The sequence below is a fragment of the Nostoc sp. DedQUE08 genome (assembly GCF_034530895.1).
GTDB lineage: Bacteria > Cyanobacteriota > Cyanobacteriia > Cyanobacteriales > Nostocaceae > Nostoc.
In genome coordinates, this window is sequence record NZ_JAVRCD010000034.1 from 1 (window position 1) to 57,671 (window position 57,671).

The 57,671-nt window shown below is 41.7% G+C and carries 56 protein-coding genes and 2 tRNA genes (1 of these 58 running past the window's edge); 25 read left to right on the forward strand and 33 right to left on the reverse strand.

What is annotated here, in order from left to right; genetic code table 11:
• Positions 1-28: 28 nt before the first annotated feature.
• From RMY64_RS21560 to RMY64_RS21585, 6 genes are all read right to left on the reverse strand, one after another.
• Positions 29-193 (reverse strand): hypothetical protein, encoded by a 165-nt coding sequence (locus RMY64_RS21560; RefSeq protein ID WP_322701063.1) that lies wholly within the window; start codon positions 191-193, stop codon positions 29-31.
• Complete coding sequence (locus tag RMY64_RS21565; RefSeq protein WP_322701064.1) at positions 177-467, reverse strand: type II toxin-antitoxin system Phd/YefM family antitoxin; 291 nt, start codon at positions 465-467, stop codon at positions 177-179. The genes RMY64_RS21560 and RMY64_RS21565 overlap by 17 nt, the downstream gene beginning before the upstream one ends.
• A 131-nt stretch (positions 468-598) precedes the next feature.
• Positions 599-1,162, reverse strand: a complete 564-nt coding sequence (locus RMY64_RS21570; RefSeq protein WP_322670267.1) for a Uma2 family endonuclease — start codon at positions 1,160-1,162, stop codon at positions 599-601.
• A gap of 177 nt (positions 1,163-1,339) precedes the next feature.
• Positions 1,340-1,864, reverse strand: coding sequence for a L,D-transpeptidase (locus tag RMY64_RS21575; protein ID WP_322701065.1), 525 nt, complete (start codon positions 1,862-1,864; stop codon positions 1,340-1,342).
• 489 nt (positions 1,865-2,353) lie between these two features.
• Entirely contained in the window at positions 2,354-2,869 is a 516-nt protein-coding gene (locus tag RMY64_RS21580; protein ID WP_322701066.1) for a L,D-transpeptidase, read from the reverse strand.
• Positions 2,870-2,981: 112 nt separating this feature from the next.
• A complete protein-coding gene (locus RMY64_RS21585) occupies positions 2,982-3,614 on the reverse strand; it encodes a bifunctional 4-hydroxy-2-oxoglutarate aldolase/2-dehydro-3-deoxy-phosphogluconate aldolase (RefSeq protein WP_322701067.1) in 633 nt (210 codons plus the stop codon).
• Positions 3,615-3,882: 268 nt separating this feature from the next.
• Here RMY64_RS21585 and RMY64_RS21590 point away from each other — a divergent pair, with 268 nt between their 5' ends.
• Positions 3,883-4,152 carry a hypothetical protein gene (locus tag RMY64_RS21590; protein WP_322670263.1) on the forward strand — a complete coding sequence of 90 codons (270 nt, stop codon included), beginning with the start codon at positions 3,883-3,885 and terminating at the stop codon, positions 4,150-4,152.
• 480 nt (positions 4,153-4,632) lie between these two features.
• Positions 4,633-4,905, forward strand: coding sequence for a GlsB/YeaQ/YmgE family stress response membrane protein (locus tag RMY64_RS21595; protein ID WP_322670262.1), 273 nt, complete (start codon positions 4,633-4,635; stop codon positions 4,903-4,905).
• A 292-nt stretch (positions 4,906-5,197) separates the two neighbouring features.
• Here the strand turns inward: RMY64_RS21595 and RMY64_RS21600 are convergent, their stop codons facing one another.
• The gene (locus RMY64_RS21600; RefSeq protein ID WP_322670261.1) at positions 5,198-6,364 is read right to left on the reverse strand and encodes an AAA family ATPase; all 1,167 of its coding nucleotides are present in this window, start codon (positions 6,362-6,364) and stop codon (positions 5,198-5,200) included.
• 304 nt (positions 6,365-6,668) lie between these two features.
• Here RMY64_RS21600 and RMY64_RS21605 point away from each other — a divergent pair, with 304 nt between their 5' ends.
• Positions 6,669-7,496 carry a metallophosphoesterase gene (locus RMY64_RS21605; RefSeq protein ID WP_322670260.1) on the forward strand — a complete coding sequence of 276 codons (828 nt, stop codon included), beginning with the start codon at positions 6,669-6,671 and terminating at the stop codon, positions 7,494-7,496.
• 232 nt (positions 7,497-7,728) lie between these two features.
• On the forward strand, positions 7,729-8,562 hold the full coding sequence (locus RMY64_RS21610) for a metallophosphoesterase (protein WP_322670259.1): 834 nt from the start codon (positions 7,729-7,731) through the stop codon (positions 8,560-8,562).
• A 630-nt stretch (positions 8,563-9,192) separates the two neighbouring features.
• Here RMY64_RS21610 and RMY64_RS21615 read toward each other — a convergent pair.
• The 3 genes from RMY64_RS21615 to RMY64_RS21625 all read right to left on the reverse strand — a co-directional run bounded on the left by RMY64_RS21615 (position 9,193) and on the right by RMY64_RS21625 (position 11,029).
• Positions 9,193-9,951, reverse strand: a complete 759-nt coding sequence (locus tag RMY64_RS21615; RefSeq protein ID WP_322670258.1) for a hypothetical protein — start codon at positions 9,949-9,951, stop codon at positions 9,193-9,195.
• Between the two features lie 316 nt (positions 9,952-10,267).
• Entirely contained in the window at positions 10,268-10,378 is a 111-nt protein-coding gene (locus RMY64_RS21620; RefSeq protein ID WP_322670257.1) for a WD40 repeat domain-containing protein, read from the reverse strand.
• A 39-nt stretch (positions 10,379-10,417) separates the two neighbouring features.
• On the reverse strand, positions 10,418-11,029 hold the full coding sequence (locus RMY64_RS21625) for a DnaJ domain-containing protein (protein WP_322670256.1): 612 nt from the start codon (positions 11,027-11,029) through the stop codon (positions 10,418-10,420).
• Between the two features lie 29 nt (positions 11,030-11,058).
• Between RMY64_RS21625 and RMY64_RS21630 the strand changes: the two genes are divergently transcribed.
• The 5 genes from RMY64_RS21630 (at position 11,059) to trxA (ending at position 15,206) form a co-directional block, all read left to right on the forward strand.
• Positions 11,059-12,156, forward strand: a complete 1,098-nt coding sequence (locus RMY64_RS21630; protein ID WP_322670255.1) for a tocopherol cyclase family protein — start codon at positions 11,059-11,061, stop codon at positions 12,154-12,156.
• 43 nt (positions 12,157-12,199) lie between these two features.
• Positions 12,200-12,273: transfer RNA gene (locus tag RMY64_RS21635), tRNA-Arg, on the forward strand.
• A 411-nt stretch (positions 12,274-12,684) separates the two neighbouring features.
• Positions 12,685-13,215: a YdcF family protein gene (locus RMY64_RS21640; protein WP_322670254.1), complete on the forward strand. Its 531-nt coding sequence runs from the start codon at positions 12,685-12,687 to the stop codon at positions 13,213-13,215.
• Between the two features lie 148 nt (positions 13,216-13,363).
• On the forward strand, positions 13,364-14,527 hold the full coding sequence (locus RMY64_RS21645) for a GuaB3 family IMP dehydrogenase-related protein (RefSeq protein ID WP_322670253.1): 1,164 nt from the start codon (positions 13,364-13,366) through the stop codon (positions 14,525-14,527).
• Between the two features lie 355 nt (positions 14,528-14,882).
• Positions 14,883-15,206 (forward strand): thioredoxin, encoded by a 324-nt coding sequence (gene trxA / locus RMY64_RS21650; RefSeq protein WP_094348071.1) that lies wholly within the window; start codon positions 14,883-14,885, stop codon positions 15,204-15,206.
• Positions 15,207-15,501: 295 nt separating this feature from the next.
• On the opposite strand, the gene RMY64_RS21655 is transcribed toward trxA, so the two are convergent.
• Entirely contained in the window at positions 15,502-16,095 is a 594-nt protein-coding gene (locus RMY64_RS21655; RefSeq protein ID WP_322670252.1) for a MarC family protein, read from the reverse strand.
• Positions 16,096-16,305: 210 nt separating this feature from the next.
• Here RMY64_RS21655 and RMY64_RS21660 point away from each other — a divergent pair, with 210 nt between their 5' ends.
• On the forward strand, positions 16,306-17,118 hold the full coding sequence (locus RMY64_RS21660; RefSeq protein WP_322670251.1) for a carbon-nitrogen hydrolase family protein: 813 nt from the start codon (positions 16,306-16,308) through the stop codon (positions 17,116-17,118).
• Positions 17,119-17,300: 182 nt separating this feature from the next.
• On the opposite strand, the gene fba is transcribed toward RMY64_RS21660, so the two are convergent.
• The 4 genes from fba to pdhA all read right to left on the reverse strand — a co-directional run bounded on the left by fba (position 17,301) and on the right by pdhA (position 20,846).
• Positions 17,301-18,380 (reverse strand): class II fructose-bisphosphate aldolase, encoded by a 1,080-nt coding sequence (gene fba / locus RMY64_RS21665; protein WP_229485451.1) that lies wholly within the window; start codon positions 18,378-18,380, stop codon positions 17,301-17,303.
• A gap of 326 nt (positions 18,381-18,706) precedes the next feature.
• Positions 18,707-18,778 (reverse strand) — tRNA-Lys (locus RMY64_RS21670).
• 61 nt (positions 18,779-18,839) lie between these two features.
• Positions 18,840-19,709 (reverse strand): aldose epimerase, encoded by an 870-nt coding sequence (locus RMY64_RS21675; RefSeq protein WP_322670250.1) that lies wholly within the window; start codon positions 19,707-19,709, stop codon positions 18,840-18,842.
• 102 nt (positions 19,710-19,811) lie between these two features.
• The gene (gene pdhA, locus RMY64_RS21680) at positions 19,812-20,846 is read right to left on the reverse strand and encodes a pyruvate dehydrogenase (acetyl-transferring) E1 component subunit alpha (protein WP_322670249.1); all 1,035 of its coding nucleotides are present in this window, start codon (positions 20,844-20,846) and stop codon (positions 19,812-19,814) included.
• A gap of 764 nt (positions 20,847-21,610) precedes the next feature.
• Between pdhA and RMY64_RS21685 the strand changes: the two genes are divergently transcribed.
• Entirely contained in the window at positions 21,611-23,902 is a 2,292-nt protein-coding gene (locus RMY64_RS21685) for an IMS domain-containing protein (RefSeq protein WP_322701068.1), read from the forward strand.
• A 10-nt stretch (positions 23,903-23,912) separates the two neighbouring features.
• On the opposite strand, the gene dhaL is transcribed toward RMY64_RS21685, so the two are convergent.
• The 3 genes from dhaL to RMY64_RS21700 form a co-directional block, all read right to left on the reverse strand.
• Entirely contained in the window at positions 23,913-24,542 is a 630-nt protein-coding gene (gene dhaL / locus RMY64_RS21690) for a dihydroxyacetone kinase subunit DhaL (RefSeq protein ID WP_322688429.1), read from the reverse strand.
• A gap of 13 nt (positions 24,543-24,555) precedes the next feature.
• Positions 24,556-25,629 (reverse strand): dihydroxyacetone kinase subunit DhaK, encoded by a 1,074-nt coding sequence (gene dhaK, locus RMY64_RS21695; protein ID WP_322701069.1) that lies wholly within the window; start codon positions 25,627-25,629, stop codon positions 24,556-24,558.
• 193 nt (positions 25,630-25,822) lie between these two features.
• A complete protein-coding gene (locus tag RMY64_RS21700; protein ID WP_322670245.1) occupies positions 25,823-26,698 on the reverse strand; it encodes an MBL fold metallo-hydrolase in 876 nt (291 codons plus the stop codon).
• Positions 26,699-26,888: 190 nt separating this feature from the next.
• Between RMY64_RS21700 and RMY64_RS36870 the strand changes: the two genes are divergently transcribed.
• Both RMY64_RS36870 and RMY64_RS21705 read left to right on the forward strand, forming a co-directional pair.
• The gene (locus RMY64_RS36870) at positions 26,889-26,969 is read left to right on the forward strand and encodes a 4-Cys prefix domain-containing protein (RefSeq protein WP_416211789.1); all 81 of its coding nucleotides are present in this window, start codon (positions 26,889-26,891) and stop codon (positions 26,967-26,969) included.
• Positions 26,935-27,663 carry a GUN4 domain-containing protein gene (locus tag RMY64_RS21705; protein WP_322670244.1) on the forward strand — a complete coding sequence of 243 codons (729 nt, stop codon included), beginning with the start codon at positions 26,935-26,937 and terminating at the stop codon, positions 27,661-27,663. Before RMY64_RS36870 ends, RMY64_RS21705 begins: the two co-directional genes overlap by 35 nt.
• A gap of 13 nt (positions 27,664-27,676) precedes the next feature.
• Here RMY64_RS21705 and RMY64_RS21710 read toward each other — a convergent pair whose 3' ends face one another.
• The 4 genes from RMY64_RS21710 to RMY64_RS21725 form a co-directional block, all read right to left on the reverse strand.
• Positions 27,677-27,895 carry a type II toxin-antitoxin system HicA family toxin gene (locus RMY64_RS21710; RefSeq protein WP_322701070.1) on the reverse strand — a complete coding sequence of 73 codons (219 nt, stop codon included), beginning with the start codon at positions 27,893-27,895 and terminating at the stop codon, positions 27,677-27,679.
• On the reverse strand, positions 27,895-28,137 hold the full coding sequence (locus tag RMY64_RS21715) for a type II toxin-antitoxin system HicB family antitoxin (protein ID WP_322670242.1): 243 nt from the start codon (positions 28,135-28,137) through the stop codon (positions 27,895-27,897). The genes RMY64_RS21710 and RMY64_RS21715 overlap by 1 nt, the downstream gene beginning before the upstream one ends.
• Positions 28,138-28,281: 144 nt before the next feature.
• Positions 28,282-29,235, reverse strand: a complete 954-nt coding sequence (locus tag RMY64_RS21720) for a heme o synthase (RefSeq protein ID WP_322701071.1) — start codon at positions 29,233-29,235, stop codon at positions 28,282-28,284.
• A gap of 300 nt (positions 29,236-29,535) precedes the next feature.
• Positions 29,536-30,471 (reverse strand): heme A synthase, encoded by a 936-nt coding sequence (locus RMY64_RS21725; RefSeq protein WP_322686460.1) that lies wholly within the window; start codon positions 30,469-30,471, stop codon positions 29,536-29,538.
• Between the two features lie 404 nt (positions 30,472-30,875).
• Here RMY64_RS21725 and RMY64_RS21730 point away from each other — a divergent pair, with 404 nt between their 5' ends.
• The 5 genes from RMY64_RS21730 to RMY64_RS21750 all read left to right on the forward strand — a co-directional run bounded on the left by RMY64_RS21730 (position 30,876) and on the right by RMY64_RS21750 (position 38,431).
• The gene (locus RMY64_RS21730; protein WP_322670240.1) at positions 30,876-31,967 is read left to right on the forward strand and encodes a cytochrome c oxidase subunit II; all 1,092 of its coding nucleotides are present in this window, start codon (positions 30,876-30,878) and stop codon (positions 31,965-31,967) included.
• Between the two features lie 116 nt (positions 31,968-32,083).
• A complete protein-coding gene (ctaD, locus tag RMY64_RS21735) occupies positions 32,084-33,820 on the forward strand; it encodes a cytochrome c oxidase subunit I (RefSeq protein WP_322670239.1) in 1,737 nt (578 codons plus the stop codon).
• A gap of 164 nt (positions 33,821-33,984) precedes the next feature.
• Complete coding sequence (locus RMY64_RS21740) at positions 33,985-34,611, forward strand: cytochrome c oxidase subunit 3 (RefSeq protein ID WP_104909637.1); 627 nt, start codon at positions 33,985-33,987, stop codon at positions 34,609-34,611.
• 1,332 nt (positions 34,612-35,943) lie between these two features.
• Positions 35,944-37,101 carry a serine/threonine-protein kinase gene (locus tag RMY64_RS21745; RefSeq protein ID WP_322701072.1) on the forward strand — a complete coding sequence of 386 codons (1,158 nt, stop codon included), beginning with the start codon at positions 35,944-35,946 and terminating at the stop codon, positions 37,099-37,101.
• Positions 37,102-37,357: 256 nt separating this feature from the next.
• Entirely contained in the window at positions 37,358-38,431 is a 1,074-nt protein-coding gene (locus RMY64_RS21750) for a PstS family phosphate ABC transporter substrate-binding protein (RefSeq protein WP_322701073.1), read from the forward strand.
• Positions 38,432-38,524: 93 nt separating this feature from the next.
• Here the strand turns inward: RMY64_RS21750 and RMY64_RS21755 are convergent, their stop codons facing one another.
• The 4 genes from RMY64_RS21755 to RMY64_RS21770 form a co-directional block, all read right to left on the reverse strand.
• On the reverse strand, positions 38,525-39,145 hold the full coding sequence (locus RMY64_RS21755) for a Uma2 family endonuclease (RefSeq protein WP_322701074.1): 621 nt from the start codon (positions 39,143-39,145) through the stop codon (positions 38,525-38,527).
• Between the two features lie 67 nt (positions 39,146-39,212).
• A complete protein-coding gene (locus RMY64_RS21760; RefSeq protein ID WP_322701075.1) occupies positions 39,213-40,973 on the reverse strand; it encodes a tetratricopeptide repeat protein in 1,761 nt (586 codons plus the stop codon).
• Positions 40,963-42,255, reverse strand: coding sequence for an ATP-binding protein (locus tag RMY64_RS21765; protein WP_322670234.1), 1,293 nt, complete (start codon positions 42,253-42,255; stop codon positions 40,963-40,965). Before RMY64_RS21765 ends, RMY64_RS21760 begins: the two co-directional genes overlap by 11 nt.
• A 682-nt stretch (positions 42,256-42,937) precedes the next feature.
• Complete coding sequence (locus RMY64_RS21770) at positions 42,938-43,162, reverse strand: hypothetical protein (RefSeq protein ID WP_322670233.1); 225 nt, start codon at positions 43,160-43,162, stop codon at positions 42,938-42,940.
• 176 nt (positions 43,163-43,338) lie between these two features.
• Between RMY64_RS21770 and RMY64_RS21775 the strand changes: the two genes are divergently transcribed.
• From RMY64_RS21775 to RMY64_RS21780, 3 genes are all read left to right on the forward strand, one after another.
• Positions 43,339-43,707 (forward strand): hypothetical protein, encoded by a 369-nt coding sequence (locus RMY64_RS21775; protein WP_322701076.1) that lies wholly within the window; start codon positions 43,339-43,341, stop codon positions 43,705-43,707.
• Between the two features lie 270 nt (positions 43,708-43,977).
• Positions 43,978-44,139 (forward strand): DUF6888 family protein, encoded by a 162-nt coding sequence (locus RMY64_RS36875; protein WP_322670231.1) that lies wholly within the window; start codon positions 43,978-43,980, stop codon positions 44,137-44,139.
• A gap of 8 nt (positions 44,140-44,147) precedes the next feature.
• Positions 44,148-44,360, forward strand: a complete 213-nt coding sequence (locus RMY64_RS21780) for a DUF6887 family protein (protein ID WP_322670230.1) — start codon at positions 44,148-44,150, stop codon at positions 44,358-44,360.
• A 496-nt stretch (positions 44,361-44,856) separates the two neighbouring features.
• Here the strand turns inward: RMY64_RS21780 and RMY64_RS21785 are convergent, their stop codons facing one another.
• Together RMY64_RS21785 and RMY64_RS21790 are read right to left on the reverse strand one after the other, a co-directional pair.
• A complete protein-coding gene (locus RMY64_RS21785) occupies positions 44,857-46,860 on the reverse strand; it encodes an SUMF1/EgtB/PvdO family nonheme iron enzyme (RefSeq protein WP_322670229.1) in 2,004 nt (667 codons plus the stop codon).
• A 4-nt stretch (positions 46,861-46,864) separates the two neighbouring features.
• A complete protein-coding gene (locus tag RMY64_RS21790; protein ID WP_322670228.1) occupies positions 46,865-47,257 on the reverse strand; it encodes a hypothetical protein in 393 nt (130 codons plus the stop codon).
• A 273-nt stretch (positions 47,258-47,530) separates the two neighbouring features.
• Between RMY64_RS21790 and RMY64_RS36880 the strand changes: the two genes are divergently transcribed.
• Positions 47,531-47,632: a hypothetical protein gene (locus tag RMY64_RS36880; RefSeq protein WP_416211971.1), complete on the forward strand. Its 102-nt coding sequence runs from the start codon at positions 47,531-47,533 to the stop codon at positions 47,630-47,632.
• A 208-nt stretch (positions 47,633-47,840) separates the two neighbouring features.
• On the opposite strand, the gene RMY64_RS21795 is transcribed toward RMY64_RS36880, so the two are convergent.
• From RMY64_RS21795 to RMY64_RS21805, 3 genes are all read right to left on the reverse strand, one after another.
• Positions 47,841-48,104, reverse strand: a complete 264-nt coding sequence (locus tag RMY64_RS21795) for a type II toxin-antitoxin system RelE/ParE family toxin (protein ID WP_322701077.1) — start codon at positions 48,102-48,104, stop codon at positions 47,841-47,843.
• Positions 48,097-48,375 carry a hypothetical protein gene (locus tag RMY64_RS21800; RefSeq protein WP_322688448.1) on the reverse strand — a complete coding sequence of 93 codons (279 nt, stop codon included), beginning with the start codon at positions 48,373-48,375 and terminating at the stop codon, positions 48,097-48,099. The genes RMY64_RS21795 and RMY64_RS21800 overlap by 8 nt, the downstream gene beginning before the upstream one ends.
• A 134-nt stretch (positions 48,376-48,509) precedes the next feature.
• Entirely contained in the window at positions 48,510-50,024 is a 1,515-nt protein-coding gene (locus RMY64_RS21805; protein ID WP_322701078.1) for a phenylacetate--CoA ligase family protein, read from the reverse strand.
• A 169-nt stretch (positions 50,025-50,193) separates the two neighbouring features.
• Here RMY64_RS21805 and RMY64_RS21810 point away from each other — a divergent pair, with 169 nt between their 5' ends.
• The 3 genes from RMY64_RS21810 (at position 50,194) to RMY64_RS21820 (ending at position 55,953) form a co-directional block, all read left to right on the forward strand.
• Complete coding sequence (locus RMY64_RS21810; RefSeq protein WP_322701079.1) at positions 50,194-51,894, forward strand: serine/threonine-protein kinase; 1,701 nt, start codon at positions 50,194-50,196, stop codon at positions 51,892-51,894.
• An 85-nt stretch (positions 51,895-51,979) separates the two neighbouring features.
• Complete coding sequence (locus tag RMY64_RS21815; RefSeq protein ID WP_322701080.1) at positions 51,980-54,145, forward strand: serine/threonine-protein kinase; 2,166 nt, start codon at positions 51,980-51,982, stop codon at positions 54,143-54,145.
• A gap of 872 nt (positions 54,146-55,017) precedes the next feature.
• Positions 55,018-55,953 (forward strand): DVUA0089 family protein, encoded by a 936-nt coding sequence (locus RMY64_RS21820; protein WP_322701081.1) that lies wholly within the window; start codon positions 55,018-55,020, stop codon positions 55,951-55,953.
• A gap of 208 nt (positions 55,954-56,161) precedes the next feature.
• Here RMY64_RS21820 and RMY64_RS21825 read toward each other — a convergent pair whose 3' ends face one another.
• A complete protein-coding gene (locus RMY64_RS21825; RefSeq protein WP_322701082.1) occupies positions 56,162-56,779 on the reverse strand; it encodes an NUDIX hydrolase in 618 nt (205 codons plus the stop codon).
• Positions 56,780-56,958: 179 nt separating this feature from the next.
• Positions 56,959-57,671: the 3' portion of a phosphoglycerate kinase gene (locus RMY64_RS21830; RefSeq protein ID WP_322701083.1), read on the reverse strand. Its footprint extends 490 nt past the window's final position; 713 of the gene's 1,203 nt are visible here — the last part of the coding sequence; the start codon falls outside the window, past its right edge — the gene reads right to left on this strand; its stop codon occupies positions 56,959-56,961.

Here is a 57,671-nt window from a genome sequence, read left to right on the forward strand (position 1 = left end):
CTGGTGGCCAAAAACCAGATCGGCTTAATTATAAGTAATCATCCGAACTTGATATCAGTCCATAAAATATTTCTTCAACATTGATGGCACTCAGAACTATTGAGAAATCTCCTTCTGCCCATTTCACTACACCAGAGTTAGGTTTAAGTTTTACTAATTCGCTGATAATATTAGTGTCACAAAGAAAAGTCATCTATGGCATCAGCGAAAGAATTAAGACGGTCTTGGCGGGAGGGTATTTCGAGGATATAATCTTCCTTAGCAGCTATCTGACGTACTTCTTTGAAGGCATCAGCTAAAGAAAACTTTTCCCGTAGCTTGCGCCACGTCAAGAAATCCTCAAACATTTCAGCTTCAACAACAACAGCCACCAGTTCATTTCGGTTGTAGATGAGTTGCGGTTCTTTAGTTACAGAATGAATTAATTTGGAGAACCCCTGTTTCGCTTCTGCAATTCTCCAGTTCATTCTCCTACCTCTTTTATTCATAATCATGTCTATAATAGACATGATTTATATCTATATTTGCTATTCGCCAGAGAGCTATGTCTATGATGGGGTATTTGGCGCCGCACCTTATCATTCCAGGCGAGTTATTTCTAACCACCCATCTTTAACCATCCAAAAACTTGATTGACGGTTAGTGCAAGTTGAATTTCTGGTAATACAGGCAAAAAATCTTCTCCCTGGAGTAATACTGGTTGTTGGTCCGAACGGAAAACCAAAATTGAGCGATCTGTTGGATCAATCAACCATCCTAATCGGCAACCATGTTGTAAGCAGTAAAGGATGTTGCCAATTACTCGGTTTGAACTCTGTTCTGGAGAGAGGATTTCAATTGTCCAATCTGGCCACAACAAAAAATCGTTGGGAACTTCCCCATCAACATCAAATGGAATTCGTAACCAGTTAAAAACTGCTACATCAGGCACAATTGAGCGGATACCAAAGCTACAACGCAACTCTGGAAATGCATAAGCAATTTTTTGGCTTTCTGTTACTTCGTTAATAGTATTACAGAGTCTTAACTGCAATCGACTATGCTTCCCTTTCGGCATTGGCTTAGGAATAATCTCACCGTTAATATATTCATTTGCAGGCTTTGTTTCTGGGAGCTTCAGAAACTCATCCAAGGTAAGTAGTTGAGTCGTTGGGTAGCTCATAGCTCCTAAATCCCTCGAAGATGTGTTTTTAGTCTAGCAGTGATGTAGGGTGCGTTACATTCAGTAAACGCACCTGTCAAAGGCAGAATTGCAACTCTTAATTACGTTAGCGCAGCGTTAGCGAAACCTTGAGCGTCATTACGTAGCTTGCTTCTCGCCAGAGGCAAGTATTACGAATTATTTCCGCACCACTACTAAAGTTCCATTCTTAGCCCAGTTGTAAAGATTGCGAGCTTGTTTAACAGGTAAATTTACACAACCGTGGCTGACTGGAGTGCCAAAACGATTATGCCAGTAAGCGCCGTGGATGGCGTAGCCTCTGTAGAAATACATTGTGTAAGGAACGTCAGGAATATTGTAGCCTCTGCCTCGCATCCGATGAGTGCGATACTTAGAATTAATCCGAAATCTCCCTATGGGTGTAGGAGTCGATCGCTTACCTCCAGAAATGCGATATGAATAAACAAGTTTCTCACCTTCCCATGCACGTAAACGTTGCTCTGACAAATCAATTTCAATCCAGCGAGGTTGGCTAATATTATTAGTGCTGTTTTGATCGACTGAGGTGGCTGTTGCTGTAGTCGAGTTGGGTATACCTGTTAGCGGTGATGACCAAGAGAATAAAGTCACCACCATCAGCGCTACGCCTGTACAAAAAGTTCCTGAAGAACGAATGCTACCACTGCGAATCCAAGTTTGCATTATGCCTCACCTTTTAAACTACGCAAAAATTATGAAAAGAAGTAATTTTCTGGAAAACTACAAATTTCCAGAGTGACTACTTGTTTTCTGTGGAGGATTTACGCAATTCATCCGCTAAGGCTTCTCAAGACAAGTCCTAAGCTAATCCGCATTCAATTGGTATATTTGTCCTTAATTAAATGATGAGTTCTAACTAATGACCGATCGTTAATTACAAAGGACAACCTTTACAAAAAATCTGTCATTTAAATGCCTAAATACAAATTTTCCCCAAATTCATATTTGCATTTGTAATTTCACACAAAAATTGTCAGGATTTCCGCTTATTTTTTAGGCAAGTCTTTAATGCCCTTTTCTATATTTTATTCCAATTTCAGTAATTGCGACTCCGAAGATTCCCAGCATAAAATATTGCTGGGAATCACTTAATTGTCTTGATTTGTTGTTATTTATAATTTTACCAAAATTGCTTTTTGGCTGCTTAAACTATCATTTATGAATGACTATTGGTGTCCCTACCGATGCCCACTCGAATAGCCATTTAGCATGTTTAGGTGCAACATTCACACAGCCGTGGCTCACTGGAGTGCCAAATCTTTTATGCCAATAAGCTCCGTGAATAGCGTAATTACCTTGGTAAAACATCGCATAAGGAACGTTGGGAACGTTGTAGTTTTCTCCCTGCATCCGCGTAGTTTTAAACTTGGATTGAACCTTAAAAGTACCGACAAGAGTAGGAGTGGCTTTTTTCCCAGAGGAAATAGCACTTCCATAAACAACTTTGTCACCTTGCCAAGCTATTAATCTTTGCTTGGAAAGATCGATTTGAATCCAGCGCTGATTTGATTGTTGTAATGTCTGGATTCTTTGTGCAATCACTTGAGTTTTGGAATTCGCCCAAACTTCAGTGGTTCCAGTAGTAGTAAAAACACTTAGGGACAGTACTGTACCAGTGAGGATTATTTGTAAGCGACGCACCCAGTCAGGAGAAATTTGTCTTTTCATTTTAGATACACTCACACTCAAATCATAGGGTCTTGAGAAACTGATCGGGTTTCACCTTTATTTCCCTATCTATTACTTTAATAGACGCGAATTTTGATGATTTGATTCTAAGTTAACCTAACTGTTGCATTAGGTTTTTTGCCTGAGTTGCGATCGCTGACCAATTTCTCTCTATGACAAGCTTTTTAGGAAATAATTCCCCGCTCAAACCGACAGCGATCGCTCCAGCTTGCAAAAATTCTTTGGCATTTTCTAGAGTCACACCGCCAGTAGGAATTAAGGGAATCTCACCCAGCGGCCCTTGCAAACTTTTGATATAATCAGCCCCTCCCACTGCCTGCACGGGAAACACTTTTACACAACTAGCACCTTGACTCCAAGCGGTAACAATTTCTGTAGGAGTCAGCGCTCCTGGTATGATAGGGACATTTTTTTCTTGTGCTGCTTGAATCATTGCCGAATCAACGTGGGGTGTGAAGAGGAATTGCGCCCCAGATGCGATCGCATTTTGTAACTGCTGCACATTAAATAGCGTACCAGTGCCAATAATACAAGCTGGTAATTCCGAACGTAGTTGACTGATTAATTCCCCAGCGCGATCGCTATTCCAGGTAATCTCAATTAGCTGCACTCCCCCAGATGCTACAGCCATTGCCATTTGTTGTCCCAGTTCCATTTGAGGGGCGCGGATAACTGCGATCGCTCGGTGTTTTTCCAACTGTGATAACCAAATTTGATTAGGCATTTTGACTATAGATTGGGGACTGGGAGTAGGGATTGAGACTAAAGAATAGTTTTCAATCTAGTAAATACTAATTTTTAATACTAATGCCCAATACCCCTCAAGAGTGCTGAGTAATGTTAGCACAACTGTTTTGCCCTATTCCCAATGCCCTTAAAACTTGCTTATTGCATCAAGCTATGAGATATTAAATATAAATAACATAAAATCTATAGTATTACCGTAGTTTAAAATTAATACTTCAGCATTTGGGTTTAAAGGAGTAATTAAAATGACAATTGCACGACCAAACACAGTAGCATCCTTACCAATCACCATTCACGATTCTGAAAGTGCTGATATAGCAGCTAACTTATGGAAGGTTGTGCGACTAGGTGCGAATGGCTTTTGGTGGCGCACTAAGGCATATACAACGATTCTGGGCGTTATGCTGCTAATCTTAGTAAGTCTGATTTTTATAAGTATGCATTGGTCTTACCGCAGATTGTTGCCTTTTATCAACCATCAAGTCATTGGTAGCGATCGCGAGATAAGCAATTAAAAGTTAAAAACTAGACATGAACTTGCAAAGGGATAGGCGATCGTTTCAATTGCCTGATTTCGCTTGCTTTACATTACTTTAGAAGCAGTCTCTAAAAACTCAGCTTAATTCTTCTAGTAGAGGAGAGAGTTAATTAAAAATGCATATACTGCAATTACCAAGCAATAGTTTATATAAGCCCCTAGTTAAAGACCTACTAGGAGCTTTTTTTTAATTGACTATCTACCTCAAATGGGTTATTTAGCAGCGATCGGACAGCTTAGGACATTGGCAAATCCTAAGAGAACGGCTAGTCATACCTATCCATAGCCGACTTATCCTAAGTAGGATGGTAGCCGCAATACAATATATTAAAAAATCTAGTAGCAATTAAACTATTCCTAATGGATATTCATAATTAATTCTGATGGTAGATTAAGTTAAAAATGAAGATCGTTAATATGTACTTGTAAGTCAAAAACGTTTACCAATTTAACAACAATGAATATTCTTGCTTGGATTGTTTTAGGTCTAATTGCTGGTGCGATCGCAAAAGCTATCTACCCCGGTCATCAAGGTGGCGGAATTATAGGAACCATATTGTTAGGAATCATCGGTGCTTTTGTTGGCGGTAGTTTAGGTGTATTTTTCAGTACGGGAACTTTATCTTTAGCAGCTCCTAGTCTCAGCATTCCAGGTATTGCGGTAGCAGTTCTTGGTGCAATTGTCGCAGTTTTCCTGTGGAATCTATTAACCAACCGCAGTGCTGTATAAAAAATTGCGGTAAATCAATGACAAAGATTTAGCAAATTCATTTAACTATTTTTAACTGTGAATTAAATTAAAAAAATAGCGCCAGTCTGTAATAAGTCTGGCGCTGTTTTGTAATTATAAAGGTTATCAGTAGAGTCCAATACAGACTTAAACCCCAAGCAAGCCCCTTCAACCTCTCTATACCGTCAGATTAGAGAGGAATTTCTGTATTAGGCTCGATTTTGGGACAGATATTGGTAAAAATTTTATAGGAAGATTAGCGATCGCTAAGTGTAAAATTATCTTAACAGTCTTAACTAGCTCTAAAAATTCCTATACCAGCTTCTCTTTCAATGTAATCTGCTAAGTTGATAAAATCTTCACGCGGGTAGCATCTTCCGCCAACTAGATCAAAAGCTAATCTACTGGCAGGATTTTCTGGATTTTCGAGTATATGTATACCCCAGTAGTAAAGTAGGTCGCTAGTCCGAATGCAAACTTCTTCTGGATCTATACAATGAAATTTTTTATCTATTTTACTAATTTCTTTATAAGTATTAGAATAGACTTGTTTAAGAAGCCTTAAGCGTTTAATACCAGGATCTTTAAAGTTGTTAACTAATACAAACAAATGAGCTAAATTATTGATTTCGCGTATTTCTTTAACAGTATCTTGAATAACTTTACCGTGCTTACTTATTCCCAGTGGATTGAAGGTTGTTGGGATAATACAATAATCTAATCGCTTAACTAGCTCTGGGGGATTACGCTCTAATGCTGGTGAGCAATCGCAAATTACTATCTGACAGTCACGGGCAGCATCTTCATGCCAATCATTTCCATCAAAAACTTGAATAGTTGTACCTACCCCTTTAGGATTGGGAACAAAAACCCCATCACCTACTAATTTTTGCAGATTTTGTTCTGGGTCTAAATCCACAAGTGCTACATTAAATCCTTGCAGGGCTAATGCTCCTGCTAAATGACCTGCTACAGTTGTTTTTCCTACTCCGCCTTTACAAGTAAAAACTCCAAAATAAACTTTTTTTGACGTAGTTTCTTCGGAATTGTCAGGATTACCTCTGCCACCAATGACGTAATCACCATCAATTCCAACCAGCTTATTTTCATGGGCAATCCCACAGCGAATTTTAGTATCTTTACCCCAGGTTCTCATTAATGCCAATGCTGGGCCGCCAAATCCTTTTGTAGTTATAAACCAACCAAAATTAAATTTTTTGCCTTCGTCAGAATCTAAAAAGTCAGCAAACTTTAAAAGCTGTGGCGCTGTTACGTTACTTTTTAGCCATTTAACCTGAACAACACCAACTAGGTTTCCTTTTTTAACTACTAGATCGTAGCCAGGTTGATTGGTCTTTGCAGTTTCAACTGTCCAATCTGCTTTATGGATTAGTTTTGCTACGTGTTGCTCAAAGTGGGTAAAATCCTGGATGAATTGTGGCTCTAATGATGATGACATAAACAACTTTAGGTGTTTTGCTTCAAGGCAGTAGTACGTAACATAGTATACCCAAATAAATAAACTTTGTCCGTATAGTTGATTTATATACGTAACATGAATTACTATCCCCCTGATTTTCACAGAAATGCACTATACTCTGACATAAATTAACACCAAACTTATGTCTGATTTAAATAAGTATAAATAAGCTAAAATCCACAGGTTTCATAAAATTTTCAACAACTTGCACTGGTCGCTGTACACGAACTGACAATGTTTCGTTAAGCTGTAAGCGCTATGATTGAAGTTTATTAAACGTCTTATGCATTGGTTGTTATCTGGGCCGTTGAGTATAGAGAAATTGACGGTTAACATTGCAGGTTTGCCTGCATTGTTACAAGGTAAGAAGCTAGTGCAGTTGTCAGATTTTCACTACGATGGTTTGCGACTGTCGGAAGAGATGTTAGAAAAAGCGATCGCACTTACTAACGAAGCTGAACCAGATTTAATTTTATTAACTGGTGACTACGTAACTGACGAACCGACGCCAATTCATCAACTGGTACTTCGACTCAAAAATCTGCAAAGTTGCAGCGGTATCTATGCTATCCTTGGCAATCACGATATATATAAACACGCAAAAGCAGAAGTTACAGAAGCCCTTACTAGCATTGGAATTCACGTTCTTTGGAACGAAATTGCCTATCCATTAGGAAAAGAATTACCACTCGTTGGACTGGCTGATTATTGGTCGCGGGAATTCCACCCCGCACCAGTTATGAACCAGCTAAACCCCGACACACCCTGCATTGTTTTATCACACAACCCAGATACTGCGGAGATATTACAAACATGGCGAGTTGATTTACAATTATCTGGTCATACTCACGGTGGTCAAATCGTGATTCCCGGAATTGGCCCTGCGGCGTTGTTTTACGAAAAGCTTGTAGAAAAAATACCCAGAAAAGTGCGGCGTCGAGTCCCATTTTTGGAAGAAAATGTTTCTGTAGTCAGACATTGGGAATGGGCGCAGGGTTTGCATCGGCTAGGAAAAAATCAGCTATATGTCAATCGTGGTTTGGGAACTTACCTCCCAGGACGCTTATTTTGCCGCCCAGAAGTTACTATAATCACCCTACAAGGTGAGTAGGTAATTACCAAATTTAACAAAAAAGAACGCAATTTTAGCAGGTAGTCTGGCTAATGAGTGCCTGCAAACTCAGGCATAACCTGCTACTTTTATCGCCAAAATTTAAATCCAAAATTTAAATCAATGAATTAATTGTATCTGAAGTAGATGACATAAATTCTTGCATTTTATCAAGTTACATTCTTATTTTTGGTAAGCTGTAAGCGCTGGTATGAGGAGTATCGGTTAACTTATGCATTGGTTGTTTACAGGACATTTAAGAGTAGATAAAATAACGGTTAAGATTGCAGAACTTCCTGCATCTTTACAAGGTACAACATTAGTACAGTTGTCAGATTTTCATTACGATGGTTTGCGACTATCGGAAGAGATGTTAGAAAAAGCGATCGCACTTACTAACGAAGCTGAACCAGATTTAATTCTATTAACTGGTGACTACGTAACTGACGATCCCACACCAATCAATCAATTGGTGCTTCGACTCAAACATCTGCAAAGTCGCTGTGGTATCTACGCTGTACTTGGGAACCACGATATCTATTACAGCCACTCCAAAGCAGAAGTTACACAAGCGTTAACCAGCATTGGGGTGCATGTACTTTGGAATGAAATCGCCTATCCATTGGGAAAAGAATTACCATTGGTAGGACTAGCTGATTATTGGTCACAGGAATTTTACCCCGCACCAGTGATGAATCAACTAGACTTGCTTACACCGCGCATCGTTTTATCTCATAATCCAGATACAGCCAAGATATTGCAACAATGGCGCGTAGATTTGCAACTATCTGGTCATACCCACGGTGGTCACATCGTCATTCCGGGCATTGGCCCTCTAGTACTCTATTACAAAAAGCTACTTAAACAAATTCCCAAAAAATTGCGGCGTTGGGTAACATTTTTATTAGGAGACTGCTCGAAAGTAGTCCGATATTGGGAGTGGGCGCAAGGGTTTCACAAGGTGGAAGAAAATCAACTATATGTCAATCGTGGTTTAGGAACTTATAAACCAGGACGTTTATTTTGTCCGCCTGAAGTGACTGTAATTACTTTAATTGGTCATTAGTCATTGGTCATTGGTCATTAGTCATTGGTCATTGGTCATTGGTCACTTGTACTGAGCGTAGTCGAAGTATTGGTTATTAGTCTAAATAAATGACAAAGGACAAAGGACAAATGACAAAAATGCATAAAACTCAAAGCAGAAACCGCCTGAAGCTACGATGGATAAATCTCAATAGCTTGGGGCGGTTCCTTGAAGATTGGAGAATTCAGAAATGGCTAACTTAAAATAAGGTGGACAGTATTTGCGATCGCTTTACTCAGAATTGCACATCCTTAATATTCCAACTAGGCAGGCATTTTCTGGCTGTGCGTCTTAAAACCTCCAAAACGAACTCATTGAACTTAAGGCAAAAACACATTCAATGGATGTCACAACTTCAGAGCGATCGCAATAAGATTAGAGCAGGAGGCACAGGCTCTAACTTGAAAGTTTTTGTTTAACTTTTAACCTGTTTGTACCTTGGTCTTAATCTAGCATTGTGTTTGTTTAGCTACAAGACACCTTTACTAAACTTGAATCCCATTAATTTATCGCAACAATTCAGAAATATTGCTTAAAATTTGTCCCAGTTGGTAATATTGGCATTCACGCCAACATTACCAACTGGGCTGAAAGTTCAGTTAGAAAGCGTTATTGACCAGAACCGCCTGCGGTAGAAGAATCGCTATTAGATGTACTGTTTGACTGGTCTACTACTCCTTGAGGTGTAGTACTTTTAGAGGTGTCACTTTTTGTACCAGGAGCAACAGTATTAGTAGAACTATCGTTCTGCGAAGCCGGACTATTAGTAGTTGGACTCGTCACCGGACTTTGTGTCGCTTTAGGGGCCGGCTGAGTTACAGAAGGTGCTTTTTCTGCCGCAGGCTGCTGGGGTGGAATAGTAATGTTAATATCCGGTTGGCGAGGTGCAGACGGAGGTGTAACTTGCTGTTGGGGAACAGGAATAGGAACAGCAACAGGTACAGGGACTTCCTTAGTTGTTTCGATTATTTTCGTTTGTGGTTGAGGAGATGCACTGGGAGTTGGATTACTCTTACTCGGTACAGGAACCGCAACCGGCACAATATTGTTAACCGCTGCGTTATTCTGCTGGTTGAAGTACCAGACCCCACCTATAACCAAACCAAGCAGGGAAGTAATGATAATACCCAACAATAAACCACCACTAGCATTGTTTTCATCACGCTGGGCTAAATCTGCTTGCTGGTAGCTACGCTCAACATTTCGACCATGTACGTAACCGTTAGTGTAAGAGTTGGGATTAGTTGTATTGTTCTTAACTGTTTCAGTGGTTTGTGTGAAATGGGTCTGAGTATTGCCATTAATATCAGTGTAAGATTCTTGTCTAACTTCACTGTTTTTGCTTTCGCGTTCATTAGGAATAGACATAACCGTTGATTTAACTCCTCAGATACGATATTGACAAACTAAAGCTTTGTGAAAACAAGGGATTTTAATGAACTGAAAATATATGTTGCTGATAAAGATTGAGTCTTATTTGCTACTCAACTGTTGGTAATCTCAGAATAACCTCTGCGATTAAACAACTGGCTCTATCTCCAGGGAGTTAATACTTAATCTTTAGAGAGTTAATACTTAATCAAGAGAAAGAGTATCCCAAAGATAGATGTTATTAAACTGTCAGATGATGGTTTGATAAAAAATCTAGCAATTTACTAAAATCATCTAAATTTTTAATTTGTCGTTAAATATCGCAGCGCCAAAGCTTGGTTGTCATATCTCGACTACCACTAACTAAAGTTTTGCCATCAGGACTGAAAGCCACAGAGTTAACCCAATCTGAATGGTTATCCAAAGTGTAAAGATTTGGCTCTTCCGTATTTGTATTAGCTTTTTATCTCCAACGCCGATTTAGCCGCAGGAAACTTTTTATCCTCTGACAAAATCTTTCTACTAGAGGTCTAGGTTTTGATACATATCTAGGCGATCGCGATCTACGTGTACTTCCCGGATTTCTTAACTCTTCTTCTATTTGTGCAGCTTTATTTAAATCTGAAGCAGCTCTATATTCGTATCCCAATTGTGAGCAAACTAGCCCACGATATTTATACGCGTCAATATAGTGAGGATTGAGCCGAATTGCGTGGGTAAAATCTGCGATCGCATCTTCATATCTTCCTTGAGTAGCATTTTCTACTCCTAAAGTGTAGAAAGTTTCTGCATCCCAACGATTGACAGATATTTTTGGGGGATTTTTAGGCGAAGATGAAGATGGATTTTCAGCAATAGGAGGCTCAGATGGAATTTCGGATTTGAGCCTGTTGTAAGCTGCGTTGATTGATTTGATTTTTTCTTCAGCTTCCTGTTTTTGTCTTTGCTCGACAAAGCGATCGGGATGCCAAATTTTCACCAGTTTACGGTAAGTTCGCTTCACCTGTGCTTGAGATGCACCGGGTTTTAGCCCAAGAATTTCATAAGCATCATTGATATCAAAGCGATCGCGCATACTGAAAAAATCGGCAGTTAGATAAATCTATGTTAACTATTCCCAAAAATCCTCTCCAATCAACCCAAACGCCCCATTCTGGTTATCACTGGGATGGCAGTAGCCGTCGCTTCTTTGAAGGTTGGTATTACCGCGTCACGTTACCGGAAATTGGGCAAACATTCGCCTTTATGTACTCCATTGAAGATCCCATCGGCGGTAAACCTCACAGTGGCGGTGCAGCCCAAATCCTCGGCCCGGATGATGAGTATCTCTGCCGTACTTTTCCTGATGTCAACAAATTTTGGGGTAGTCGAGATGTTTTAGGTTTAGGTCATTGGGGTAAAAATAATTTGCAAGTTTCCCCCCTATACTTACTCCCAGCAGAGTTTGAGTATCACGTCCAAGAGGGATATCAAGCTACAGCTACCTTGAATCAGGGAATAATTCGCGATCGCGCCACCAATAATTATTGCCGTTGGCAGTATGAAATTCAACCAGTATACGGTTGGGGCAATCAAAATGGCATTCAGCAATCAACTGCTGGCTGGCTGTCATTCTTGCAGATTTTTGAACCTGGATGGCAAATTTTGATGGCTCACGGTTTAGCCAGTGGAAAGATTGACTGGAATGGCAAAATCTACGAATTCACTAACGCCCCAGCCTACGGCGAGAAAAATTGGGGTGGTGCTTTTCCTCAGAAATGGTTTTGGATAAACTGTAATTGCTTCGAGGGCGAACCCGACTTAGCATTAACTGCTGGTGGTGGACGGCGGGGTGTGCTGTGGTGGATGGAATCTGTAGCGATGATTGGACTGCACTATCAAGGCAAGTTTTATGAATTTGTTCCCTGGAATTCCCAAGTTGAGTGGGAAATTCAGCCTTGGGGTAGATGGCAAATGAAAGCTAGCAACACTAATTATGAAATTGAGTTAACAGGAACCACAGATTTATCTGGTACACCTCTACGTGCGCCGACAGCAGAAGGTTTAAGATACTGTTGCCGGGATACTATGCAAGGAAAACTAAACTTAGAGTTACGAGAACTAAATGGCAGAAAATCTAAAGTAATTTTAAAAGCAAAAAGTTTTCTTTGTGGTTTAGAAGTAGGCGGTGGCTCTTGGGATAATTTTTGGCAGTCTACCTAAAACTACTGCTATCTAATGCTATAATTATATATGCTTCGCAGTTGGGGTTGTAGCTCAGTTGGATAGAGCGGACGCCTCCTAAGCGTCAGGTCGTGCGTTCAAGTCGCACCAGTCCCGTTATCTTTAGACAATTCATATATACAGCAATTAATATGGTAAGAGCATTGCTGTACCCATAAAAGTAGTACGCCAGTTCTTACAAGTCGGGATATCCGCCCATGCTACTGGCTCCTGTATTCCGTGCAATTGAAAACTACTATATAAAGTGGTTAAAAACCCTTTGATGAATCGTCCGATATCGGTTAGGATAATCCATCAATTAGAGGAAAAACTCCAAGCACGCTTAATCGCGCTGTTACACAAAAACCAACCAAATTTATATTTGGGCAGAATTTGTGCAGATTCTTGGGAAGTTTGCTACTCTACTATCAATTGTTTTTTCTTATAGCCAGAGAAAATTGTGTACCAAGTAAATTAAGTTATTGAGCCTTGAATAAGCTACTCTTTACAAATAAATCTTTTCGTTTTATGGCTTTTGTCCTACCAATATTTATGTGGTGGGGATACAAAGAAGTACAAAACCAATTTGTGCAGCCGCAAGCAGTCGTAGTGTTAGGTGGTTCAACGAGACATTTAGAGCGAGAAAAATTTACAGCAAAATTCGTTAGCGAGCATCCAAATATACCGATTTGGATTACAGGCGGCAGTCCACGTACATTCACCCAAAGAGTGTTTACCAAAGCTGGTGTCGATCCTCAACGTTTACACTTGGATTATGAAGCAGTAGATACAGTTACTAATTTTACTACTTTGGTAGATGATTTGCAAGCTCGCGGCATTAAGAGCGTTTATTTGATTACTTCAGACTTTCACATGCGTCGGGCTTGTGTCATTGGCGAAATTATTTTGGGTAGTCGGGGTATTTATTTAAAACCAGTGCCAGTTCCTTCCGAAAAACCCCCTGAATCTATCGAAAAATCTGTTCGTGATGGAGCTAGAGCGATAATTTGGTTAGCAACTGGTTACACTGGTGTGGGTGCCGCTAAAAATAAACGGTAAATCAAACTGATTTTGGATTTTTAATCAGTCAAAATCCAAATGACTAATGACAACCGTCACTAGTCACTTATATGGTTAGGGAAAAAACGCCCCAAATTTCCCCACAATTTGATACCCTAGCTTAAACAGATTTGAGTAAAGTTAAAGCGTGGAAATTCAACTTGGGCGGGGAAAAACAGCTCGCAGAGCTTACGGAATAGATGAAATTGCTCTAGCCCCTGGTAATAGAACACTAGACCCCAGTTTGGCAGATACTAAGTGGCGTATTGGCAATATTGAGCGAGAAATCCCGATAATTGCTAGTGCTATGGATGGCGTAGTAGATGTTCGTATGGCTGTACGTTTGTCACAGTTAGGAGCATTAGGTGTCCTCAACTTAGAGGGTATTCAAACTCGCTATGCCGACCCAGAGCCAATATTAGATCGGATTACCTCTGTGGGGAAAGATGAATTTGTTGCCCTGATGCAAGAACTCTATGCCGAACCAATAAAACCGGAATTAATTGAACAACGTATTCAGGAAATTAAACAACAAGGTGGCATTGCGGCGGTGAGTGCGACTCCAGCCGGTGCAAGTAAATACGGTGAAGCAGTGGCCAAAGCTGGGGCAGATTTATTTTTTGTTCAAGCTACGGTAGTTTCTACTGCACATCTATCACCAGAGTCTTTAGTACCACTCGATTTAGCAGAATTTTGTCGTTCCATGCCCATCCCCGTGGTGTTGGGGAATTGCGTGACTTACGAAGTCACGTTGAATTTGTTGAAAGCTGGGGCGGCTGGGGTACTGGTGGGAATTGGGCCTGGTGCGGCTTGTACTTCTCGTGGGGTATTGGGTGTTGGTGTGCCACAGGCAACTGCGATCGCAGATTGTGCCGCAGCACGAGATGATTACTATAACGAAACTGGCAACTATATCCCCATTATTGCTGATGGCGGTTTAATCACCGGTGGCGACATTTGCAAATGTATCGCCTGTGGCGCTGATGGTGTGATGATTGGCTCCCCCTTTGCCAGAGCCGCAGAAGCCCCTGGAAGAGGTTATCATTGGGGTATGGCGACTCCTAGCCCAGTTTTGCCCCGTGGCACCCGCATTCGCGTTGCCACCACTGGTAGCCTAGAGCAAATACTCATTGGCCCAGCAGGGCTAGATGATGGCACTCACAATCTTTTAGGAGCCTTAAAAACCAGCATGGGAACTTTAGGAGCCAAAAATATTAAAGAAATGCAACAAGTGGAAGTTGTGATTGCACCTTCTTTATTAACCGAGGGTAAAGTTTACCAAAAAGCTCAACAATTAGGTATGGGGAAATAGAATTGGGGCATAGGCATAGGGCATAGGGCATGGGTTATTAATTCTTCTTCCCCTGCCTCCCCTGCCTCCCCTGCTCTCTACTCCCCACTCCCAAATTCTTCAATAATTTTTCCAGCCCCTAAACAATTGCTGGAAAAATCCGATATGTCGCTTACAATAGAGATAGCGGAGACGCATGTTTCCGTTCACTCCTCACACCACACTCCGCCCGGACTACTGTTCGGGCGGTTCCTTATGTTTGTAAATAAAATAAGAGAGCTTCTTTGCAAATGTACATCCTTGCACTCCCAAGCTGAGGTTTTTGCTATGGTAGAATTTTCACCAAGTTCAGATATTATTGGCGAAGGTTTTAGGCATGTCAACAGCCGCACAAGTTACCGATTCTAGTTTCAAGCAAGAAGTACTCGACAGCGATGTACCAGTTTTAGTTGACTTTTGGGCACCCTGGTGCGGACCATGCCGTATGGTAGCTCCTGTTGTCGATGAAATCTCCGAACAGTACAAAGGTCAAATAAAGGTCGTAAAAGTCAACACAGATGAAAATCCTCAAGTTGCTAGTCAATACGGCATCCGCAGTATTCCCACATTAATGATTTTTAAGGGTGGGCAAAAAGTGGATATGGTGGTCGGCGCTGTGCCTAAAACTACATTAGCTTCCACTCTCGAAAAGCATCTTTGAAACTCAATCGGTAATAAAATCCTCTTGAGTTATCCATTTTGTTCTAACTTTAAGTTAATTTTCATAAACAAGTTTGAGAGCCGCGAATTTCTCGTTTCTCAAACTTGTTTACATTTGTATACAGTTTCAGAATATTTTAACGCGAGTTCGACAAGCCCTTTTTTGACCTCTCCCCCAACCCTCTTGGACACGGAGAGGGAAGTTAAAACCCTAATTTCTCGTTGCTCCTCCCTTTCTCCGTAGAGGGAGGTTGTCCGGGAGAGGTTCATCGAACTCACGTTATTTTAGGAGTTTTCTACCTCAAAAACAACTCCCTAATTCCCGTACTACCAATTTCCACCGCTAACGCCGCTAATAGAAAACCTAAAAGCTGAGTCACAATCACTCCACCTTCTGCACCAATCCACTGGTCAATCAGATTTGCTAAACGCAAAATCAACCAAGTGCTAAACATTGCCCCTAAGATACCCACCGCCACAGCAATATGCGGACTCTGTGATTTCGACATCAGCAACATCACCGTTGTTAAAGTCCCCGGCCCCGCTAACAGTGGTAAAGCTAGTGGAGTAATTGCGACATCGCGTCCTTCTTCAATAATTGGACTATCTAATTCTCCCCGCAGCATTTGCAAAGCAATTAACAGCAATAATATTCCTCCTGCTATTCGCAAAGAGCCGATACTGATTTCCAAGTAATTTAAAATTATTTGCCCTGCAAAGGCAAATAGCAAAAGAACAGCGATCGCAATGATAATTGCTTTATCTATAACTTTGTTTCTTTGGTCTGGCATCATGCCTTTAGTCAAAACTAAAACAATCGGTATATTGCCCACAGCATCCGCCAAGACAAACACAGCGATAAATGTTTGAATGAGAATAGAAATATCCACAGTAGACAGTTTTTATCAAGGTTTGATCGCAATCTAATCTTTATCTTGCTCAGTTTGCTAGAACCCAGAGGAAGATTAAGATCGGCAATAAAACCAGTGTGTTAAAGAAAATCTTGGCTGACGCATTTCTAATTAAGTTCCACAAATCTTGAAGTAGCGATATATTTTGATAATCTCTTTTCCATAAATCAACTATTCGTTGTTGAATCTATGAAGTCTTATTTAGCCGCCGCTATTCAATTGACCAGTGTGCCCGATTTACAGAAAAATTTGGCACAGGCAGAAGAATTAATAGAGCTTGCCGTGCGTCAAGGTGCTGAATTGGTGGGTTTGCCAGAAAACTTTTCCTATATGGGAGAAGAAAAAGATAAACTCGCACAAGGTGATGCGATCGCTCTTGAAAGTGAAAAATTTCTCAAAAAAATGGCTCAACGCTTTCAAATTACCATCTTGGGCGGCAGCTTTCCACTTCCGGTAGACAATACAGGCAAAGTTTATAACACTACTCTACTCATCGACCCTAGCGGTCAAGAGCTTGCGCGCTACTACAAAGTACACCTATTTGATGTTGATGTCCCCGACGGCAACACCTATCGCGAATCCAGCACGGTTGTGGCTGGTACGCAACTACCACCCGTCCATTTTTCAGAAAAACTCGGTAATTTAGGGCTTTCCATTTGTTATGATGTCCGATTCCCAGAACTGTATCGTCATCTGGCAGATAAGGGAGCCGATATTATCTTTATTCCCGCCGCCTTTACCGCCTTTACAGGTAAAGACCACTGGCAAGTACTACTACAAGCCAGAGCCATCGAAAATACCGCCTACGTCATTGCTCCCGCCCAAACGGGGAATAACTACGCCCGTCGTCTAACCCACGGTCACGCGGTCATTATCGACCCTTGGGGTGTAATTTTAGCCGATGCTGGAGAAAAACCGGGAATTGCGATCGCAGAAATCAAGCCCACTAGGCTAGAACAAGTCCGCCGTCAAATGCCTTCCTTACAACATCGGGTGTTCTAAGGATTGGGGAAAAGGCAGGGGAAGCAGGGGAAGAAGAACCATTGATTATCGACCAATGCCCAATGCCCAATCCTTATGAATAAAACAAAAAACCGGGTAAACACCCGGTTTCTGACAACATTAAAATCCTCAGTTTTTTAGCAGCATAGAAAAACTATGCCCATATTTATTTGCTGTCAAAATTAAACTTTAGCAGCTGATTTGGTAACAACGTTAAGTTCACCTTTAGCATACTTAGCAGCAAAATCTTCCAAAGAAATTTGCTTAATCTTGCTTGCATTGCCAGCTGTGCCAAATTGCTGATAGCGTTCAGCACAAACCTTTTGCATGTATGTAATGGAAGGCTTGAGGAAGTGACGGGGATCAAACTCCTCTGGCTTTTTAGCCAAAGCTTCACGTACAGCAGCAGTAATAGCCAAACGGTTGTCGGTGTCGATGTTTACTTTACGTACACCACTCTTGATGCCTTTTTGGATTTCTTCTACAGGTACACCGTAGGTTTCAGGAATTGCACCACCATATTGGTTAATCAGTGCAAGCAAATCTTCAGGCACAGAAGAAGAACCGTGCATTACCAAGTGGGTGTTAGGCAAACGGCGGTGAATTTCTTCAATACGGCTGATAGCCAAAATTTCGCCAGTCGGCTTGCGAGTAAACTTGTAAGCACCGTGGCTTGTGCCAATGGCAACAGCCAAAGCATCTACTTGGGTTGCTTCTACGAAGTCAACAGCTTCATCGGGATCGGTTAGTAGTTGAGAGTGGTCGAGTGTACCTTCAAAACCGTGACCATCTTCAGCTTCACCAGCACCAGTTTCTAGAGAACCCAAACAACCGAGTTCACCTTCAACACTGACACCCAAAGCATGAGCTACGTTTACAACTTCGCGGGTGACACTGACGTTGTATTCAAAGCTAGCGGGAGTTTTAGCATCAGCTTCTAAAGAACCATCCATCATCACGCTGGTGAAGTTGTTCTTAATTGCTGAGTAGCAGGTAGCAGGCGCATTACCATGATCTTGGTGCATGACAATGGGAATGTGAGGATAGGTTTCTACCGCTGCCAAAATCAGGTGGCGTAGAAAGTTTTCTCCTGCATAATTACGAGCGCCGCGAGAAGCTTGTAAAATTACGGGGCTATCTGTCTCGACAGCAGCTTTCAGGATCGCCTGAATCTGCTCCAAATTGTTAACGTTGAAAGCTGGGATGCCGTAACCGTTTTCAGCTGCGTGATCCAACAGCAGCCGCAGTGGTACAAGCGCCATAGATAGTCCTCCTAATGTGGTTGTCAGCTAGTCGGTCTGAGAGAAGCGCAATTATTACGCTAAATCTTAAGAGTTTTTTCAACTTACTTATAGGAAATTATAACTAGTGTGGTGTATCTATGTTGAAAAAGTTTACGCCATAGTTATTAGAAATATGTTCTATACTTGTTCTCTACTGCTGTACTATGCCCTATAGTTGCTCTGTACTGCTGTACATTTAGCTACCCTATAATTAGTAGCTATGGTAGCCCATTATCCCAAATGCTTGTTTGTGCAATTACAAAGAGGAGCGATCGCTTCTTTACATCATTTAATAAACTTTTATATGGGTCGCCCGGGATTCGAACCCGGAACTAATCGGTTAAAAGCCGAGTACTCTACCGTTGAGTTAGCGACCCTTTCGCTGCATTTCGCAACTTTGCAATCATAGCATACACATCTATAGATTTGTAAAGGGGTTTAGAAAAAATTAGCCCTTAACCTTATAGATGCTGTATGGCTAGCTCCTGGTGCTAACACAGTCAGGTTATCGCCAGTATTGAGAGAGTTACGGGTGGCACTCCAAGGTTCTAAACAGTAGAATTCTTTGCCTTTGACTGTCCAAAATACTAGGTAGGTAGAGAAATTATCATAATCCAAAGTGAGTTTTAACTTCCGGCTGCGGTCTATTGCAGTGGCCGATTGACTTGTTAGCTGTCCAAAGGCAAAATCAATTTCATCACGGCTAAAGTCAAAATTGCCGTCAAAAGAGTGAATTTCTTTAGTTTGATTATCTTGATACTGCTTAGAAGGAATTTCCACCTCTAACTGAGTTTTATCACCACACAGAAAGTAGGGATGGAAACCAGCCGAAAAGGGCATTGATCTAGATGACAAGTTTTTATATTGTTGGCGGACTTCAAGGGTATTACCTTGAAGTTCGTAGGTGAAAGTCAGCTGAAAATCAAAAGGATAAACTGCCTTAGTTTGCTCATTGCTATCAAGAACGACAGTGAGACTAGCTTTATCTCCAGTTTCTTGTTCTGTTACTTTCCACGGCAATTCACGAGCGAAACCGTGTTGCTTGAGAGTATATTTTTGACCGTTGTAAATGTAAGTATTATCTGGTAAATTACCACAAATAGGAAACAAAATTGGATTCCCACCTCTGACACTCAACTCAGGATGAGTAAAGCGCTCAGTATCTAGGTAGAAAACTTCTTGCCCTTGAATGCGCCAACGGGTGATGATACCGCCGCGTTCTGGTACGACTTCCAACTGAGAACCAGCGCCTTCGTCAGAAAGAATATAAGTCTTGTACTGTTGCTGTTGAACTGCAATGCTAAACACAAATTTTAGTCCTGGGTATATGGATAGTTAGAAGTTAGGAGTTGTGAGTTAGGAGTTAAAAATTCATAACTCCTAACTTTTAACTCCTAACTCCTAAATTTGTTATTCGTCTTCTGCAAACACGAAACGATATAACTCGCTGGGGTCTGGTTCAGGGCTGCTTTCGGCGAACTTAACGGCTTCGTCGATTACATCCTGAATTTTACGGTCAATTGCTTTGATTTCTCCCTCATCCGCCAGGTTTTGCTCTAGCAAATAAGCTGCCAACTTCTTAATTGGGTCGCGGGCGAACCAAAATTCTTTCTCCGCTTTGCTTCGCATTTCATCTGGGTCTGCCAAGGAGTGACCCCGGAAGCGGTAGGTAAGCGCCTCAATTAATGTTGGGCCTTCACCTGCACGGGCACGGGCTACAGCTTCTTGAGCCACGGCCCGCACTGCTAGTACATCCATGCCATCCACTTCCACGCCAACCATGTTAAACACGCTGGCTTTTTTATAAATCTCTGGCTGGGAAGTCGCTCGTTCGTGAGACATCCCAATGGCCCACTTATTATTTTCGACTACAAACAGAATTGGCAGTTTCCATAGGGCTGCCATATTTAGTGTCTCAAAAAACTGACCGTTATTAGCAGCACCGTCGCCAAAAAAGCAAGCTGTCACTTGGTCAGCATTTTTATCTCCCAGCACTTCGCGGCGGTATTTGCTTTGAAAAGCCGCTCCAGCTGCTACAGGAATTCCCTCAGCCACAAAAGCATAGCCACCCAACAAGCGATGTTCGGCAGAAAACATGTGCATCGAACCACCGCGCCCTTTGCTGCAACCTGTGGCTTTGCCAAATAATTCTGCCATTACTTCTCTTGCTGGTACTCCCGCACTCAGAGCGTGAACGTGGTCGCGGTAGGTACTACAAACGTAATCTTCACCCGGTCGCATTGACTGCACAACACCACTGCAAACGGCTTCTTGACCGTTGTACAAATGGACAAAACCAAACATTTTGCCTCTGTAGTACATTTCAGCGCACTTGTCTTCAAACAAGCGCCCTAACACCATATCCTCATACAACCGTAACCCTTCTTCTTTTGTAATTTGCGTAGTAGCAGGATTAAAAGTGGGTAAAGTACGCTCTTGAACCATTATTTTTGAGTATCCCTGTTGTACAACTTAAAGTTACAGTCTTAAATAAGTTGGTCTAATAACACCTCAGCTTTTAACAGGCTAGCGTTTGTAAGACTCAACAATCAAACTTTATTTATGCACCAAAAAAGGGTCTTAGGGAATAGCTGAATTTTTAATTTTTGATTTTTAACTTTTCAGCTCATGCCCCGTGAGGATTTGACTCTAAGGGCAATATCTGCCACTTTAGGTTGTCTCTCTCTATTCCCCTTCACAGACTAGCAATCAAGATAGACTGCTTTCTGCATATCCATTAACAATTTAAAAAAAAGCAGGCAAAAATCTATAATACCCAAATAGGTAATTGTAATGAAGGGTAAATTATGATATGATTTTTGTCTCCTGTTATCAGGGTAAAACCCTCAATAGTGGTATTTTTGTTACTGCCTAGTAGGAAAGTACCAAAAAAATCAATCATCAATAGATTCTTCCAGCCACAACAATTATGCCGTGATTAAAAGCGGTAGTTGTGGTTTGTGGTATCGAAGGCTGATAATAGTTGTGTTAAACAAAAATACTAAGAATTAAAACAAACAATTGAGGCTTTCTAGGCGAAAGCAAAAAATTAGTACTAAAATGTGACTCAAAATTTCGGGAAGGTACAAAACAAGTTGTTGCAATATACACTTGTAGAGTAAATTCTATACGGCATTTTTATGGCACGGTTTTACGGCCTGGAACGCTCTAGGTAAATTATGTTGATCGCGGTGCAGGGGAAGTAGGCTGTGCGAATTCCGCTAGATTACTACCGAATTTTAGGACTACCGTTAGCGGCAAGTGATGAACAATTGCGACAGGCATACAGCGATCGCATTGTACAATTGCCGCGACGTGAGTATTCTCAGGCAGCAATTTCTTCTCGTAAACAACTCATAGAAGAAGCTTACGTGGTTTTATCAGATCCAAAACAACGCAGTACCTACGATCATCTGTATCTTGCCCACGCCTACGATCCTGATAACCTTGCTGCTGCCGCAGTAGCACTGGAAAATTCTCCAGAAAGCACCAAAAGGGGTAGCAATACCCAGAGTCTGGGTATCGAAATTACTCAAGACGAATTAGTGGGCGCTTTATTAATTTTGCAAGAGTTAGGGGAATACGAACTTGTACTAAAACTAGGTCGTCCGTACCTGGTAAATAAAAATGGTGCTACAAGTCCAAGAAAGGGTAATAATTTAGCAGAGGAAGAAATACACGAAAGTGCTGAACACCCAGATGTTGTTCTGACTGTTGCCCTTGCTTGTCTAGAATTAGGTCGCGAACAGTGGCAACAAGGTCACTATGAAAATGCCGCTATATCCCTAGAAACTGGTCAAGAACTGTTAGTACGCGAAGGGTTGTTCGCCAGCGTCCAGGCGGAAATTCAGGCGGATCTTTATAAATTGCGACCATATCGAATTTTGGAGTTGTTGGCACTACCTCAAGAAAAGACTGCCGAACGAAGCCAAGGTTTGGAATTATTACAAAATCTTTTAGAAGATCGTGGCGGAATTGATGGCACGAATAATGATGATTCTGGTTTAAACATAGATGACTTTCTGCGGTTTATTCAGCAGTTACGCAACCACTTAACAGTCGCCGAACAGCACAAGTTATTTGAAGCCCAAAGCAAACGTCCTTCTGCTGTTGCCACTTACTTAGCTGTTTATGCCTTAATAGCGCGGGGATTTGCTCAACGGCAACCTGCTTTAATTCGTCAAGCAAGGCAAATGCTCATGCGTCTGGGCAAGCGCCAAGATGTACATTTAGAACAGTCGTTATGTGCTTTACTTTTGGGACAAACTGAAGAAGCAACTCGTGTTTTAGAACTTAGTCAGGAGTACGAAGCTTTAGCTTTTATTAGAGAAAAATCTCAAGACTCTCCCGATTTGTTACCAGGGCTGTGTCTATATGCAGAACAGTGGTTGCAACACGAAGTATTTCCCCATTTTCGAGATTTAGCAAACCAGCAAGCGTTTCTAAAAGATTACTTTGCTAACCAACAGGTACAAGCTTATTTAGAAGCACTGCCAACTGATGCAGAAACAACTAATGAGTGGGCTGTAATTAACCCCCAAAATTTTCCCCAGCCACAGACAAATAATTTGCCTTTCCCTAAAAATTCAACTAGGACTCCAAAGCAATTTAACCACAACAGAACACCTGACCTAGATTTGCCAGACACACCAGAATATTCAAACTTCTCACCACCGATGTGGAATTCATCTGGAAACGTAAAATCAGAGGTTCCTGCTGCTGAACGAACGAGCAGAGGCACAAAGGAGCATTTGAACGGTTCAGTTAAAAGTGCTACACCTGCTCATAACCAAAAGCGCCGGCGGAGAAAACCTGCTCCATCTCCTATCCGAGAGCGTTTACCGGACAATCGCCCCCATTCTCGTCGTCCTCGGCGGCGGCGAACTTTTGCTAATACCATTGAAGGGAAAACACGGCTGGTATGGAGAGTGTTTATTTCTTTGGTGAGTATTTTAGTTTTTTGGGTGTTAGCCACAACAACTTTTGGATGGTTAAAAAATCTGTTTTTTCCCACACGACCTGCACCTGTTTCACAGTTGTTTGTACAAATAAATCAACCACCAATATCTATTCCCGATCCAAATAGTCAACCACAAGGACTAGATGGCTCTTTAACAGATGCAGCGGCAGAGGAAGTCATTCGCACTTGGCTATCTACTAAAGCCGAAGCTTTAGGGCCGAATCATGAGATTGATAACTTAGAGCAGATTTTAACTGGTTCAGCTTTGTCTCAATGGCGGGCGATCGCTCAACAGGCTAGGTCAGACAACCGCTACCGCAAGTACGAACATAGCGTAAAGGTGGAATCTGTAGAGAAAATTGATTTATTCGCAGATCGTGCCGCAGTGGTAGCTACGGTGAAGGAAGCGACGCAGTTATATGAAAATGGTCAGTTTAAAAACTCTTCTAACGAGAATTTGCGGGTTCGGTATGATTTGATTCGACAACGAGGTAAATGGCGTATTCAGAGTGCATCTGTTGTGAATCAGATAATTAGATAAGTTGTAATGTTTAGGTTTCCAATACCCCTAACAAAGTTTTCAACATCAAATAAGCAGAAGTCCCTCCCGGATCTGGATGTCCGATACTCCGTTCCCCCAGGTAGCTAGCCCGTCCCTTTTTCGCCTGCATTGGTATAGTTTCCTGTAACCCTTTGTGGGCTGCTACTACAGCCTGTTGCATAGCTTCCAGCGTTCCCTTACTTTCTTTTACAGCTTGCCCAAAAGTGGCTACAGCCGGAGACAGCACATCCACCATTGTTTTGTCTCCTAGTTGCGCTTTACCACGTTGCAGCACCCCATCTAAGCCTGCTTGCAGTATTCCTAAAACATCTTGTTCTGTTAATTCTTGCTTACCAACTACTGCTGTACTGGCTCTTAAAAACCAAGTGCCATAAAGAGGGCCACTAGCACCGCCAATAGAAGAAATTAAGGTCATACTCACGGCTTTGAGAATGCTGCTGATATCCTTGTCTGTAAAAGTTGGTAACTGAGCGCTTACTTTTTTGAAGCCGCGATCCATATTGATCCCGTGGTCAGCATCTCCGATCGCAGCATCTAATTCTGTCAAATAGGCTTTATTCTGCTCTATCTCCGTTGCATAAGCCTGCAACCATTGCAATATCTGCGCTTGAGTCAACATAATTCGTAATTAGTTAAATTCCCCAACGCCAACTTGGCGTTTTTACTGGTGCATCCCATAGCCCGATCATTTCATCATCTAATTTCAGCAGGGTAATGGAGCAACCTTGCATTTCTAGAGATGTAATGTAAGGGCCTATCAAGTTTCGCACAATTTGCAATCCTTGCAGTTCGCAGATTTGGGCGAGTTTGCGGTAAACAATATACAGTTCGGAAATTGGGGTTCCACCCATACTATTGACGAAAGCTAATAAGCGATCGCCTTTGGCAAATGGTAGACTTGTTAGCTCTACATCTACCCATTCTTCTTTATCTTCGTCCCATTCGCGGAGCGTGCGGGTGTATGCTGCATCCTCAATGAGCGATCGCGTTAAAATTTCGGTAATCTCATCTACTGATTTGATGGCTGTACGTTCTGTTCCTGGCTCACCGTGAATACCGATACCTAATTCAATTTCGCGATCGCTCAATTCAAATGTCGGCGTTCCATTAGCGGGGACTATACAAGATGTTAGAGCAATTCCCATACTCCGCCCATTCAAATTTACTCGGCGACACAAATTTGCTATTTGTGGCAAATCATACCCTGCCTCAGCCGCCGCACCACAAATTTTTTCTGCCAGGATTGTTGTTCCTACACCTCGCCGTCCTTGGGTATAGAGACTATCTTTCACTGCTACATCGTCATCAATCAAAATATTTAGCGATCGAATGCCCTCACTACGGGCTAACTCTGTTGCCATTTCAAAGTTCATCACATCGCCACTGTAATTTTTGACGATATAAATAATACCAGAGCCTCCATCTACAAGCTTTGCTGCTTCTAGCATTTGGTCAGGAGTCGGTGAAGTGAAAACCTCACCAGGACAAGCTGCATCAAGCATTCCTTTGCCCACGAAGCCAGCGTGCATTGGTTCATGTCCACTGCCACCACCAGAGATAATTGCTACTTTACCCGGAATAGGTGCATTGGCTCGATAGACAAAGACAGGATCGTAGTTCAGTTTAATTAAATCGGAATGAGCCGCCGCCATACCTTCTAGACTTTCTTGCACAAAGTCTTCCGGCTTGTTGATCAGCTTTTTCATAATCTATGTTTGGTTAAAAGGGTGCTAAAACCCAGGTTATAGCGATCGCTGGTTTGTATGCAATAGAGGCTGACCTCTCTCTAAATCTCTCTCCTTTTAGGAGAGAGACTTTGAAATTTCCCCCTTCCCGCGACGAGTTGGGGGTTAGGGGGTTAGGTTTTTCTACATGAGGTAAAAAGTCAGTTCTTTAACGTCAATTCACAGATTCCATCCACTCAATACACTTGTGCATCTGCTGGCGTATGGTTTCCTTATCAGCATGAAACCTTCGTCCATGACCTGGTAGCACCCACTCAAAAGAGTAATTAGCCAAGTTACGCATTGATTTAATCTGTTCTGACCAAGAATACCAGCAGAAATCGCGGAATGCAGCCAGTTGGTGCAAGCTTTCTGACCAAGCAAGATGATCGCCTGTGAAGAGAAACTTATTTTTGTAGAGTAGTACGGTTTGTCCTTTGGTGTGACCGGGAACTGGGATAATTAATAAATCTGGTGTCAAGGTAAATGGTTCAGAACCAGTTAGCTGTATTTCTACATTGCGAGTATCCGCAGTAATATCATCAGCATGGAGGATGCGATCGCACTGAAAATGCTCGGCAAACTTTTGATGATCTGCCACATCATCCTTATGAGTTAAATACATGTAACGAATTGGCCCCAGTTCTTCTAAACGCTTAACTAAAGGCGGCGTAAACCGGGGAGAATCCACCAATATGTTACCTTCTGGAAGCTGAATTAAATAGCTAGCTGCACCGTAAGATTTTTCAGAATGATAGCCGCAGTGGTAAACATTTTCTGCTACTAATATTGGAACCTTTTCTTGAGCAACTTTGATATCTTTTGGTTTCTCAACTGTGCCAATAGAACTAGTAGGACATGCCAAAAGTGCTTCCAGCGCTGCTAATCTTTCCGCCTCATTCGTTGGTTGATGGTAAACAGCCGATTGGTCATCAACATCATAAAATACTTCAGGAGCCATCCAGCGACAGGTATCACAATCAATACAGGTAGTATCTACATAAAAATCGCCGTTGACATTTTGAGAGCGACGCTGATTTAAATGAGCCATATTAATCCTTTTGCTTCCAGGCGCTTACTGGGGAGCGATAAACCTTATATCACTACGCTAGCAAAAGTAATTTGAGACTGTAGCCGCCACTAGAAGTAAATCCGTTCAAAAATATTAAGACTGGTGAAACCCAGTAAGCAGAAATTGGGAAAACTGAACATAGACACTATCTGCTGATATATTCCCAAATATGCTTTACTGTTCTAATTCTAGTTGTGCAAATCCGTTTAACCTTGATGACAATAAGTTTTGCATTAAGTGTGGACAATGACCTTTATAGTTTGGGTGTAACTTGTATTCGTCTGTTAACCCAAGTTTTACCAAATGCAGATGGTTATGATGAACTTTATGATGCACTCAAGGGTTGCTGGATTTGGAGAAAATACTTATTACAAGGTAGAAGTATTACTCCTGAGTTTGGGCAAGTTTTAGATAAGTTAATTCAGGATTATGTGGAGGAACGCTATCAATCTGTTGATGAGGTTATACAAGCTCTTAATGCTGAGAATCTAAATTCAGCAGTAGGGATAGATTATACAATTTTGCAAAAGCTACTAGCATCTGGAAAATGGAGAGAAGCCGATCAAGAAACCTGGAAGCTTATGCTTAAAATATCTCATCGAGAAAAAGAATGTTACCTCAGAGTAGAAGATATAAAACAGTTTCCCTGTCAAGACCTCTTAACTATTGATCGCTTGTGGGTAAAATACAGTAATGGGCGCTTTGGTTTTAGTATCCAGAAGCAAATATGGGACAGCGTTGGGGGAAAACCTGACTTAGATTTGGAAACCTGGAAATATTTCGGTGAGTCTCTAGGATGGCGGATTAAAAATAATTGGAAGCCTTATGAATTTCTATCATTTACATTAACTGCTGCGGTAGGACAACTACCCAGAGCGATATGGAGTATGAGATTGGATGGAAGAAGAAAAAGATTTTCTGCCCTCACATCAAGACTAGGATAATTAAGCATATAATTCATAACGTCTCCCATTCATCTATGCTGATATTAGCTTGACGTAATATTCTATTTAGTAAGCTTGGGCTGATGTCTCCCTGATGTGGATTGGGAATTGACAGCTTTAATTCATCTTTTACCATGTATTGATGCTTACCACCTGGGTAAGGCCCATCAAAACCTGCATCTTTTAGATAACGAATCAGATCCCGCCGATTAATTGATCCAAAGGGTGGCATTAGGCGACCTCTTTGGTAAGATTCAGGTCAACATCATTAAGTATTGGTAGAGTATGACCCAAACGCAATCCTAGTACAATCCATCCTTCAAGAGTATCTTGCAAATCCTCCCGGCAAGCTTCTAATGTTGTAGCGTTTGCCCACACACCTTGACATTCTAGAATTTCGCCGTAGAAAGTTCCATCCTCAAGCAACTCATAAGTTGCTTTATGCATTGCTGTACGAATGTAATTTGTCAACATTCAGCTTTTTAATCAATTTGGTTACAACTGAAATTTTATTTTTAATCGCAAATCCGCCAAATTCTAAGTATTATGTATAATTTTTAACCTCCAAAAATGCGATCGCGCCCCTTTACCAAACGCGATCGCTAAATTTTCCATCCCCTAAGCTATAAAATGCAGACGATGGATCGCTGCACTAATTAAATTATGGGTAACGGGAAGACTATCAACTACCATCCCCAGACACAACAGCATCATGTAGGAGATGGAATAGAGAAACAACTCTTTAGCTACAGCGCGATCCTCTGGATTTTGCAACAACCGCCAAGATTTGTGGATAAATAATCCTCCCAGAATTAGGGCGATCGCAGCATAAAGAATTCCACTTGCGCCCAAAGGATATACCAATAACACGGTTGCAAATACTGTTACCAGCGTATAGTACCAAATCTGCTTCACGGTTGCCGTATCACCTTCAATCACAGGTAGCATTGGTATCCCAACTTTTGCGTAATCATCCCGAATCATCAGAGCTAAAGCCCAGAAATGGGGCGGTGTCCACAAAAAGACGATGGCAAAAATTAACCATGCTGACCAGCTTAATGTGCCTGTGACAGCAGCCCAACCCACTAACGCCGGAATTGCCCCAGCAGCTCCACCAATAACGATATTCTGGGTGCTGTGGCGTTTTAGCCAGTGGGTATAAACCAAAATATAAAAAACGATCCCAGAAAATGCTAGCAGGGCGGCTAACAGGTTGGCAAATACTGCTAGGAGTGTAAAGGAAATTGTCGCTAGTGCGATCGCAAAAATTAGAGCATCGCGCGGCTGTACCTTACCGGATGGCATCGGACGATGGCGCGTCCGCTCCATATCATAATCAATATCTCGGTCATAGACACAGTTAATCGTCTGGGCGCTTGCAGCAGCCAAGGTGCCACCAGTGAGAGTTACTAGCAACAGCAATGGGTCTACTTCACCCTTAGCAGCAATCCACATACTCCCAGCCGTAGTAATCAAAAGCAACGGAATAATCCGAGGCTTGGTTAGCTGGTAGTAACTTTGAATTACCTGTAAAAATGTTCCGTGGTGGCGAGAGACATTAGTCTCAATCATTTTGGCTCTGGTTCCTTATTTTTCAACAACTTATATGCAGCCCCCGCTCAAGCTGGCTCTTATTAAGCAAACGAAAACACAGATTTTCTGCACCTGCATAGGTCGCAATACTCGCCGTTGCGGCTTTCGTCGTTTAGTGGAGAGTGGGGAGCAGGGGGAGATGAGGGAGCAGGGGGAGATTAAGGAGAAGAACCAATGCTCAATGACGGCAGTTGCTCTACTTGGGGAGACCCCATCGCCCTTGGCGTCTCCCCTTGGGAGAAGACCGCACTGCCTCCCCAATGCCCAATGCCCCATTCCCTACTCAGCACTCAGTACTCGTGACTCAGCACTCACAGAGTCACGCAGTGCGAGAACTGTGAAAACCACCAAAGTACCCAGCAAAGTAGCTCCTATAGCTTGGTGAGAGACGGTGAGAGGCTCTACTTGGAGATGTAATTTGAAAGTGGCGAATCCCAACAAGATTTGTAAGGTTAGCAACGCACCAGCCAAATTTGCCAGTCGCCGTAAGGCTGGATGTAGTGCTGGTGTCCGCCAACAGATAAATACTATTGCCAAGGTTGCCAAGGAAGGCGGCACCAAACCAGCAATATGACTGTACATTACAGTACAAAGTTGAGAACCGCCGAGGCATTGGTGTAGCGCCCAGCGAGAGCCTACCAAAGCACCCAAGAGACTTTGCAGGTAAACCAGAACAGTGGCAGTTAAACCGACCCAAGGCAACTTACCAACGGTTCCATTCCCCTGATAGGGAGTAAGTGCCGTGCCGATAATCAGCAGGGTGCAAAAAAATAACAGCGCCGTTCCTAAATGAGCGGTAACGATATCAAACCGCAACAGTTCGGTAACGGTGAGTCCCCCCAAGATGCCTTGGAAGACGATTAGAAATAGGGCGAATGTAGATGCCCAAGGCAGCCAAGAGGGTAAGAAACGACGATGCCACCACGACAAACCGAAGAGTGCGATCGCGCTTACACCAATTAAAGCTGCATCCAATCTGTGAAACCACTCCAAAAACACTTGGAGATTCATTTGCTTGGCTGGCACCAGTTCGCCATAGCATAAGGGCCAGTCTGGGCAAGCAAGTCCAGCATTCATCACACGGGTGGCGCTGCCTATTGCCATCAAAATTAAGGTGGCTATGCATATTTTCCACACCAAGCGACGAATCATTTCCTTGGGTTTTTGCTGCTGAAGCGCCGCTTCATTTTGTTGTTGTAGGACAAATTCGCTCATGAAGGATACCTTCTGCCCGCTCTTGGTGAATCTCTTAAAATTTTCAATTTTCTTTTAGTGTCCCATCTCCACCCTAGCGTATAGGCTATGGGTTTATAGATTAGCACTCACTTATACTTTGAATCACTCCAGAAAGGTTTTGCCTGAAGCTTTAGGTATTTTTCAAGATGTGAGAAATTGATTCATGGGAATAAATTTAAACATCCTAAATTTTTCCTTAAACTTTTTCACTGATTTTCATCTATTTTTGGCGTTGTATGATAGTAAACTCATACTAAAAATTAGTGAAATAGCCAAAAAAATTAATAAAAATTTCAGACCTTTCTCCCCCATGTCTGACAGCCTAGACTACCTTAGTAAGTGAGCAGCTTTAAGATAACGTAGTAAATTCAATTAAGTAAGCCGTGAAGATTCCAAGTTCAATCTGGACATTACTCATTGGCATCGTGCTAACGCTCGCCAGCCTTTGGTACGGTCAAAATCACGGTCTGTTGCCAGCAGCAGCCACGGATGAAGCCGTCTTAGTGGATGGTCTGTTCAACGCGATGATGATCGTTTCAACAGGTATATTCCTGCTCGTCGAAGGTGTTTTAATTTACTCTGCATTTAAATATCGTCGGCGTGCAGGTGACAATGAAGACGGCCCACCAGTTGAAGGCAATGTACCTCTAGAAATTCTCTGGACGGCGATCCCAGCAATTATCGTTATCGGTATTTCTGTTTACAGCTTTGATGTTTACAACGAAATCGGTGGCTTTGATCCCCATGCTATCCATGAAGCACCGATGATGAATCAGGAGTCGATGAAAATGCCAGGGCATGGGAGTGCTATGGCCGCAACTTTAAGCGATACTCCACCCAGCACCGAACCCAACCTCAATCAAGAAAAATCTGATGAGGCAATGCAAGACCCAGCTACCGCAGAAGTCCGCAATGCTGACCAAATTCCCCAACTGCGGAATGCCCCAGGTGTCGGTAGTGTTGCCCCGACGATTGGGGGAACTCCTGATAAAGCAGGTAAACCAGCAGAATTACAAGTCAACGTCACTGGTTTACAATATGCCTGGATTTTCACCTATCCTGAAACTGGTATAACTACAGGTGAAATGCACGTCCCCATCGGGCGAGAAGTGCAAATCAGTATGACCGCCAACGATGTCATTCATGCCTTCTGGGTTCCAGAATTCCGCTTGAAACAAGATGCGATCCCCGGTAGGCAAAGCGAGATTCGCTTCACCCCTCAAAAAGCAGGAGACTATACCCTGATCTGTGCAGAACTTTGTGGCCCCTACCACGGTGCAATGAGAGCGCCAGTAGTTGTTGAGCCACAAGAAGCCTTTGACAAATGGATGCAAGAACAGCTAGTTGCCAGCAAAGAAACACTAAATCAAGCCGTTGCTGTTAACCCTGCGAATCTATCCCCAAATGAATTTCTCGCTCCTTACACCAAGGATATGGGAATTAAGCCAGAAATCCTGCATCAAGTTCACAAATAGTCATTGGTCATTAGTCATTAGTCATTAGTCACTGGTCATTAGTACTCATACAAATGACAGGTGATAAAGGACAAGTGACAAAGGACAAATTACAAAGGACAAAGGACAAATGACAAATGACCCAAGCTCAAGTGCAAGAAACTGCCAACGCCCCTGCTCTTGTTGAGGAGTCAGGGATCAGAAAATGGCAAGACTACTTTAGTTTCAACACCGACCATAAGGTGATTGGGATTCAATACCTAGTCACTACATTCATTTTTTACTGTATCGGTGGCGTGATGGCTGACTTGGTTCGTACAGAACTGCGAACTCCAGAAGTCGATTTCGTCACCCCTGAAGTCTACAACAGCTTATTTACGCTGCACGCCACGATCATGATTTTCTTGTGGATCGTGCCAGCTGGTGCGGGTTTTGCTAATTTCCTCATCCCTTTGATGATTGGGGCAAAGGATATGGCATTTCCGCGCTTGAATGCTGTTGCCTTTTGGATGATTCCGCCTGCGGGTTTATTGTTGATCCTCAGTTTAGTGGTAGGCGATGCACCGGATGCGGGTTGGACTTCCTACCCTCCCCTGAGCTTGGTAACAGGTCAAGTCGGTGAGGGAATTTGGATTATGAGCGTCCTCCTACTAGGTACGTCATCGATTTTAGGAGCAATCAATTTTCTCGTCACATTGCTCAGGATGCGTATCCCTGGTATGGGGGTTCATCAAATGCCCTTATTCTGCTGGGCGATGTTTGCTACCTCGGCGCTGACTTTGGTATCTACACCAGTGTTAGCAGCTGGTTTAATTTTGCTGGCTTTTGACTTATTCGCAGGAACGACATTTTTTAACCCAACTGGGGGTGGCGACCCAGTTGTGTACCAGCACATGTTCTGGTTTTACTCCCACCCAGCCGTTTACATCATGATTTTGCCCTTTTTTGGGGCAATTTCAGAAATTATTCCCGTGCATTCCCGCAAGCCGATTTTTGGCTATAAAGCGATCGCTTATTCGTCTCTCGCTATTAGCTTTCTGGGGCTAATTGTTTGGGCGCACCACATGTTTACCAGTGGTATCCCCGGTTGGTTGCGGATGTTCTTTATGATCACCACGATGATCATTGCCGTACCTACGGGAATTAAAATATTCAGTTGGTTAGCAACCATGTGGGGTGGGAAAATCCGGCTTAATACTGCCATGCTCTTCGCCATTGGCTTTGTTGGCACCTTTGTCATCGGCGGGATCAGTGGCGTGATGTTGGCAGCAGTGCCTTTTGATATTCACGTTCACGACACCTATTTTGTGGTAGCACACTTACACTACGTGCTCTTTGGCGGTAGCGTCTTAGGGATTTATGCAGGCATTTACCACTGGTTCCCGAAAATGACGGGACGAATGGTGAACGAATTTTGGGGTAAAGTTCACTTTGCCTTAACAATAGTTGGTCTAAATATGACCTTCTTACCAATGCACAAGCTGGGATTAATGGGCATGAACCGCCGTATTGCCCAGTATGACCCCAAATTTACCTTTCTCAACGAAATCTGCACTTACGGCGCTTACATACTAGCAGTTTCGACATTCCCCTTCATCATCAATGCGATTTGGAGTTGGTTATACGGTGAAAAAGCTGGTAATAATCCCTGGAGGGCACTTACCTTAGAATGGATGACAACCTCACCGCCAGCGATCGAAAATTTCGATCGAACCCCAGTACTAGCTACAGGCCCCTACGATTACGGCTTGGAAAAGGCTGACGAAGGTGTACCTTTGTCCGATCCCAATCCAGTTTTATCTGGCGGGCCGAACTCAGTATTAAGAGCAGAACCCGATCCAGCGGTTGCTGCTAATCCCGAAGACCGGAAATAGAGTTAGGAGTTATGAGTTATGAGTTATGAGTTATGAATGATGAGTTATGACTTTAATAAAGTTGTTAGTTCAAAATTTTTAACTCCTAATTTTTAACTCCTAACTTCTAATTCCTAACTTCTAACTCCCATTCCCCATTCCCCATTCCCCACTTATAAAAATTCATGCAAAGTCAAACTATTGACCCAGCTAAAACCGAACTAAATCATCACCATGCAGCGGAAGCGTCCGTCGGTCATCATGAAGAACATCCAGACCATCGGATGTTTGGGCTAATTGTCTTCCTAATTGCTGAAGGGATGATTTTTATGGGGTTGTTCGGAGCCTATTTGGCTTTCCGTGCTACCTTACCTGCATGGCCGCCAGCAGGTACTCCAGAATTAGAACTTTTGTTACCTGGAGTCAACACCATCAATCTAATTTCTAGTAGTTTTGTCATGCACAATGCCGATACTGCTATCAAAAAGAACGATGCGCGGGGTGCGCAAATCTGGTTAGCAATTACCGCTGCAATGGGTGCTATCTTCTTGGTGGGTCAAGTATATGAATATACCCATTTAGAATTTGGTCTAACTACCAATTTATTTGCGAGTGCATTTTACGTTTTGACTGGTTTCCACGGATTGCACGTTACTATCGGCGTTTTGGCAATCGTTGCCGTGTTGTGGCGATCGCGCCTTCCGGGTCACTATAGTAACGAAAAGCACTTTGGCATTGAAGCAGCCGAAATTTATTGGCACTTCGTTGACGTAATTTGGATTATTTTGTTCGGATTACTGTATCTACTGTAAGTATTAATTAACTAGTTGTTTAATCCACGCGGACAACTTAATCAGCCCCCTAATGGGGGCTTTTTTAATTAACAGAATAAAAATATCAGTGAAAATGAACATAAAGACGTAGAAGTGCTACCCTTATGCAACAATACGCTTGGGTTAGCTCCAAAAACCTTAGACTTCTTGGCATTGTAGGGAAAAAAGTAAGCGGTAAAGGTTAAACAATTTTTCTGTATTGCCTTATACAAAGGTTATTAATATAAATAAGGCATATTTATTGCCTACCTAAAAAAGTTAAATAAAAAATATATAAAAATCAGCTTCAACTATTTATTCCAACTATTACTTTTGCTAGATGCAACTGGGTGATTGAAAGTGATAAAAAGGCGAGTAAAGTAAAAGGTGGGAAAAGTCGGAAAAGTAGGATGTTTTAGAGAAAGTATTGAAGAACCAGTTAATATACTGTAAATTAATGTTATAAGGACTGAGTAAACCAATAAATAAAGTTCGCAAATTTATACGGATTTATATTTAAGGAAATATAATTCTCATATTTATTTTAGTCATAAAAGTAGCAAGAAACTTGAAGTTATTGGCGAGATTGCAAGTATTGTAATTCGCTTTGCTTTCTCATTGAAGTATTTTGATACCAATTCCAAAAATGTTTACGACAGATAACCCAACCTGCGCTGACACGCACCCTCCCCTTGCTAAGGGTAGGTAGGGATGGATTTTTTTTAACAATTGGTATCACACATATTAATTGTGGCATTTTGTGGAAGCGAATACGCATTAAAGATTTGCTATAATTATTAGTAAATCGAGATCGTAAAATGCGTGAGTAATTGAAAAGTTACACCTAACTATCTCAAAAACTTACCCAATATTTTTGAGTTTTTTCGTCAAACTCACATCGATCTGACAACGCGATCGCAGTTAGTAACGACTAGAATCTGATGACAAAATGGTAGCGAACACTTTAAGTGCTATTTGTGCCTTGAAATTTCACTGCTCAACGTTTTGTCAGTAATCAGACTTAACAGTTAAAAGAATTAACCATCTTAACTCATAAATCTTATTCTCTGCCCACAGTTTAAATACTGTGGACTAGTGTTAAATTTACTTAAGTGATAATATTACAGAAGTATTTCATAAATTAATTTTGTATTAAGATACTTGTAAGGGTATTCAACAAAGCAGTCAAGCAACTAAGCACCAAAGGTATCCAAAGCATAGGTCGCGCGATGGCTAACTGCCGCAAAGATCGGCAAATCTAGCAGCAAGCAGTTATTAATAACCTCACTCAAGCTCTGAATGGTCAGTAAATTAAGAAGTAGTATACGCCACATGAGCCAGAACCCTCTAGTCAGAAAAACACTCCGAAGTCGCTTTGAAACTGTCAAAGTGATAGGAAGCGGAGAATCTGGTAATACTTACTTAGTAGGGGGTGCTATACGTAACAGACATCGCTCCTCTTTCAACAGAAAAACACTTCGGAATCGCTTTGAGATTGTCAAACAGTTAGGAAGTGGCGGTTCTGGTGATACCTACTTGGCCATTGACTTGGATTTACCAGGACAACCTCATTGTGTAGTCAAACATTTTCATCCAAAAGATTCTAACCCAGCTGTTCTACCCATTGCTAAAAAGCTATTCGATCGGGAAGCAGAAGTTTTATACCAGCTAGGCAACAACCACGAGCAAATTCCGAGACTGTTTGCTCATTTTAATGAAGACGGGGATTTCTATTTAGTTCAGGAATATATTGACGGTCATGCCTTGACTCAAGAAATTGTCCCAGGTCAGCGTCTCAACGAGAATACAGTCGTAAATTTATTAAAAGACATCCTAGAAGTACTGGCTTTCGTCCACCAACACGATATTATTCACCGAGATATTAAGCCTCAAAACTTAATGCGGCGGTACTCCGATCGAAAGATTGTGCTAATTGATTTTGGGAGTATTAAGAAAATTGGTGCTTTGGGAGCAGGCTTAACAATTGCGGTTGGGACTCCTGGCTATATGCCAAGCGAACAGGCTAAGGGAAAGCCAAAACTTTGCAGCGATATTTATGCAGTCGGGATGATTGGCATCCAAGCTTTAACAGGTTTAATGCCTGAGCAATTACCAGAAGATCCCACTACTGGAGAAGTTATCTGGCGCGACAAGGCAGAGGTAAGTGATGCTCTGGCAAATATTTTAGATACAATGGTTCGCGATCGCTACAACCAGCGTTATCAGTCTGCCACAGAAGCTTTACAAGCACTTAATTCTGATGTAGCGTTATCAGAGTCATCACAATCTGCTGACATCAACTACAAAGCTGATGATACTTATTTGCTAACTTATAGAAACTTTATTTTGCTACTGGGCATTGGTCTTGGTGCAACTACGAGTTTGATAGTAATAGTTTTAATCTATACATTTATTAATACGGGGACATCGCTTCCAAACCAACCTACTCCACTAAAGAGTTTTATAGAAAGATTGAGTTCCCGTTATTAACTAATACAAGTAGTCTACTAGCTAAATCAGCAGCTAATAAAAGAATCTGTCAAAGCAATTGCACCATTGCAAAAACTACCAAAGAGTAAATTTAATTTCACTAAATTAGAAAAGTTAATTATCTAGCAGCAATCATCAAACTGGCTATTAACTAGCTATTACAAATTTACTGTAAATTTAAATATTTCAAGATTACTGTAGGATAAATACCTAGATATTCCTGTAAGATAAATACAATGAAACAATATTTAAAAAAATGGACAATACAAATCAAAGAAAAGCTTTAATTAACAGCGAAATCTCCCTCTTTCTTAGAGGTTTGATTATTGGTAAAGTTCTCACACTTATGGTTATTGGCGGATTACTTTGGTGGTTATTGAAGCCAAATATATTGCCCCGCAACAGCGTTAATTCCTCTAATCAAAATTTCAATCGCGTCTCTAAGAATGAATCAACTTTTCAGACAGTTGCTGATGTTCCCCCTGCATCATTCAACTACGGAGGTAGTACCGCTTGGGCATCTATTCGGCAATTGGTAGATTCTCAGATCCAGAGCGATCGCCCGGAACTACGATTACGCTACGTAAACCCTGTTAATGGTAGTCCTGGTTCTAGCTCTGGCATTCGGATGTTGCTTGATGGGAAAATAGACTTTGCTCAGTCTTCCCGTCCCCTCACAGATGAAGAACAAGCTATGGCAAAAGAGCGAGGTTTTACCCTTGAGGAACGCCAAGTGGGTAAAGATGGGATAGCAGTGGTAGTCAACCCATCACTCAATGTGCCTGGTTTAACTGTTGACCAATTGCAGCAAATTTATTTAGGTAAAATTACTAACTGGAATCAAGTCGGCGGGCCAAATCTACCCATTACAGCTTTTTCGCAACGACCAGAAGACGCAGATACAGTAATATTTCCTAACAATAGCGGCTTAAAAGGGCAAGCATTTGGCTCTAATGTGCAATATGTCTACTCTGCTACAGAGGCAGTGCGCCAACTCAGTAAAACTCCTGGTGGTGTGTATTATGCTTCTGCCCGTTCGGTAGTCTTTCAATGTAGCGTGAAAGCTTTGCCATTGGGTCAGAGTTCCGATCGGCTAATTACCCCTTATCAAACGCCGATGGTTTCGCCTGAACAGTGTCCGCGTCAGCGCAACCAACTAAATACTCAGGCGATCGAAAATGGCAGCTATCCGATGATTGCGAATTTGTTTGTGATTATTAAGCAGAATAAAGGACGGGAACAGCAGATTGGAAATGCTTATGCCAATCTTTTATCAACCGATCAGGGACAAAGGGCAATTGAGAAAGCTGGTTTTGTTGGCGTTCGCTAGTAGATTTGCAGGACAATTGAGCAAGCTTTCCAGAGATACCCGACTTGTTTAAGAGGTCGGGTATCTAAAAGTATAGACTGTGTGCGATCGCGGCTAGAACTGGGAACTACCAGCTTGCAGAATCTGTTGAGCAATCAGGTTTAGTTCGGGAAAAATAGGTGATACGATGCGGTCATTGCCTCTAAGTTGAGTAACTCGGTATTCACCGTCAACTAATTGGTAGATAGAGATAGTAGGTTGTCTAGGATTACCGATAAACTTTTTACCACCGATAGCTAAATAATCAACAATCCAATATTCTTTTATCCCTATTTGTTCATATTCACCTAGCTTTTTATAATAATCATCCCGCCAGTTAGTACTAATAACTTCAATCACTAAAGGGATAGAATCGGCAAACTCAACCGTAGAATATTTCTGCCAAAGTAGCTCTAATTTTAAAGCAGGACGGTTGAGTAATAGCAAGTCTGGAGAATAGCAAGACTGACTAATAGCAGATTTCACTAATGCTGTTTTTGGGATGAAATAAGGTAGACCATTGCGAACGTACTCAACTGCAATTTTTTCAACCAAAAACCCGATAATATCTTCATGGTCTCCTACTGATTGTGCCATTTCAACAATCACGCCATCATGTAATTCATACCTTCCACCTTCAGGAAGCCAAGCTGCAAAATCTTCAAAGGTTACTAATTTGGGTATAGCTTGAGTCATAAATTGCCTACCTTAAGTCATTGTTATTAGGTTTTTCATCACAGATCGTTCAAATCGCTACTTCCTTTTAATTATTCTGCATTGCTGCGGCAAGTTTATCTAAATTTTGACGAACAGTAACACTACGAATATGATTTACACCCCACACTCGTTCGCAAATATCCAAAGCTTGCAAATAAAGCGGTTCAGCTTCACAATAACGTCCAGTTTCACGATAAATTTCTGCCAGATTATTGAGACTTTCGGCAACATTGGGATGATTTTCTCCCAATAGGTGCTTATCAAGTTCTAAGGCTTTTATACATAAGGGTTCCGCTTCATTGTAACGTCCCTGCTCTCTGTACATATAACCAAGAGCATAGATCGTATCTGCTAATAGCGGATGCGCTTTTTGTAATACACGCTGCTTGAGTTCTAATGATTCTAAAAATAAAGATTCCGCTTCACTGTAGCGTCCTTGAGCGCGGTATATTAAACCTAAATTGTGCAAATCTGTGGCAACATCAGGATTTTCTTCTCCCAAAAATCGCTTATCTAATTCTATTGCTTGTTGCGACAAAGGTTCGGCTTCACTGTAACGTCCTTGATGATAATAAAGTAGCGCTAAATTATTTAGTATCAGAGCAAAAGAAAGATGATTTTCACCCAGCAAACGTTTTTCGAGTTCTAATGATTGCAAATACAGAGGTTCTGCTTCGTCATAACGTCCTTGTTCATCATATAGTAATGCCAAATTGTTCAGACTAGCGGCAACATCGGCATGGTTTTCTCCTAACAATCCTTTCCTCAGTTCTAAAGCTTGTTGATATAGGAGTTCTGCTTTACTATATTGTCCAGTAGATTTGTAAAGTCCTGCCAAATTATTCAGGCTAGTAGCAAAAGCAGGATGATTTTCTCCTAACAAGCGTTTTCTCAGTTCTAAAGCTTGTTTATATAAGGGTTCGGCTTCACTGTAGTTTCCTGTTGCACGATATATTCCTGCTAAATTGTTGAGGCTATTAGCTAAGTCTATCTGCAAACCTAATTCATTTTGTAGCTCACTCGCTTTCCGCAAATATTTAATTGCTAATTCCTGTTCTTCTTGATAGTTTTGAGATTCACCCCGATCTAATCTGCTGTGGTAAATATCGCCCAATCTTGAGTATAAAGTAGCCAAGGTGGGGTCTTTAGTTCCCCGTTCTTGTTCTACTTTCTCGATTAACCTTTGTAAATCTTGAATGGGTAAGAAAAAGCGATTAGTTTCATTAGTATCTGTGCTAGCTAATTCTGTGTCTCGAAAAACAAAGCGGATATTTTCTAATTCTTTACCAGGAATAGCATTTGTCTTTTGAGATTCAAACCGAAATACACCGTTGCGCCAACTCCAAAAATCAGGAGCTTTTTTAATTAAGTTGACTAAAATTTGATTAGTTACCCAAAGCACGATCGCAAATGGAAATTCGCGCAATCCTTCCCTTGTCCACTGTAAGTAACCAAACAATTTCTCCTGTTCCGATTGCTCATTTCCCAATCTGAGAAAATACAATTGTTCAGCACCCGTCACAGTGATTACCGCCGGGTTCTGCTGACGGAGATATTCTTCTTGTTGTACCAGTTGGTTAATAGCAGCTTTGAGACTAGGTTCTTGACGTGCTAGAGTTACTCGATATACACCGAAGGCGGGTTGTAGTTCAGCTTCATATTGAGCAATAATCCGATCGCGAAAGCTAGCATCATCGCAAACTGCAATCAGTAAATTTAATCCCCGCTTTTGAGCTTCAATAGAAACAATTAAATCATCATACGCATCTTGATTTTCTCCTTCATCAAATAATTCCTCATTTAACATTAATGGCTCCCTGTCTTCTCAAGCTTTCGATAATAATTGGATGAACATCATACCAAGTTTCATCAGTGCGATATTCTAGAACATACAGCCCATGTAACAAATCTAAAAACTCTGCTTGTTTCGGGTCGTTGGGCATAAATTGTTCATAAACGCTCTGCAAAATATCGATATCAGTTTTTCCTAAGCGTATCGAAAAATCATTGCGAATTTTATTGATTGCTTGCAGAAGAATTTTATCATCAATAATAACTTCGGCTGAGGGGTTTCGCCGGATAGTTCGCAAACATATACGACAACATTCTTTAGAAATCCGAATTAATTCTCGCAATACGCCACCACTGTAAATCACAATTTTTTCAGCAGTTTCTACCGCGATTAATTCACTGGGAATCCGCTTTTGTAAAACTTCACCGAGAATCTTTGTTGCTTCCCGACGAGGTTGGGCATTCGGTAAGCGATTTTTACCTTTATCAAATATTTTTAATACAGGCATTGCCACAACTTGATCGTTGGTTTCAGTAGCAATTATTGTGCTAATAAATGTTTCTCGAAGGACTGCGATCGGGATAGTGTAGATAATTTGAAAGTTAGGTTGACAAAGAGCTTTAATGTTATCTCGATAAATTTCGTTAACTCTGCCTAAATCCAGTTTATCTAAATCATCAATAATTACTAAAACGTTTTGTTTAGTTGCAGCTTGAATTAAAGCAGCTATTTCGTTAATTCTCGCAACTAAATCTGATAACTTGCGTTCAAATTCTTGCTTAATTTCATCCCGAACGCTTGCATCAGCTTTTAATTTAGAGCTAATCAATTTTAAGAGGTCAAAACCTATACTAGCTTCTGCTTGCAAATTTAATTCTTCAGTGCGAGTGCGGGTAGCAAACCACTTATAAAGAGCTTCTTTAGTCGATTGTGGAATATCAACTCGGCGGGCTTCTGCCTCTGTCATTAAATTAACTGCGATCGCAAACAGTATATTAATATGATTAACTGCCGACATTTCAATTTTATCGGCAATAGAAAACAGAACTACAAAATATTTATCTTGAATTTGTCGGCTAAACTCAGCTAACAAAGTAGACTTACCACATCCTCGATGTCCTGTAAAGACTATTTTGCCATCTCCATTAGGACTATCTTCTACTAATTGGTTCAGGTCTGCAATCAAATCATCACCATATTCGACTCGAAATCTTTCCATTTCGTTCCGTTCCATTAACGGAAACAGTTCGAGATTACTGTATGCTTCTTGAAAGGAGTTTAATAAGTCTTGAGACATTGGATAGTGCTGTTAACGTGCTAACTATTCATATAATGGCTCATGATTTTTGAAGCACAAGTTTAGGTCATGTCTAGGATAGAGTATGCCTATATAACTTCTCAAATCCCGTTAATAAATAACTACTAAGTGAGTGATATGTTATGTCTGAAAAAGAGATGCCATAATTCCCAAATTTCAACCTATCAATGAGTAACAGAGGTTAATAATCAATAAGACTGAATGATAGATTATACATTCGATAATTCAGACTGAATGATAGATTATACAAATAACATCCTAAAAGTTACTTAACATATAAATAAAATAAAATTTTCAGTTATAAAAATAAATTTTTAGTGTGCTTAATCTCATCCCCCTCTAGCCGAAATGACTACGGTGTAGACACAAGTCTGAAATAGCTGATTACCCCACCCTAACCCTCCCCTTATAAAGGGGAGGGAACTAGATTTCTTTTCTTGTTTCCCCCCTTTACAAGGGGGGATTAAGGGGGGTAATTCGACTTGTGTATACAGCGTAGCCCCAAAAGATGGAGAGGCTTTGATTCTTGCTCCCCTTCCCTGCAAACTGGGGGTTAAGTTTAAAAGAAAGTTGCACGCGGCGCTAAAAAGCATTATTTTAATTCCGCCTTGCGGTAATAGTCGCAACCCCACGGATAAATCTGTGGAGTTGTTCTGTTGAACTAATTAAGCGTTATGGAATTATTTAAACAATCTTTCATCAAACCAGCTTTTGCGACTTCAAAACTAGCTTTTGCGACATCAAAACTAGCTTTTGCGACATCAAAACCTGCTTTTGCGACTTCAAAACTAGCTTTTGTGACATCAAAACCTGCTTTTGTGACTTTAAAACCTGCTTTTGTGACTTCAAAACCTGCTTGTGCGACTTCAAAACCTGCTTTTCTCAACGAATTTCAGCAAATATACCCGCATCTATCTAGTTAGCTAATGCCATCCATGCTTTTATAATTCTGTAACTTCACTGTGGCTAGTGCATCCGCTTGTTGCGTATTTTGATGATATATAAATAACTCAGTGTATAACATCCGGGTTATTTATAAATTAATCGAAACAGGAAAACTATATGACGCAACGCAAACGAAACTCCATGTCGCTGACCAAAGCTGAACGACGGATTGAAGGAATGCAGACAATTAACCCTGAGTTAGACTTTAGTAATGGGTTTTCAATTGCTACTTACAACACTAAAGTAGTTGAGTTAAGAGAGAAGCTAGCCGCTTATAATCAAGCACAAGCAGTAGTAAATAAGACACACAACGCATTGATAGAAGCAGAACGAGAGTTGAATACTTATTCTGAGCAAATGCTGTTAAACGTTGCATCTCACTATGGCAAAAATAGTGATGAATATGAGATGGCTGGTGGAACGCGCAGGTCAGACCGCAAGAAACCACGCCCAGTAGTAAACCAAATAGTGACATCTGTGAAGTAATTGTTTGGACTCGCCGCTTCTTTAGATAAGGGTGCGTTGACCTTTGTGACAACGCACTATTAAATAATTCGTAATTCGTAATTCGTAATGGGCTACGCCCCGCTACGCTAACGTAATTCGTAATTAAGTTTTATGACGGGGATTTAGATTCGATATTTGATGGCGAGATTGAAAAACACTGCCTTATCAATTTACAACATAGATGGTTTGATATTTTCCCCTTACCTGCTATTCTGATTCCAAGCTATGGGGTTATGAGGTATACAAATCTTGCCAACTGCTGAACAAGGCATCAGGTGTGTCATACTATGTCAATCTTTGACCAATACATTCACTCCTATTTACATTATCCGCCTCAATGAACAAACAGGTAATGTGTTTATTTTGGCAGGATATAACATAGAGATAGAAATCTATCGCAATGGTCTTTAGAGGTTCTTGTGATTGAGCCAGACTTTAGCAGCATGAGCAAAACCGAGTTAAGAGCCTTCGTCATTGCTCACCCCGACAACAAAGCAGCGTTTCGTGCTTTTGTTGACCGCTTTACATCTGAAGCGTCTCCAGAGACTTTTGACATCCCAAAATCGAATGCTGAGATTGAAGAAGTTGAAATTTTGATTAAACAAAAATTAGAACAATTAAAAATGAGCTAGATTTTAGAAGTTTCTTTTAAATGTCGCAGAATTAATTGAGTCGAACAACTGTTCGGTTTTGCAACCTACCAAGCTATCCGACTCGATTTTATATTCGGAGGTTGTCGCCTTCCTCGCTGGTTCAGGTCTGGACTCCCTGGTGTATGCTCGATAAATTCCCATTTCTCAACTATGACTTTGGGGAGTACTCACGCCACAGCCACCGCCACCACGCGAAAACCAACATTGTTGTTACGATTCGCGCGCGCTGATGTTGCGATCGGCAGAACGGCAAACCCTGGCATAGGAGATCCAACTACCGCTACGCAGCAGCTAAAATCGACCTGCCCCATGCTTAAACTCTCAAACTAAGTGAGAAATTTGATTAAATGTAGTGTATGATGGTTTTGATATCAAGACACCAGTTTTTGAAAAAAATTTTTTGATCCGCCTGTGGCGGAGACTGAATAAGAAGTGCAGAGGGCAAAAGGGGAAGAGTATAAAGTGCAAATAATCCTCACGCCACAGCCACCAACACCACCCGAAAACCAACATCGTTGTTAAGATCCGCGCGCGCGTGCCCACAGCGATCGGCAGAACGGCAACCCCCAGCGCGATTGAGCCAACTACCGCCACGCAGCGGCATAATGTTATTATCTTTACCAGTCAGCCATGCAGTACCATCTTTTGGCGCATCCTGGTAATTGTCGTTATATACATCTTGACACCACTCAAGTATATTACCATGCATATCGTATAAACCGAAAGAGTTTGGTGGAAATATTCCTACATTTGTTGTTTCATTACGAAATTTACCTTTTGGAGCAGAACCGTAGGGATAGTCACCGTTGTAGTTAACTAAATCTGTGGTAATCGTTTCACCAAAATAAAATGGGGTCTTGGTTCCAGCACGACAAGCATATTCCCATTCGGCTTCACTGGGTAGTCGATAAGTTTTTCCTGTTTTCTGGCTCAATTTTTTACAAAATTTTACTGCATCATCCCAACTCACGGTTTCTACAGGTCGTTTCTCACCTTTGAAGTTGGAAGGATTACTACCGATAATTGCTTGATACTGTGCCTGGGTAATTTCATATTTACCCATGAAGAACCCAGGTACTTTTACCTGATGCTGTGGACTTTCATCTTCATCTCTCTGTGCTTCTCCTCCAGGTGAACCCATCATAAAAGTTCCCCCTGGTATCCACAGCATATCCAAAGTGGTATTATTCCCTAAGTCTTCAATAAAGTCTTTTGGTTTCTGTTTTATTTCTGGTGTAGATGCTGGTGTATAAGGTGTTCCTGCTGAATAATCAGTTTCTCCTGAATCAGACCACAAAAGGCGCGGTAATACAATTGTCAAACCCAACCCAGCAACTGCAAACCCAGTAGTTTGAATTACACGTCGTCGTGACCAGTTAGGTAATATTAGTTTTTTTGATGTCGTTGTAGATGTTACAAATTGTCCCGCACCAGAAGTTTGAGTATTAGTAACAGGGGATGATGAGGTTGGCTTAGAAGATGGAATTTGAGAAGGTTTACTTATAGGTGTATTTGTGACTGACTTAGATGCTTGTGGAATTGTTTGCTGAGGTAAATCAGGAATTGCAGAACTATTTCGCAACCGTTCAATTCTTTGTAAACTTTTCACCGCCTCCATATCTTGCCCTGAAGCCGCAGCTAATACCCGAATCCATAATTGCTCTGCTAAATCTAAATTCCTGTTTACTTCTGCTTGATAAGCATCATTTTTCAACGTGGCGATATCATTTAGAGTTGCATATCTTGGCACAAGTATTAGGTGGGATTTATTCACAGGTTCAGCAATCACATAAGGCGTTTGCCTTGTATTCTTATGCTGGCTAACCAGTTCAGGCACACGAAACCTGAGATACTGATCCAATCGTTCGACAGTAGCGCATTTACCTTGAATTCCTAACCCTTCTAGTAATGCCTTGGTAAAAGCACCTTGTTGTAAAGCATTAATTTCATAAGAATATTCCTGGGGAATACAAGAAAAAATGCTGATAACTCCTTGTTGACGTGCTTCATCTGCGGTTTGTCGCCCAATTCCTTCACCTGTTTTTTTGCCTTCATTGCGACAAGCATCCAGAATCAAGACAACGTTATCAGCACCGCAGCGACGCAGACGTTCAGTGACAAAGTTAATCGCAATTGCTGTGTTTTCAATATCCTCTGGATCGCCATCACAGGGCATGAGATAATCACGGTCAGCGTATCTTATCCCATGACCACTGAAGAAAAACCAGAAATTATCCCCTGCTCCCATAAAGGGTTTCTCAAATAACTGTCGTAAGACTCGCAGTAAGTTAGTGCGAGTTGGACGAGTCGATTTTCCAGCAAGTTCAGGGGAGTCATCAGAGAAGAAGAATATCCGCTCAAATCCGGCTTCATTGCCCAGAAACTCTTGCATTAACTGTGCATCCCGCTTGGCATAGTTTAGCGGTTGCAGATAATCATACTGGTTAATTCCGATCGCGATCGCCCAATTTTTTGCCATCTCATTATGGTTCTTGGCGCTTGAACTTCAGCTTAATTGCTCCTTTAGTCCCAGCTTTTGCACCATTGCCAATTAATTTAACTTCTCCATCTGCACTAATTTCTACCGACAATTCAATTTCATCTAGCTGCATCTTGGAGTTGACTTTTGCTTGCTGTTGGGCTTGACTAAACAAATTACCCACAACTTTGAGAAAGTGAGTCATATTTTGCTCTAATGTTTGAGCGCTAACCTTAACCGCATCTCCTACGCCTTTGCTACCAATACTTTCCCTGATAGTTTCGTCTCCCCAACCGCGTGTATTACCACTCCCGCCTTTAGCACCATCAGGAATTGCTATTTGCGGCGTTTCATCGGTAACAATCCAAATGCCGTCGTCTTGAGGTGTTTCTGACATATTACTTTAAATATTTAGATGAAATTTTCCCATAAATACAGATACAACGGTAGAGATAGCGATTCCGATTATTAAGAAATTTCAGTTACCCTGAAATTTCACTGAATATCTTGGATATTGTACCAAATACCATAGAGATGCCGAAATGTTTTACAGTCAGCTTCTTTTTGCCTCATTGAGATACTTCAAAACCAGCTTTACCCATTAGCAGTTAATAATTTAAAAGAATGCATCAATCAGAAAGAAGAAGACGGTTCTCAATTTATACGTAGAATATATTGCTACGAAGTTATTTGGAAGTGCGCCCAAAGTATGCTCTACCTAGCTTTTTATCAAGCTTGGCATCAACAAGAGAAAGTCAAAGATGGAGAGTAGGAAAAAAAATACTTCCTCCAGCCAAAACATAAGCGAAATGTAGAAGCAGCAATCCCTTGCAAAGACGCGATTCATCCCATCTCGTAAGCGTCTCGTAAATCTATCACGTCCGATCTTTCCGCAATCCAGGGAATGCGTCGCCCCTAGTAAAACAGATATCGTAAACAGAATGAAAATGCGTAGGCGTAGCCCGCCGCAGGCATCGCCTTTACGGTTTATATACCTCACTGCGATGAGCGATCGCTACAACAAGCACTTGCACAACTTCATCGTCTATAGAATAAATGACTCTGTAATCCCCGATTCGGTAGCGATAGTAGCCTGTATAATCTCCCTTCAGGGCTTTAATGTTGGGGTGCGATCGAGGAGTTTGTTCTAGCTGCTGCAAACATCGGGCAATTTTCTTAGCAAGGGCTTTGTCAGCATTGACATAAACTTCCTGGACATCGGGATGAAGAATAACTTCATACATCAGAGCGAAGAGTTCTCCAGGGGGCGTATTGGGCTTTAGGCGTTACTTGATTTTGCTTAACTCGCTCTAACAATCCAGGAATTGCCAAAAGTTCTTGGGTTGCAGCTTCGCTTTCAGCATTTGCCAAATAAGCAGCAAAATCAGTCAGCACTTGTAATCGTTCTGGAGATAGTTGCTGGAGTAAGTCATTAAGCTGTTGCTGTAACTCTGCAACAGAAATTAAATCTGCTGATGATCCATCATCCATCGGAGAATTATGGGTAGTATTCATTGCCTACTTCAGAATTTTCAGGTTTAGTTTTTATTATGCCGCAATCATGGAGATGATAGAAGCAACTAGCTTTTATGCTTCACTTTTAACCTCAGTCCCCTGCTATAATTGAAAACTATTTATTGTTGCATTTTCTATTGACGGGTATAACGATGTTTCACCCCAATGGGGAAATATTCAAAATCACCCATTGGCGCTAATGTAACCTGTGGTGTTTGATATTCTGCCGGAACATAATTAGCAAACTCGCTATTTAGACGTAACAATTGTGAAAGAATCGAAGAAGCGATCGCAAGTCTTTGAGCTTCACTACCCTCTACCCCGACTGCTAATTCCACAACTACAGACAAAAATCGGTTTTTATCTGCATCTTCTTTCACCTGCAACACGAATTTACCCGTCACCCATTCTTGAATTCCTGGTTGCTCTAATCCCACCGTTACATTTTCGGGATAGATATTTGCACCAAAGTAAGAAACTGTAAAGTTGGAACGTCCAAAGACATAAACAAAAGGTAGCTGATGAATACCTCTTGGTGATTGTTGACTGTCAGAACGCAAATTTTCAAGTGGATTAAATCCCCATTCTGCTAAAAATTGCAGCATTGCATCATAACTAATTATCCCGCCAGTATCCAATATGTCATAACGCACTAAGGGAATACCGTTATCTCCCGAAAACAGCAATCCACCATCGTGAGCTTCAAAAAAGCGAGTGAAAGGATCGTATTGTACTAGTGTGGGTAAACGCGATTCTCCAAATAAAGCTCTGGCTGCATCGGGATTTTCTGCTAAAAAACGGCGAATACAGATACTTAACGGTGTTTCATTACCCAAAACTCCCGCATCCGCAGTACCGTAAAGTGATGCAAAATCATAACAAGGATTTCGCGAACCAACTCTTTGAGCAACCAAACTCCGCCATTCTTCACTAAATACTTCTCCCGCCATCACTAATTTAATCTGATATTGCTGCCACTCCATACCACGAGCGATACCAGTATCAATCACATCTTTTAAAAATGGCGGGTATCCCAATAACACGACTTGCTCAAAACCTGAACCAAGTTCTTGGACAACTCGCAAGATTTCTTCTTTATTATTACCAGGAGTAATTACAGTGATGGGATAACCTTTGCTAGCAAGATAACGACAGCAATTAGTAGTAAACATCCCACCTACCCAAGTGCCTAAAGTGAAACAAATCACTGCTAGGGTACGTCTGGTATCTGCATAGAAACTATCGTGAAAAATCTGTTCAAAACGTGTGGCGATTTGGAGTTCATCTGTGAAAAAACGAGGCCAAAATGTCGGTTTACCAGTAGAACCTGATGAAGCAGCTATCATGTCGCACTCTTGGAGTTGTCCGTTGCGGCACAAGTCAGCTAGAGGATAACGCAGTATATAATTTTGTTTAGCGATCGCTGGTAGTTTTTGAAACTCCTCTAAGGTTTGAATAGTCGCGGGATTAATTTCCCTTTCTGCTAAAAACGCCTTGTAGGCTGGTACATTCGCCGCCACATCGTGAAATAAACTCAAAGCTGCCGAAGTTTGAGTGTTGAGATGCCTTTGCAGTAGAGTTTCTAGGGGGGTAGACAAAAAATCTTCAAATGCTTTAATTACTTGCTGATGTCTTGATTTGCCGTTCATGACACTTGCTTATTTATCCTGAAGTAGAACCAACACCGTTTAAAATAATTCGTAATTCGTAATACTCGCCTTCATGCGAGAAGCAAGCTACGTAATTCGTAGAATATCCGAAAATGAGGGTATGTGCGTTGTAGTCATTAAATAAAACCTTAATTTATCCTTCAGCACCATGCAGCTCTATTGCAGTAAACAACACACAAATAATGGTAGTAACCGCTTTTGTACCCATTGTGGCGAACCATTACCTCTTGCTGTGGGACAGGTTGTGGATAATCGCTATCAAATTATCCGTCATTTAGGACAGGGCGGCTTTGGACGCACCTATTTGGCGGAAGATATCAATAAATCTCATCAAACCTGTGTGCTGAAGGAATTTGCACCCCAAGTACAAGAAAATCAAGATTTACAAAAAGCTAAAGAGTTATTTGAGAGAGAAGCGAATGTCTTAAAAAAACTCCAGCATCCACAGATTCCGCGTTTTCACGCCTCGCTACAAGTGAAAATAGGCACTAAAGATTTTTTCTTTTTAGTGCAAGATTATGTGGATGGTGATAACTACTACCAGTTATTAGAACAGCGTGAAAGTCAAGGAAAAACCTTTAGTGAAGAGGAAGTAATCATCCTCCTGCAACAAATTTTACCTGTATTATCATACATCCACTCACGAGATGTAATTCACCGTGATATCTCTCCCGATAATCTCATCTGGCGGCGTTCTGATAATCTACCAGTGCTAATTGATTTTGGTGGCGTCAAGCAATTGCCAGCTTCTCAAGGTTTTTGGCGCACCAAGTTGGCTGAAAATAATACTCTGCTGGGTAAAAAAGGTTACGCTCCAGAAGAACAGCTACGGCAGGGAAAGGCATTTTTTAGTAGCGATCTATACTCTTTAGCAGTAACATCACTGGTGTTACTCACAGGTAAAGAACCGCAGAAACTATACGACAGCTATCAGGGAATTTGGGGATGGGGAAAGGAAATCCAAGTTAGTCCCAAATTAGAGGCGGTGTTAAAAAAGATGTTGGCTTATCGACCGAGCGATCGCTACCAACGAGCCGAGCAAATCCTCAGAGATTTACCATCGCCAACTGCAACTAAATCTTCAGGTAATTATATTACCACCAAGATCAAGACGATGGTAGTTGCTCCGGGAAGACAACGCGCCAGTGCTGTTATGAGCAGATTTCAGAGGCAAACACAAGCAATTGTTAAACCAGCATCTTTCCCTGTTTGGATTCGCCCTTTTGTGATGAGTTTAGGAGGAACGGCTTTAGTTGTTTTAACTGGCGCAGGTGCTTGGGCGGTAGTAAATGCAGTGATTAAGAGTGTAACTTCAATTACTATCCCATCAATTTCATTACCGCAAATCCCCCAGTTTCCCAATCCCAGCGGTAAACCAGCAGGCGACAAAGGAAAAAATAGCGATCTCCAGAAACTTATCAATCGTCGTCAAGAGCTAGAAATTACTGAAGGATTTTTTATTCGCACAGTAGATGATTTATTTTATACAAAAAAACCAGAATTAAAGGGACGTAGCCTGACATCTAAACCTGAAGATGCTGGTTTACGAGATGAATGGTCTGATATTGCCGATAATTTATTAGATAAACTAGAACAGGCTGACCTCAGTACAGCAGCTCGTCGGAAATTAGGTAACTATAGTCAAAAAGATTACGATACATTGAGACAACAAGCGCGATCGGGGCAGTTTGGCAACTATACAATCGATCAGTTGACTAAAGACACAAATGAAAAATTCGATCGCTTGTTTCCCGATCAGCAGCGTAAGAAACTCAATCAACAGACTTTTGGTCAAATTTGGTATGCGATCGCAGCCGATCGAGTCAGTAAAGTACAATCTGGCAAATAAAGCAACTGGGGATTGGGAACTGGGGACTGGGAACTGGGGAAGAGTAACAAATGACAAATGACAAATGACAAATGACAAATAACAAATGACAAAAATATATTGTTCTAAAGGACATGAAAATTCCCCAGGTAGTCGCTTTTGTCTCCAGTGTGGCGAAAATTTGTTGGATGCGCCCATGAGTTATAGTATCCAACCAGGAATGACTTTAGGCGATCGCTATGCGATCGTGCGTCAAATTGGCCAAGGTGGCTTCGGACGCACTTATTTAGCTGAAGATATCAACCGTTTCCGCGAACTTTGTGTTTTAAAAGAATTTTCCCCCCAAGTTCAAACCGCTTACGTTGTCCAAAAAGCTGAAGAACTTTTCGAGAGAGAAGCGAGTGTTCTTTATAAACTGCAACATCCCCAAATTCCCCGCTTCCGAGAACTGCTGCGGCTGAATTTAGGGGGCAAAGAATATCTGTTTTTGGTGCAAGATTATGTAGAAGGGGAAACTTACAATTCTTTGTTAAATACCCGGATACAACAGGGTTTGCGCTTTACAGAGGCGGAAATACGCCAATTGTTCCAGCAAATTTTACCAGTGTTGGAATACATTCACTCACTAGGAGTAATTCATCGAGATATTTCTCCAGATAACTTAATGCTTCGGACTGTTGATAAACTGCCAGTTTTAATTGATTTTGGTGGTGTCAAACAAGTAGTAGCAACCGTAGCTTCCGAATATTACCAACCCGGTATGGTTGCACCTCCGCCAGCACCAACCTTATTAGGCAAAATCGGATTTGCACCCCCAGAACAAATGCAAACTGGGTTAGTATCTCCCCACAGCGACTTGTATGCTTTAGCAGCAACAATGTTGGTTTTACTGACAGGAAAACAACCCCAAGAATTAATTGATACCTATACTCTCAGTTGGCAATGGCGACGGGAAGTTAATCTGAGTCAAAATTTGGCACAGGTATTAGATAAAATGCTATCGGCTAGACCAAGCGATCGCTATCAATCAGCCCGTCAAGTACTCCAAGCCCTCAACTCACCCCCAGCAAACTATCCGCCAACTCAATATCCCACTCCACCACAACCCACAGCCGCCACCGTCGCCGTCTCTCCACCTCCCCCACCTTCCCCAACCCCTCCATATCCTTCATATCCCTCATCTTCCCCCTCTTCCTCCTGGTGGACGCCAACAAAAACCTTTCTGGTGGCGGCGCTAGTCGCTGGTAGTGTGGGATTAATTTGGTGGGGATTGAATGGCAGACGAGATGTTGGGCAAGTCGATCCTAATCCTACAGCCAGTCCCGTTCCAACTAGCGAACAACCAACCGATCCTTTAGCGCAATATTCGCCAGCAGAACGAGAACGCAAAGAAAGATTAAGCGATCGCCGTCAACAGTTGGGTATTGACTCTAACTTCTACGTGAACTTGGTGAATCAAGTTTTTTGGGACAGAAATCCTAGTTTACGGGGACGTACTCTCAGCAATGGCCCTGAAGATGAGAGTTTGCGCGCAGAATGGGATAAAACAGCTTCGGAATTACTAGAAAAGCTTGCACCACTGAGTAATAATGCCCGCCAAAAACTAGGAACTTACACAACTGCTGAACGCGATCGCTGGAAAGTCGAAGTTAACAAAATCAATGTTGGTAGCCGTTCTTTGTATGATTTGGGAGATACTGCATTCTTAAGTGTATTTCCTGAGCAGCGAGGTAAAAGTTTCCAAGGTCAGTCCATTGGACAAGTTTGGTATGGATTTGTTAGCGATCGACTCAGTGCAATCCTTGACGGTAGCGCTTTCCAGAAACTTGTCTTCGATCCTGGGGCTACTGGCAAAACAGTCAATGGTACTCTCCAATCTGGTGGTGGGAAAGTATTCATTGCTGGACTTGCCAAAAACCAATCTCTAGACTTGAAGCTAGAAGCAAATTCCCAAGTCTTGTTATCAGTCTATTCACCCTCTGGCAAAATTCGATTTTTAGAAGATTCTACCAAGCGTAGTTTGTCAACTAAATTACCAGAAAATGGATTTTATGAGTTTGTCGTGGTTTCTACAGCAACAAAGCCAGTAGATTATCAACTCACTATTACAGCCGAAAATCCCACAGTTCCCCCACCACCAACACCCACGCCCACGGAAACATCAACGCCTACACCAACACCCACGCCCACGCCAACGCCAACTCCTACACCAACTCCCACAGAAACCGCCACTCCTACACCGACACCAACGCAGGAGACAACGCCTCAGTAGAGAGTCATCCTCTGCATCTATCTGGAGTGGAGTGTCTCTACGTGAATTGAAGAAGAATGAAGAATTCAGAATTCAGCAATCTTTGAGTGAGGGATTCAAACCCGCCACTCAATTGTTGCACCACCAAATCTACGATTTGGTGGGGGTCTTAAACCCATCTATTCAGCGTTCGATTGAGCGCTCACGCCGAAGTCCGCTAGTCGCACAGAATTCATGCTGAATTCTGACTTCTGACTCCTGAATTCTGTTTTGATAAAATTTATGGGAAGCATGCCAATGCAAGCAAAAATACACAGGACTGGCACAAAAACCTAATTTTCCGATCCCAAATAACTATATAAAATCTGATGTTGAAACTTAACTTAACAACGATACCACCTTCATTTGAAAAATCTCGCAACGTTCACCAAAAAGAACAGTAGTTTTAAACAATATTTAATTAAATTTTACACCTATTTTTTCATGTCTTAATCAATCGCATTTATTGCCTTTTTAAGATTTGTTAAAGATATTGATATAACCTTGTACTTCATGATATGTAAGTAAGTACAGCGTGGGTTCAAAAAGATTTAGAAAAAGAACCAAAATATTTCAGCTAATTTCTTACCATTTGGGTAATCATCAATTAAGGAATTTTCAGGAAATTGATTATCTAATTTTGTGGAGTATGCGTCTCGTTCGCCCACAAGCAAAGATGGACTTTTCGGGTCAGCCTACAATAAATAGTTGGATATTTTTTTCTTTAGAAGTTCCTAACCAAATAATTAATGTTTTCTAACTTAGAGATTACTTAAATGGCAAGTAATCTACAATGAATAGTTCTTTGACTGAGGCTGAACTTACGTATTAGTGAAAAACTCAGGAGAGATAATATGGCATTTAAATTAGGCACTACAGGTTCTGAAACGATAAGTGGGACTCCGGTGAATGACACGCTAGACGGTGGTTTCGGCAATGATACCCTCAATGGTGGCAACGGCGATGATAGTCTACAAGGCGGGCCAGGCAATGACGTACTCAATGGCGGGTCTGGAAACGATATCCTCATCGGTGCTTGGCCTGGTAGTTCGCTTCCACCTGGATTAGGGGAAACTGATCAGTTGACTGGCGGGGCTGGGGTAGATAGATTTATCCTGGGCGACGCTGAAAATGTTTTCTACGACGATACCAACACTACAAATCCTGGTTTTGGGGACTTGGCTACTATTATTGACTTCGACTCTAGCCAAGATCGAATTGAACTCAAAGGACCTCCACAGGACTACCGCCTGCAAGTTGCTGGAAACAGCACACGAATATTCTTAGACAAACCGACAGGAGAGCAAGATGAGATCATAGGTGTTGTCCAGGGGAGAAAAAATCTCAGACTTGACAGTGATGACTTCTTGTTCTATGAGCGGGAAAATGCTGGAGAAGCTACAAACGGCACACTGGGCAGCGCTGAAAGGTTAGGTTCCTTATCATCAGGCTCAAACGTTAATCTTTCAGCCCAGTTAACAGCAGTTCAACCGGGGGGTGGTCCTGGTTTCGACTTTTTTACATTTTCTTTAGCAAATCCAGGAACTGTCACTATCAGGACAGTGACATCGGGAGATACAGTTCTCGGACTGTTTAACAGTGCTGGGAAGTTAGTGACCAGTAACGACGATGGTGGCGGTGGCAATTCGTCATTAATCACCAGTTTTCTGGGTGCAGGTACGTACTCCATCTCAGTGAGTGACTTTCCTTTCTTGCCTCAAGATGGCGGAAGTTTCTCTGGTAGCGGCTTTAACCCTCTTTCTTATACGTTACAAGTCAGTTTGGCATAAGAACGTTGTCAACTTAAAAAAGTACTGACATCAGAGGGCAGATTCAAGGATACTTTTCTTCCTAGCTAGGGGAACACGGTAACGTGTCCCCCTTACCCGACAAGAGACTATTTACAAGTCCGGGCTATTTTATGAGTCCGAATTCAGAACTCAGGAGTCAGAATAAAGCCATGAATTCTGTATGCCAATTTTTGTAATGCAGAGGCATTTAATCAAAGTCTGTCGGTAAATCTGGTTGGCGATAATGTTGGAAAAGTCGGGTGATTTGCGTTGGTGTCACACGTCCAATAGAAAGTTCTGGTAACGCACCTTCAGGAAAAAAACCTACTTCTTCAGTTTCAATACTTGATGATGGAGAACCACCAATAAGTTCGCAGTGAAAAAACAGTTTGTAGACATAAAATGGTAATGGTGAATGTCCCTGTTTGTTTCTGTCATAGACTGCTAAAAGTTTGATAGCGCGTGCTTGATATCCCGATTCTTCATATACTTCTTTTACAACTGCCTCACTGGGCGACTCACCAACATCAGCCCATCCACCAGGTAAAGTCCAGCAGCCGTCTACTCGTTCTTTGACTAACAATATAGTATCGTCACGAAAAATTGCTCCTCGCACATCAACTTTGGGAGTTGCATATCCGACTTCACGGCTAAATAAATCGAGGATATAGCTGTGTTCTACATTTGAGTAACTCGCCATGATTTCCGTGGCGAGCGCTCGTAATTGTTTGTAACGTTCTATATCAAAAGGGTTTTCAGAATAGGTTAGACCATTTTGAGCGATCGCTTGTAAATTTTGCGCCCATTCCAGCCATTTAGGTTGCATATATTTTTCTCATGTTGAGGATTGGGCATGGGGCATGGGGCATTGGGCATGGGGTATTGGGCATTGGGCATGGGGCATGGGGTATTGGGAAGTGACAAGGAAGAAACTTGCTCAATATTTCTCCCTTATCCCCCTAGTCCCCAGTCCCCAGTCCCCAGTCCCCAGTCCCCAGTCCCTACTTAAGCATCATCTAAAGCTGCAATTCCAGGCAATACCTTCCCTTCAAGTAACTCCAAGCTAGCGCCGCCGCCGGTGGAGATGTGGCTCATTTGGTCGGCTAAACCAACCTTTTCCACAGCCGCTACCGAGTCACCACCGCCGATAATGGTAGTTGTGCCAGTTTTACCGATTTCAGCGAGAGTATGAGCGATCGCTTCCGTACCTGCGGCAAACTTATCAAACTCAAACACACCCATCGGCCCGTTCCAAATTACCGTTTTGGTATCTGCAAGGGCATCTTGGAAAACTTTTACTGAGTCTGGCCCAATATCCAAACCCATACCATCATCGGGGATGTTCTCAATGCTGACGGTTTTCGCATTAGCATCAGGAGCAAACTTATCTGCTGATACTATATCTGTAGGTAACAAGAAGGTAACACCCCGTTCTTTAGCCTTCGCTTCCAAAGACTTCGCTAGTTCTAGCTTGTCCTCTTCTACCAATGACTTGCCAACACTCAAACCACGGGCTTTGTAGAAGGTGAAAATCATCCCACCACCGATGATTAGCTTGTCGCACTTCTCCAGCAGTGTTTCAATCACACCAATTTTACTGGAAACTTTGGAACCGCCAATAATTGCCGCCAAAGGACGTTGGGGATTTTCAATGGCGTTTTGCAGATATTCCAATTCCTTCTCAACTAAATATCCAGCTACGGAAGGACTGAGGAATT

What these genes read in the sequence shown, in the direction of transcription:
- RMY64_RS21630 (WP_322670255.1), top strand. Translation starts at nt 11,059, where the DNA reads ATGTTAACTATTCCCAAAAATCCTCTCCAATCAACCCAAACGCCCCAT.
- RMY64_RS21820 (WP_322701081.1), top strand. Translation starts at nt 55,018, where the DNA reads ATGGCATTTAAATTAGGCACTACAGGTTCTGAAACGATAAGTGGGACT.
- RMY64_RS21775 (WP_322701076.1), top strand. Translation starts at nt 43,339, where the DNA reads ATGACGCAACGCAAACGAAACTCCATGTCGCTGACCAAAGCTGAACGA.
- RMY64_RS21755 (WP_322701074.1), bottom strand. Translation starts at nt 39,145, where the DNA reads ATGACTCAAGCTATACCCAAATTAGTAACCTTTGAAGATTTTGCAGCT.
- RMY64_RS21580 (WP_322701066.1), bottom strand. Translation starts at nt 2,869, where the DNA reads ATGAAAAGACAAATTTCTCCTGACTGGGTGCGTCGCTTACAAATAATC.
- RMY64_RS21785 (WP_322670229.1), bottom strand. Translation starts at nt 46,860, where the DNA reads ATGGCAAAAAATTGGGCGATCGCGATCGGAATTAACCAGTATGATTAT.
- RMY64_RS21740 (WP_104909637.1), top strand. Translation starts at nt 33,985, where the DNA reads ATGCAAAGTCAAACTATTGACCCAGCTAAAACCGAACTAAATCATCAC.
- RMY64_RS21585 (WP_322701067.1), bottom strand. Translation starts at nt 3,614, where the DNA reads ATGCCTAATCAAATTTGGTTATCACAGTTGGAAAAACACCGAGCGATC.
- RMY64_RS21610 (WP_322670259.1), top strand. Translation starts at nt 7,729, where the DNA reads ATGCATTGGTTGTTTACAGGACATTTAAGAGTAGATAAAATAACGGTT.
- RMY64_RS21590 (WP_322670263.1), top strand. Translation starts at nt 3,883, where the DNA reads ATGACAATTGCACGACCAAACACAGTAGCATCCTTACCAATCACCATT.
- RMY64_RS21715 (WP_322670242.1), bottom strand. Translation starts at nt 28,137, where the DNA reads ATGTTGACAAATTACATTCGTACAGCAATGCATAAAGCAACTTATGAG.
- RMY64_RS21815 (WP_322701080.1), top strand. Translation starts at nt 51,980, where the DNA reads ATGACAAAAATATATTGTTCTAAAGGACATGAAAATTCCCCAGGTAGT.
- RMY64_RS21805 (WP_322701078.1), bottom strand. Translation starts at nt 50,024, where the DNA reads ATGAACGGCAAATCAAGACATCAGCAAGTAATTAAAGCATTTGAAGAT.
- RMY64_RS21560 (WP_322701063.1), bottom strand. Translation starts at nt 193, where the DNA reads ATGACTTTTCTTTGTGACACTAATATTATCAGCGAATTAGTAAAACTT.
- RMY64_RS21615 (WP_322670258.1), bottom strand. Translation starts at nt 9,951, where the DNA reads ATGTCTATTCCTAATGAACGCGAAAGCAAAAACAGTGAAGTTAGACAA.
- RMY64_RS21825 (WP_322701082.1), bottom strand. Translation starts at nt 56,779, where the DNA reads ATGCAACCTAAATGGCTGGAATGGGCGCAAAATTTACAAGCGATCGCT.
- RMY64_RS21745 (WP_322701072.1), top strand. Translation starts at nt 35,944, where the DNA reads ATGAGCCAGAACCCTCTAGTCAGAAAAACACTCCGAAGTCGCTTTGAA.
- ctaD (WP_322670239.1), top strand. Translation starts at nt 32,084, where the DNA reads ATGACCCAAGCTCAAGTGCAAGAAACTGCCAACGCCCCTGCTCTTGTT.
- pdhA (WP_322670249.1), bottom strand. Translation starts at nt 20,846, where the DNA reads ATGGTTCAAGAGCGTACTTTACCCACTTTTAATCCTGCTACTACGCAA.
- RMY64_RS21790 (WP_322670228.1), bottom strand. Translation starts at nt 47,257, where the DNA reads ATGTCAGAAACACCTCAAGACGACGGCATTTGGATTGTTACCGATGAA.
- RMY64_RS21565 (WP_322701064.1), bottom strand. Translation starts at nt 467, where the DNA reads ATGAACTGGAGAATTGCAGAAGCGAAACAGGGGTTCTCCAAATTAATT.
- RMY64_RS21575 (WP_322701065.1), bottom strand. Translation starts at nt 1,864, where the DNA reads ATGCAAACTTGGATTCGCAGTGGTAGCATTCGTTCTTCAGGAACTTTT.
- RMY64_RS21760 (WP_322701075.1), bottom strand. Translation starts at nt 40,973, where the DNA reads ATGTTAAATGAGGAATTATTTGATGAAGGAGAAAATCAAGATGCGTAT.
- RMY64_RS21700 (WP_322670245.1), bottom strand. Translation starts at nt 26,698, where the DNA reads ATGGCTCATTTAAATCAGCGTCGCTCTCAAAATGTCAACGGCGATTTT.
- RMY64_RS21595 (WP_322670262.1), top strand. Translation starts at nt 4,633, where the DNA reads ATGAATATTCTTGCTTGGATTGTTTTAGGTCTAATTGCTGGTGCGATC.
- dhaL (WP_322688429.1), bottom strand. Translation starts at nt 24,542, where the DNA reads ATGTTGACTCAAGCGCAGATATTGCAATGGTTGCAGGCTTATGCAACG.
- dhaK (WP_322701069.1), bottom strand. Translation starts at nt 25,629, where the DNA reads ATGAAAAAGCTGATCAACAAGCCGGAAGACTTTGTGCAAGAAAGTCTA.
- RMY64_RS21750 (WP_322701073.1), top strand. Translation starts at nt 37,358, where the DNA reads ATGGACAATACAAATCAAAGAAAAGCTTTAATTAACAGCGAAATCTCC.
- RMY64_RS21705 (WP_322670244.1), top strand. Translation starts at nt 26,935, where the DNA reads ATGACAATAAGTTTTGCATTAAGTGTGGACAATGACCTTTATAGTTTG.
- RMY64_RS21600 (WP_322670261.1), bottom strand. Translation starts at nt 6,364, where the DNA reads ATGTCATCATCATTAGAGCCACAATTCATCCAGGATTTTACCCACTTT.
- RMY64_RS21640 (WP_322670254.1), top strand. Translation starts at nt 12,685, where the DNA reads ATGGCTTTTGTCCTACCAATATTTATGTGGTGGGGATACAAAGAAGTA.
- RMY64_RS21570 (WP_322670267.1), bottom strand. Translation starts at nt 1,162, where the DNA reads ATGAGCTACCCAACGACTCAACTACTTACCTTGGATGAGTTTCTGAAG.
- RMY64_RS21720 (WP_322701071.1), bottom strand. Translation starts at nt 29,235, where the DNA reads ATGATTGAGACTAATGTCTCTCGCCACCACGGAACATTTTTACAGGTA.
- fba (WP_229485451.1), bottom strand. Translation starts at nt 18,380, where the DNA reads ATGGCGCTTGTACCACTGCGGCTGCTGTTGGATCACGCAGCTGAAAAC.
- RMY64_RS21625 (WP_322670256.1), bottom strand. Translation starts at nt 11,029, where the DNA reads ATGCGCGATCGCTTTGATATCAATGATGCTTATGAAATTCTTGGGCTA.
- RMY64_RS21725 (WP_322686460.1), bottom strand. Translation starts at nt 30,471, where the DNA reads ATGAGCGAATTTGTCCTACAACAACAAAATGAAGCGGCGCTTCAGCAG.
- RMY64_RS21795 (WP_322701077.1), bottom strand. Translation starts at nt 48,104, where the DNA reads ATGTATGAAGTTATTCTTCATCCCGATGTCCAGGAAGTTTATGTCAAT.
- RMY64_RS21810 (WP_322701079.1), top strand. Translation starts at nt 50,194, where the DNA reads ATGCAGCTCTATTGCAGTAAACAACACACAAATAATGGTAGTAACCGC.
- RMY64_RS21605 (WP_322670260.1), top strand. Translation starts at nt 6,669, where the DNA reads ATGCATTGGTTGTTATCTGGGCCGTTGAGTATAGAGAAATTGACGGTT.
- RMY64_RS21800 (WP_322688448.1), bottom strand. Translation starts at nt 48,375, where the DNA reads ATGAATACTACCCATAATTCTCCGATGGATGATGGATCATCAGCAGAT.
- RMY64_RS21710 (WP_322701070.1), bottom strand. Translation starts at nt 27,895, where the DNA reads ATGCCACCCTTTGGATCAATTAATCGGCGGGATCTGATTCGTTATCTA.
- RMY64_RS36870 (WP_416211789.1), top strand. Translation starts at nt 26,889, where the DNA reads ATGCTTTACTGTTCTAATTCTAGTTGTGCAAATCCGTTTAACCTTGAT.
- RMY64_RS21765 (WP_322670234.1), bottom strand. Translation starts at nt 42,255, where the DNA reads ATGTCTCAAGACTTATTAAACTCCTTTCAAGAAGCATACAGTAATCTC.
- RMY64_RS21660 (WP_322670251.1), top strand. Translation starts at nt 16,306, where the DNA reads ATGAAGTCTTATTTAGCCGCCGCTATTCAATTGACCAGTGTGCCCGAT.
- trxA (WP_094348071.1), top strand. Translation starts at nt 14,883, where the DNA reads ATGTCAACAGCCGCACAAGTTACCGATTCTAGTTTCAAGCAAGAAGTA.